Annotated in this window: 47 protein-coding genes and 1 pseudogene (2 of these 48 only partly in view); 26 read left to right on the top strand and 22 right to left on the bottom strand. The window is 50.3% G+C overall.

Annotated elements, in window-relative coordinates:
- Positions 1 to 148, bottom strand: partial view of a hypothetical protein gene (locus IEX02_RS15760; protein ID WP_188697274.1) — the 5' portion only. The gene continues 1,142 nt to the left of window position 1, outside the view; only the first 148 of its 1,290 coding nucleotides appear in the window; its start codon is at positions 146 to 148; the stop codon falls past the left edge of the window.
- Positions 149 to 534: 386 nt separating this feature from the next.
- Positions 535 to 885 (bottom strand): EamA family transporter, encoded by a 351-nt coding sequence (locus IEX02_RS15755; protein WP_229702246.1) that lies wholly within the window; start codon positions 883 to 885, stop codon positions 535 to 537.
- 253 nt (positions 886 to 1,138) lie between these two features.
- On the opposite strand from IEX02_RS15755, the gene IEX02_RS15750 reads away from it, so the two are divergent.
- The 3 genes and pseudogenes from IEX02_RS15750 to IEX02_RS15740 all read left to right on the top strand — a co-directional run bounded on the left by IEX02_RS15750 (position 1,139) and on the right by IEX02_RS15740 (position 3,410).
- The gene (locus IEX02_RS15750; RefSeq protein WP_188697272.1) at positions 1,139 to 2,080 is read left to right on the top strand and encodes a TolB family protein; all 942 of its coding nucleotides are present in this window, start codon (positions 1,139 to 1,141) and stop codon (positions 2,078 to 2,080) included.
- 260 nt (positions 2,081 to 2,340) lie between these two features.
- Positions 2,341 to 2,421 (top strand): annotated as a pseudogene (locus IEX02_RS20500) (hypothetical protein); the annotation flags it as partial.
- A 116-nt stretch (positions 2,422 to 2,537) separates the two neighbouring features.
- A complete protein-coding gene (locus IEX02_RS15740; protein WP_188697269.1) occupies positions 2,538 to 3,410 on the top strand; it encodes a PKD domain-containing protein in 873 nt (290 codons plus the stop codon).
- Between the two features lie 349 nt (positions 3,411 to 3,759).
- Here IEX02_RS15740 and IEX02_RS15735 read toward each other — a convergent pair whose 3' ends face one another.
- A complete protein-coding gene (locus tag IEX02_RS15735; RefSeq protein WP_188697266.1) occupies positions 3,760 to 4,653 on the bottom strand; it encodes a DMT family transporter in 894 nt (297 codons plus the stop codon).
- A 101-nt stretch (positions 4,654 to 4,754) separates the two neighbouring features.
- Between IEX02_RS15735 and IEX02_RS15730 the strand changes: the two genes are divergently transcribed.
- From IEX02_RS15730 to IEX02_RS15720, 3 genes are all read left to right on the top strand, one after another.
- On the top strand, positions 4,755 to 5,537 hold the full coding sequence (locus IEX02_RS15730) for an AraC family transcriptional regulator (RefSeq protein WP_188697263.1): 783 nt from the start codon (positions 4,755 to 4,757) through the stop codon (positions 5,535 to 5,537).
- A 199-nt stretch (positions 5,538 to 5,736) separates the two neighbouring features.
- Positions 5,737 to 6,351 (top strand): glutathione S-transferase family protein, encoded by a 615-nt coding sequence (locus IEX02_RS15725; protein WP_188697260.1) that lies wholly within the window; start codon positions 5,737 to 5,739, stop codon positions 6,349 to 6,351.
- Between the two features lie 183 nt (positions 6,352 to 6,534).
- Positions 6,535 to 8,007 (top strand): DUF3360 family protein, encoded by a 1,473-nt coding sequence (locus IEX02_RS15720; RefSeq protein WP_188697257.1) that lies wholly within the window; start codon positions 6,535 to 6,537, stop codon positions 8,005 to 8,007.
- A gap of 48 nt (positions 8,008 to 8,055) precedes the next feature.
- Here IEX02_RS15720 and IEX02_RS15715 read toward each other — a convergent pair whose 3' ends face one another.
- Positions 8,056 to 8,802, bottom strand: coding sequence for an SDR family oxidoreductase (locus IEX02_RS15715; protein WP_373285024.1), 747 nt, complete (start codon positions 8,800 to 8,802; stop codon positions 8,056 to 8,058).
- A gap of 338 nt (positions 8,803 to 9,140) precedes the next feature.
- On the opposite strand from IEX02_RS15715, the gene IEX02_RS15710 reads away from it, so the two are divergent.
- On the top strand, positions 9,141 to 10,463 hold the full coding sequence (locus IEX02_RS15710) for a LysM peptidoglycan-binding domain-containing protein (RefSeq protein ID WP_188697251.1): 1,323 nt from the start codon (positions 9,141 to 9,143) through the stop codon (positions 10,461 to 10,463).
- Between the two features lie 102 nt (positions 10,464 to 10,565).
- Here the strand turns inward: IEX02_RS15710 and IEX02_RS15705 are convergent, their stop codons facing one another.
- From IEX02_RS15705 to IEX02_RS15695, 3 genes are read right to left on the bottom strand one after another with little or no spacing between them, the layout of a single operon-like run.
- The gene (locus IEX02_RS15705; protein ID WP_188697248.1) at positions 10,566 to 11,051 is read right to left on the bottom strand and encodes a pyridoxamine 5'-phosphate oxidase family protein; all 486 of its coding nucleotides are present in this window, start codon (positions 11,049 to 11,051) and stop codon (positions 10,566 to 10,568) included.
- A gap of 12 nt (positions 11,052 to 11,063) precedes the next feature.
- Positions 11,064 to 11,519: a hypothetical protein gene (locus IEX02_RS15700; protein WP_188697246.1), complete on the bottom strand. Its 456-nt coding sequence runs from the start codon at positions 11,517 to 11,519 to the stop codon at positions 11,064 to 11,066.
- Positions 11,520 to 11,547: 28 nt separating this feature from the next.
- On the bottom strand, positions 11,548 to 11,829 hold the full coding sequence (locus IEX02_RS15695) for a hypothetical protein (RefSeq protein ID WP_373285023.1): 282 nt from the start codon (positions 11,827 to 11,829) through the stop codon (positions 11,548 to 11,550).
- A gap of 42 nt (positions 11,830 to 11,871) precedes the next feature.
- On the opposite strand from IEX02_RS15695, the gene IEX02_RS15690 reads away from it, so the two are divergent.
- On the top strand, positions 11,872 to 12,393 hold the full coding sequence (locus IEX02_RS15690) for a TetR/AcrR family transcriptional regulator (RefSeq protein WP_188697242.1): 522 nt from the start codon (positions 11,872 to 11,874) through the stop codon (positions 12,391 to 12,393).
- Between the two features lie 6 nt (positions 12,394 to 12,399).
- Positions 12,400 to 12,816 carry a hypothetical protein gene (locus IEX02_RS15685; protein WP_188697239.1) on the top strand — a complete coding sequence of 139 codons (417 nt, stop codon included), beginning with the start codon at positions 12,400 to 12,402 and terminating at the stop codon, positions 12,814 to 12,816.
- Between the two features lie 212 nt (positions 12,817 to 13,028).
- Here IEX02_RS15685 and IEX02_RS15680 read toward each other — a convergent pair whose 3' ends face one another.
- Together IEX02_RS15680 and IEX02_RS15675 are read right to left on the bottom strand one after the other, a co-directional pair.
- Positions 13,029 to 14,306, bottom strand: coding sequence for an O-acetylhomoserine aminocarboxypropyltransferase/cysteine synthase family protein (locus tag IEX02_RS15680; RefSeq protein ID WP_188697234.1), 1,278 nt, complete (start codon positions 14,304 to 14,306; stop codon positions 13,029 to 13,031).
- A 66-nt stretch (positions 14,307 to 14,372) separates the two neighbouring features.
- Positions 14,373 to 16,280 carry a hypothetical protein gene (locus tag IEX02_RS15675; protein ID WP_188697231.1) on the bottom strand — a complete coding sequence of 636 codons (1,908 nt, stop codon included), beginning with the start codon at positions 16,278 to 16,280 and terminating at the stop codon, positions 14,373 to 14,375.
- A gap of 273 nt (positions 16,281 to 16,553) precedes the next feature.
- Here IEX02_RS15675 and IEX02_RS15670 point away from each other — a divergent pair, with 273 nt between their 5' ends.
- Positions 16,554 to 17,660 (top strand): DUF418 domain-containing protein, encoded by a 1,107-nt coding sequence (locus tag IEX02_RS15670; RefSeq protein WP_188697228.1) that lies wholly within the window; start codon positions 16,554 to 16,556, stop codon positions 17,658 to 17,660.
- Positions 17,661 to 17,691: 31 nt separating this feature from the next.
- Here IEX02_RS15670 and IEX02_RS15665 read toward each other — a convergent pair whose 3' ends face one another.
- Complete coding sequence (locus IEX02_RS15665) at positions 17,692 to 18,246, bottom strand: cohesin domain-containing protein (RefSeq protein WP_188697384.1); 555 nt, start codon at positions 18,244 to 18,246, stop codon at positions 17,692 to 17,694.
- Positions 18,247 to 18,263: 17 nt separating this feature from the next.
- Positions 18,264 to 22,154: an ExeM/NucH family extracellular endonuclease gene (locus tag IEX02_RS15660; protein WP_188697225.1), complete on the bottom strand. Its 3,891-nt coding sequence runs from the start codon at positions 22,152 to 22,154 to the stop codon at positions 18,264 to 18,266.
- A gap of 364 nt (positions 22,155 to 22,518) precedes the next feature.
- On the opposite strand from IEX02_RS15660, the gene IEX02_RS15655 reads away from it, so the two are divergent.
- Entirely contained in the window at positions 22,519 to 23,850 is a 1,332-nt protein-coding gene (locus IEX02_RS15655; RefSeq protein WP_188697222.1) for a type 1 glutamine amidotransferase family protein, read from the top strand.
- A 20-nt stretch (positions 23,851 to 23,870) separates the two neighbouring features.
- On the opposite strand, the gene IEX02_RS15650 is transcribed toward IEX02_RS15655, so the two are convergent.
- Positions 23,871 to 25,040, bottom strand: coding sequence for a GGDEF domain-containing protein (locus IEX02_RS15650; RefSeq protein WP_188697219.1), 1,170 nt, complete (start codon positions 25,038 to 25,040; stop codon positions 23,871 to 23,873).
- A gap of 109 nt (positions 25,041 to 25,149) precedes the next feature.
- Here IEX02_RS15650 and IEX02_RS15645 point away from each other — a divergent pair, with 109 nt between their 5' ends.
- Positions 25,150 to 26,004 (top strand): alpha/beta hydrolase family protein, encoded by an 855-nt coding sequence (locus IEX02_RS15645; protein ID WP_188697217.1) that lies wholly within the window; start codon positions 25,150 to 25,152, stop codon positions 26,002 to 26,004.
- A 114-nt stretch (positions 26,005 to 26,118) separates the two neighbouring features.
- Here IEX02_RS15645 and IEX02_RS15640 read toward each other — a convergent pair whose 3' ends face one another.
- Positions 26,119 to 28,392 (bottom strand): patatin-like phospholipase family protein, encoded by a 2,274-nt coding sequence (locus IEX02_RS15640; protein WP_188697214.1) that lies wholly within the window; start codon positions 28,390 to 28,392, stop codon positions 26,119 to 26,121.
- Between the two features lie 493 nt (positions 28,393 to 28,885).
- Between IEX02_RS15640 and IEX02_RS15635 the strand changes: the two genes are divergently transcribed.
- From IEX02_RS15635 to IEX02_RS15615, 5 genes are all read left to right on the top strand, one after another.
- On the top strand, positions 28,886 to 30,862 hold the full coding sequence (locus IEX02_RS15635; protein WP_188697211.1) for a methyl-accepting chemotaxis protein: 1,977 nt from the start codon (positions 28,886 to 28,888) through the stop codon (positions 30,860 to 30,862).
- Positions 30,863 to 31,068: 206 nt separating this feature from the next.
- Positions 31,069 to 32,490, top strand: a complete 1,422-nt coding sequence (gene rimO, locus IEX02_RS15630; protein ID WP_188697209.1) for a 30S ribosomal protein S12 methylthiotransferase RimO — start codon at positions 31,069 to 31,071, stop codon at positions 32,488 to 32,490.
- A 190-nt stretch (positions 32,491 to 32,680) separates the two neighbouring features.
- Complete coding sequence (locus IEX02_RS15625; protein WP_188697207.1) at positions 32,681 to 34,636, top strand: SET domain-containing protein; 1,956 nt, start codon at positions 32,681 to 32,683, stop codon at positions 34,634 to 34,636.
- Between the two features lie 103 nt (positions 34,637 to 34,739).
- Positions 34,740 to 35,858, top strand: coding sequence for a PQQ-dependent sugar dehydrogenase (locus IEX02_RS15620; RefSeq protein ID WP_188697204.1), 1,119 nt, complete (start codon positions 34,740 to 34,742; stop codon positions 35,856 to 35,858).
- A gap of 279 nt (positions 35,859 to 36,137) precedes the next feature.
- Positions 36,138 to 36,767, top strand: a complete 630-nt coding sequence (locus IEX02_RS15615; protein ID WP_188697201.1) for a DUF2799 domain-containing protein — start codon at positions 36,138 to 36,140, stop codon at positions 36,765 to 36,767.
- Between the two features lie 30 nt (positions 36,768 to 36,797).
- On the opposite strand, the gene IEX02_RS15610 is transcribed toward IEX02_RS15615, so the two are convergent.
- The 7 genes from IEX02_RS15610 to IEX02_RS15580 all read right to left on the bottom strand — a co-directional run bounded on the left by IEX02_RS15610 (position 36,798) and on the right by IEX02_RS15580 (position 44,477).
- Positions 36,798 to 38,114 (bottom strand): sensor histidine kinase, encoded by a 1,317-nt coding sequence (locus IEX02_RS15610; RefSeq protein ID WP_188697198.1) that lies wholly within the window; start codon positions 38,112 to 38,114, stop codon positions 36,798 to 36,800.
- A gap of 232 nt (positions 38,115 to 38,346) precedes the next feature.
- Entirely contained in the window at positions 38,347 to 39,132 is a 786-nt protein-coding gene (locus tag IEX02_RS15605; RefSeq protein WP_188697197.1) for a substrate-binding periplasmic protein, read from the bottom strand.
- 153 nt (positions 39,133 to 39,285) lie between these two features.
- Entirely contained in the window at positions 39,286 to 40,605 is a 1,320-nt protein-coding gene (locus tag IEX02_RS15600) for an amidohydrolase (protein ID WP_373285022.1), read from the bottom strand.
- A gap of 111 nt (positions 40,606 to 40,716) precedes the next feature.
- Entirely contained in the window at positions 40,717 to 41,160 is a 444-nt protein-coding gene (locus IEX02_RS15595) for a CBS domain-containing protein (RefSeq protein WP_188697194.1), read from the bottom strand.
- 76 nt (positions 41,161 to 41,236) lie between these two features.
- Positions 41,237 to 42,706, bottom strand: a complete 1,470-nt coding sequence (gene rmuC / locus IEX02_RS15590) for a DNA recombination protein RmuC (RefSeq protein ID WP_229702245.1) — start codon at positions 42,704 to 42,706, stop codon at positions 41,237 to 41,239.
- Positions 42,707 to 42,903: 197 nt separating this feature from the next.
- Positions 42,904 to 43,533 (bottom strand): 3'-5' exonuclease, encoded by a 630-nt coding sequence (locus IEX02_RS15585; protein WP_188697191.1) that lies wholly within the window; start codon positions 43,531 to 43,533, stop codon positions 42,904 to 42,906.
- A gap of 68 nt (positions 43,534 to 43,601) precedes the next feature.
- Positions 43,602 to 44,477 (bottom strand): DMT family transporter, encoded by an 876-nt coding sequence (locus IEX02_RS15580; RefSeq protein ID WP_188697188.1) that lies wholly within the window; start codon positions 44,475 to 44,477, stop codon positions 43,602 to 43,604.
- 156 nt (positions 44,478 to 44,633) lie between these two features.
- On the opposite strand from IEX02_RS15580, the gene IEX02_RS15575 reads away from it, so the two are divergent.
- The 5 genes from IEX02_RS15575 to IEX02_RS15555 all read left to right on the top strand — a co-directional run bounded on the left by IEX02_RS15575 (position 44,634) and on the right by IEX02_RS15555 (position 50,482).
- Complete coding sequence (locus IEX02_RS15575; protein ID WP_188697374.1) at positions 44,634 to 44,975, top strand: FKBP-type peptidyl-prolyl cis-trans isomerase; 342 nt, start codon at positions 44,634 to 44,636, stop codon at positions 44,973 to 44,975.
- A 274-nt stretch (positions 44,976 to 45,249) separates the two neighbouring features.
- The gene (locus IEX02_RS15570) at positions 45,250 to 47,448 is read left to right on the top strand and encodes a TonB-dependent receptor (protein ID WP_188697185.1); all 2,199 of its coding nucleotides are present in this window, start codon (positions 45,250 to 45,252) and stop codon (positions 47,446 to 47,448) included.
- Positions 47,448 to 48,650, top strand: a complete 1,203-nt coding sequence (locus tag IEX02_RS15565) for an ABC transporter substrate-binding protein (RefSeq protein ID WP_188697182.1) — start codon at positions 47,448 to 47,450, stop codon at positions 48,648 to 48,650. The genes IEX02_RS15570 and IEX02_RS15565 overlap by 1 nt, the downstream gene beginning before the upstream one ends.
- Positions 48,651 to 48,724: 74 nt before the next feature.
- Positions 48,725 to 49,708 (top strand): FecCD family ABC transporter permease, encoded by a 984-nt coding sequence (locus IEX02_RS15560; RefSeq protein ID WP_229702244.1) that lies wholly within the window; start codon positions 48,725 to 48,727, stop codon positions 49,706 to 49,708.
- Positions 49,709 to 50,482, top strand: a complete 774-nt coding sequence (locus IEX02_RS15555) for an ABC transporter ATP-binding protein (RefSeq protein ID WP_188697177.1) — start codon at positions 49,709 to 49,711, stop codon at positions 50,480 to 50,482.
- 112 nt (positions 50,483 to 50,594) lie between these two features.
- On the opposite strand, the gene IEX02_RS15550 is transcribed toward IEX02_RS15555, so the two are convergent.
- Positions 50,595 to 52,124 (bottom strand): fumarate hydratase, encoded by a 1,530-nt coding sequence (locus tag IEX02_RS15550; RefSeq protein WP_188697173.1) that lies wholly within the window; start codon positions 52,122 to 52,124, stop codon positions 50,595 to 50,597.
- A gap of 176 nt (positions 52,125 to 52,300) precedes the next feature.
- On the opposite strand from IEX02_RS15550, the gene pabB reads away from it, so the two are divergent.
- The 3 genes from pabB (at position 52,301) to IEX02_RS15535 (ending at position 55,845) form a co-directional block, all read left to right on the top strand.
- Positions 52,301 to 53,689 carry an aminodeoxychorismate synthase component I gene (pabB, locus tag IEX02_RS15545; protein WP_229702243.1) on the top strand — a complete coding sequence of 463 codons (1,389 nt, stop codon included), beginning with the start codon at positions 52,301 to 52,303 and terminating at the stop codon, positions 53,687 to 53,689.
- Between the two features lie 25 nt (positions 53,690 to 53,714).
- Positions 53,715 to 54,281, top strand: coding sequence for a CoA pyrophosphatase (locus IEX02_RS15540; protein WP_188697165.1), 567 nt, complete (start codon positions 53,715 to 53,717; stop codon positions 54,279 to 54,281).
- Between the two features lie 190 nt (positions 54,282 to 54,471).
- Positions 54,472 to 55,845 carry an L-serine ammonia-lyase gene (locus IEX02_RS15535; protein ID WP_188697162.1) on the top strand — a complete coding sequence of 458 codons (1,374 nt, stop codon included), beginning with the start codon at positions 54,472 to 54,474 and terminating at the stop codon, positions 55,843 to 55,845.
- Positions 55,846 to 56,095: 250 nt separating this feature from the next.
- On the opposite strand, the gene cysB is transcribed toward IEX02_RS15535, so the two are convergent.
- The gene (gene cysB / locus IEX02_RS15530) at positions 56,096 to 57,070 is read right to left on the bottom strand and encodes an HTH-type transcriptional regulator CysB (RefSeq protein ID WP_188697159.1); all 975 of its coding nucleotides are present in this window, start codon (positions 57,068 to 57,070) and stop codon (positions 56,096 to 56,098) included.
- A gap of 202 nt (positions 57,071 to 57,272) precedes the next feature.
- On the opposite strand from cysB, the gene IEX02_RS15525 reads away from it, so the two are divergent.
- Positions 57,273 to 57,671, top strand: the 5' portion of a protein-coding gene (locus IEX02_RS15525) for a sensor histidine kinase (protein WP_188697156.1). Its footprint extends 294 nt past the window's final position; only the first 399 of its 693 coding nucleotides appear in the window; its start codon is at positions 57,273 to 57,275; its stop codon lies off the right edge, out of view.

Raw genomic sequence — 57,671 nt, 5'->3', positions numbered from 1 at the left:
TCTTCCCTTGCTTAGAGGCCCCGTAAACAATAATTTGTTTTTCGGATTGTAATGCCAACTTGAATAAATCATCTACTGCTGTTCGATCAACGTATGACTCTACTCTTTTGTGAATACCAAAAACTTCAACTGTTCTATGCGTGCTCAAAACTTGTCCCTAATTAATTTGAATTAAACAATATTATTAGACGGCAAAGCGCCGTATTAAACACGGCGCTTTACCCTACATTTATGCAACCATTTTTTAACATGTTTATAACTATTTGCCTAGCAAGAGTTTTTTAGGCTGTAAAAATTGGATGCCGGGAAAAGACAGACTGGTTTCGTAGCATTGCTGTTATACGGCGATTGGCTTGAAGCTATGTAATTACGCAGCTATGTGCAAGAGCTTCGCGTGTGAACAAACAGCAGGCTTAGGGCCGTCAGCGCCAGCTTATATTTATTATCTCTCTGTATTAGACACCAAAGCCCCTTCTCCTCTTCGTGTCCTTCTGATCTTCGTGGTAATGGGCTCTTGCCCCAAAACTGTATAGGCTACTCCACTTCCCGTTTATCCCCCCCAGCGGAATGCACACATACAGCGATAGCCAAGGTAAAAACCGGCGCAAGATTCATAAACACCGAAGCGGTTCCAGCGCCCAGGTGTTTAACCGCCAAGATCCACAAATTAGGCGCGAACACCGAGGCCGGGATACCGGCAAAAGACAACAAACTGCCCATCACAATGCCAAGGATGAGCCGGTGTGATAGCAGCGGCACATTTAGCACTAAGGTCAGTAAAGGGATCACAGAGGCAATAATGCCAATAAAAGAAGCACTTACTGTATGCGCTGCGTAGTACGCCAGGCTTTGGTACAGCGCCATACCCAGCGACGCCAATATCAATGAACCTGACCCTCCTGATCCAACCTGACCCTCTTGATCCGAGCAGAATTACTCTTTGGTTAATGGAATTAACAAAGCGCGCTCACGCCCTGGCAGCTGTGGTGATAGATGATACATCTGGTATTGACGTGCTACAGCAAGATGGTACAAAAAGGTGGAATTCAGCGAAAAATCAATAAAACATCATGTTTTTGGTATACAGACCTCTGTAGTCTTCCAATTAGCTACACAACTACAAAAGGGAGACTGAGTAATGCTAGTTAAAAAAAATGGCATCTCAAAACTGGTTTGTTTTTCCAGCATTATGTTGTTTTTTACTCATGAAGTTCAATCATATAGCGAACCATCAACAGACTCGTATGGTATTGTATATAGCTTTAAAGACGGTAATAGCAAAGCGATTTACTTAAATGATCAAGATGGTAAATCACCAGTAAAGATCGTAAAAGCCACGTCAAGTGACGGCTATCCTGCTGTCTCACCATCAGGAGACAAAGTAGCCTTTTACGGCAAATACGATAACTTTAAAACTTGGTCGATTCACACCGTTGATATTACTGGCCGCAATCTGAAAAGACTAACAAGTAAAAAATATGTATGGGATAGTGCACCCACTTGGTCTTTGGATGGAATGACGATAGCGTTTGCCAGAGAATATGAAAATACGGAAGGTGTTTGGCAAGAAGAGATTTGGTTAATGAATGCTGATGGTAGTGAACAGCGCCAAATTAAAAATCTGGCAGGTCGTGCTCCAGAATTTATGCCCGATGGGCGATTACTATATCAATCTAAAGCCAGCCCCAGCCAAATTAGTATTGCCAATTTAGATGGTAGCGAGATTATTCAACTCACTCAAGACGACACGGATAACATGTCCCCTCAAATTTCCCCAGATGGTACGAAAATAGCTTATCTATCTAATAGAGATGGCAATCAGGAAGTATATGTCATGGATCTTGATGGAACCAATAACAAGCGACTGACCCGTAATTACATTGAGGAGTGGGATCCATCTTGGTCTCCAGACGGCACAAAAGTGTATTTCGCTTCTCAGAATGTGTATGGCTTTTATGATGTCTTTTCTGTAAATGTGGATGGCACATCTATCAAAAAAATACTTCAAAACAGCTCGCAAGCGAGTATTGTGTTGGGTCTTGGCCAAGAAGCGCTACAAAAAATTAAAGAAAACAAGTAAGCGTCAGTAAGCCTGCGGGGCAACCGGCAGGACACTCGGGTGGGACTGGCGCGCCAAGGACGGCGCGTTATATAAGACAAGGAGGTCATCGCTCCAAGCCTTTTACAGGTGGCTATTTAACCACCAAGAAGACAAGCAGTTCAGCACCCTCAAGGGCATACAGTTTCAAACCCATGACAGTGACGAAGTGAAAGCCCTTAAACGCCAATTAGCTGACTTAAAAGAAGAGAACGCTTTTCTAAAAGCGTGAAAAATTCAGCTCGATTCAGGAAATCAATTCCAGTATCTTCGAATACATTGAGATATTTTATAACCGCGTCCGTCAGCATTCTGCACTGTGATACCTGAGTCCCATGGAATATGAACGACGTTACGCTTAACAGGGATGTCCACTTTTCGTGGGTAAGACCAGCTTGGAACTAATGCTAAAAATTGCCCCCAGTAAAAGGAAATGAAGATGTGTAATAAAACAGGGAAGGTTGATGTTTCCCCACGAGTTAGAAAATACCTTGCAGTAGCCATAATGGCAGGCCTGATGACTGCGTCTGGAGGAGCTTCAGGTGGTAATAGCGAGCCATTACTTTCAGACTCGCAAAACAAAGTGCCGTCAGTCAGTGCAGGTCCAGACCAAACCGTCACAGAGCTATCAAAGATTACACTGAGTGGCAGTGGTTCCGACAGCGACGGTTCGATAGCGAGTTACGATTGGAAGCAGACATCAGGAAAAACGGTATTTATCGAAAATCCAAGTCGTCCAGAAATCTCATTCCGCGCCCCAAAAGGCATCACTGAGCAGCAAGTCACCTTACAACTGACTGTTACGGATAATGAGGGCGCGACCAGCTCGGACTCATTAGTTATTACTGTAATCCCAATGACACCAGAAGAAGCGGGATTAGCGCTTGAGAAGGCGATGAAGAACATCGGCAATTTAGCGAAAGTAGTGACGCTGCCGCCGCACCCGGATAAAAAGCAGGCGATAGCCACAGTCGAAGGAGTAGACGCTAACAAAAACGGCACCAGAGACGACTTAGAACATATCGCCTATCAGGGTATGAATTTGCAAAAAGGGGTTAATTTAGATACATATAACCACATGATATCTATAATAAATATGATTCAGCCACCGAGTCCGGCAGTCGAAAATAGCATCAGTGAACTTGCCATCTATTGTGCGTATCAAGCTGTCCCGAAAAATGTAAAAAGGAAGATGCCTTTAAGTTTTCTATATAGCATCGTACTTGATACGCAAGCGCGAAAAACAGCGCACTATAGATCATTGACTCGATCAACCCATAATTTAAGGGCTGAATCATGCGAGCAAACGTAATAAGCCTCTTTTACATTGTTGTTTTGGCGTATGGGTCATTGTCATACGCCAAGACAATTCAAGGTATTCCATGACCACGCCGCTAGGACTATAGCCAATGGGAGGGTACAGCTTTACGCCTTTGAAAATCCCCTTGCGTAAAGTGTCATCAATGAATGCACAATATTCCTCTTGCTGATAAACCAATTTCCATGGATTCACCCCCAGCACGGGAACGTTGTTCCCTTTCGTCAACTGGTGCAGTCTCTCGTGCAAATCGACCTGTTGCTACATGGTTGAGGCTGGCTCTTTACAACCCATCCCATAATCAAATTCGTGGTGATGGGCTCTTGCCCCAAAACTGTATAGGCTACGTGGCTTCCTGTTTCTCACGCCCGCCCAGCGGAATGCGCACATACTGCGATAACAAGACCCCCAACAAAGTAACGCCCCCACCAATTAGATGATACGCCTGCAACTGTTCATCGAGGAACAGCACCGCAATGGCCACAGTAAAAACCGGCGCAAGATTCATAAACACCGAAGCAGTGCCAGCGCCCAGGTGTTTAACCGCCAGGATCCACAAATAAGGCGCGAACACCGAGGCCGGAATACCGGCAAAGGCAATCAGGCCAAGGTTATGAGCCGTTAACTGGCTTCCCTCAACCATTAAGAAGTTAGGCAGCAGCAACAATACGCCGATAAAAATCTGCATATACAAGGATTGCCAGGTACCCAGATCAATCGGCCAGCGCTTAAGCAGCACCCCATAAAGGGCATAAGAAACCGCCGCCACTAGCATCATCCACTCCCCGGCTTCAATACCATGGCTGATTAAGCTGTAGGGCTGGCCGCCGCTGACCAGCCACAGCAAACCGGCAAAAGACAACAAACTGCCCATCACAATGCCAAGAGTGGGCCGGTGTGACAGCAGCGGCACACTTAGCACTATGGTCAGCAAAGGGATCACCGAGGCGATAATGCCCATAAAAGACGCACTTACTGTATGCGCCGCGTAGTACGCCAGGCTTTGGTACAGCGCCATACCCAGCGACGCCAGCACCATGAGTTGCCACCAGTGGGCACGCACTGCCTGCCAACGGCGCGGTACCCCAGGCAGCACAAAAGGGGTTAATACCAGCAGCGCCAGGAACCAGCGATAAAAGGAAATGGCCGCAGGATCAATACTGGCCGCAGACAGTTTGCTAACAATCACATTTACCGACCAAATCAATACAGCCAGCAGCGGCAACAGAAAATACATAGGAAAACCCCAGGGAAATAGGAGGTGATAGTGTACGCTTGTCTTATTCGTTACATATATCGATAATCAGACAATATTCAGTTCAAACCAGACAAGATGCTATGCCCCAGGTACGACAACTGGCTGAAAGCTTGATTGCCCCGCCTAACCCTATGCAGTTTCGCTGCGAGGAATTTAAAGTCAGAACCGAGTTTAAACCGCATCGCCATAGCTGGGGGCAACTGATGTGGGTCACCTCGGGCATTATGGTATTGAATGTGGCCGGCCAGCGTTTTTTGGCCCCGCCTGAGTTTGTATTGTGGGCACCGGCAGGCTTGGAGCATTCCTGTTCCAACCGGGCACTGGCCCAGTGCCGGCTGATGGATATTAAAGCCGATTGGTGCAGCGCCCTGCCCCAGCATCCATGCCTGCTGTCGGTTAGCGCCATCTTTCGCGCTATTGTTGAAGACTTTTATCGCCGAAAACAGTATATCCCGGCCACAGAGCAAGACTTGAGGCTATGTCAGGTGCTGATCGATCAGTTATTGCAAGCACCCATTCAGCAAACCTACTTGCCCAGCAGCGAAGATAAGTACCTTTCGCCAATACTGCAGGAGCTGGAGCAGAACCCTGCCGATAACACTCCGCTGGCGGTCTGGGCCAGCCGGGTATTTACCACGGAAAGAACCTTATCGCGGCGCTGTAAGCAAGAACTGGGCATGTCATTTAGCGAATGGCGGCAACGCTTACGCTTTTTGCACGCCGCGTCGCTGCTGGAGCAAGGTAAAAGCATTCAGGATGTGGCACTGGATATGGGCTATAGCTCGTCTTCGGCCTTTATTGTGATGTTTCAGAAAATTGCCGGCACCAGCCCCGAGCGTTTTCGCCGCCTGGGCCAGGCCTGAATCCCATCTAATTGCAGCACTGGGCCTGGATACCTTCCAGCACCTTTGAAATTTATGTGTTCTTGTTAGTTTTGCTGCGTTACCCCTGGGTCAATCAAGCGATACCCGGTGTGGTTAAGCACCTTTTTTATCAGCCATCGGCTTATGTCGAAATCCCCCACCGCGAAACGACCAGTAAAAAACCAACAGGAGAAGAACCATGCAAATTTACTGGATTAAAGCCCAGGCCCCACTGCGGGTATTGGCCCTTTGCAAACATTTAGGTGTGCAGGCTGAATTTATTCACCTTGACCCCACCGATGGCAGTTTAAAAACCCAAGACTACGCCAAGCTGAATCCGAATAAGAAAGCGCCAACCCTGGTGGATGGCGAAACAGTGTTGTGGGAAGCCTCGGCCATTATGGTGTATTTATGCCAAAAGGCCGGTTCGGATATGTGGCCAGCTAACAACCCAGCAGAACAGGTGGAGGTAATTAAGTGGTTGTCCTGGAATGACTGCCACTGGATGGAAGCCGTGGGCAGTTGTTACTTTGAATATATCGTCAAACCTACCTTTAACTTGGGTCAGCCAGACCCGCAAGCCATTGAGGCGAGCTTACCGCTCTTGCATAAATACGCGGGAGTGTTGGAGCAGCACCTAAAGGGCCGGGACTATGTGGCCTGCGGGCGCCTCACCATTGCCGATTTTCAGCTCGCTTCCATGGCACGCTACTGGCAGGAGTCACATATGCCGATGCGGGATTATCCGCATATTCTGAGCTGGTTAAACAAGCTAATGCAATTGCCGGCCTGGGCCCAGCCCTGGCCACGATAAAAGTAACAACAGCACATATACCTCAAACCTGGCTGAATAAGAAGACGCTCGCAGGCTACTGAACACACCTATCGTCAACTCCAGGAATAACCGATATTTCTGGCCAGCCTACACCGAAGGTCTGATTGTCCTGGCCTGCTTCACTTTCTAGACTGCCCTCTTTTTCTCAGAGGGCATGCTTTCATGACGGATAGCAGTAGTACGTCTTATCAATCGCGGCATAAACCCAGCTCCGCATTTTCTTCCCGCAGCGAATACTTAGAGCATGAACTGCAAATTATGGCACCCCGCCGCTGGCGGCCTAACCTGCCCTTTCGGGACTATCGTATTGAGTTTGAAGACTTTGTGCCGGCCATGGCAGCCACTATCGGCAAAATTGTTATGGTGGCCGCCGTGGTGGGCGCATTTGCCGCACCGCTAGGCTTGTCTCAGGAATTTGTCATTGAGAATGCCCGTTTTGAAATGCTGATCGCGGCGGTATTGTTCGTGATCCTGATTTCCGGTTTTTTAAACCCTAATGCCAACCTGGCCGGTACTCATGGCCCACTGATCCCCTTAGTGCCTTTGATTGTCGCATCCGGCGGTCACCCTATGGCGCTGGGAATACTAATAGGGGTGTTCGGCTTTATTCTCGGCATAACCAAGGGCGGCAGTTTGCTGGCCAAGCTGACCAGTAACGGGGTCTGTGGGGGCCTGCTACTCTACCTCGGCTTTATCGGTATTACCTCGCAGATAACCAAGCTATACAACTGGGCGGAAAGCTTCGATATGGCCTATATCGCCTTTGTGGTGATTTTGTGCACCATATTGATGTACGCCTGGCTTGAACATATCAAAATGCGCTGGTTAGCCATTCCGCTGGGCTCCTGTCTGGCGGCGGTGATTGCCTTTGCTCTGGGCGCCCCTTTCGAATTTACCACCAGCCCCAGCATTCCCAATATGTCCCCGGCCTACTGGTGGGGTGAAGACACCGGCTGGCAACTGGGCTTACCTAACCTGCAAAACTTTATTGCGGTAGCGCCCTTCGCAGTGCTGGCTGTAGCCATGTGGTCACCGGACTTTCTGGGGCATAGGGTATTTCAGCAACTGAGTTACCCGAAAAAAACCGACAAAGTGCTGATGAATATTGACGACACTATGCTGTCTGCCTCGGCCAGACAGATTGTCGGCAGTGCTTTGGGCGGCGCTAACCTGGCTTCCTCCTGGGGAACCTATATTGTGCCAGCGGCCATTGCCCGCCGCCCCATCGCCGGCGGCGCCATTTTAACCGGCTTACTCTGTGTGATTGCAGCACTTTGGGGTTACCCCATGGACTTGGCGGTATGGCCACCGGTACTGAGTGTTGCACTGATTGTTGGTGTGTTTTTGCCGCTGCTAGAAGCGGGTATGCAAATGACCCGTGAAGGTAAAACCACCCAGTCAGCCGGGATTGTAATTTTCTCCTCGGCGCTGGTTAACCCGGTATTTGGCTGGTCGCTGACGGTGCTGCTGGATAATCTGGGTCTGATCGGTTGTAAGGAACGGGGAAAAGCCCTTGGCCATGCCGGACGCTGGATTATCCCGGGCATTACCTTTGCCATATTATGTGCCGTTATGGCGGCCATCGGTATGTTCCCCGGTATTCCGCCACTGGTTAGCTCATTCGCACACGGCTAACCTATGTAAATGCGCAGGCTAAGCGGCCTGCGCACTGTCCACCTAGGCTTAGCGTCCGCCAGCCACGTCCAATAAACTCCCCGTCATGTAAGCGGCACGTTCACTTAGCAAAAACGCGATCACCTCCGCCACTTCGACGGCCTGCCCACCACGCTTTAACGGAATGGCATTTTTTAGCCGCTCAAGACGGTTTGGCTCGCCGCCATCGGCATGAATATCGGTGTCGATAAACCCAGGTCTCACGGCATTCACGCGAATCCCCTGCCCCGCCACCTCTGCGGCCAGCCCCACAGTGAGTGTGTCCATGGCACCTTTGCTGGCAGCATAATCTACATATTCGTTGGGTGAGCCGTATTTTGAGGCGGCTGATGACACATTGACGATGGCACCGCCTTTTCCGCCAAACTCGCTGGACATACGCTTAACCGCTTCGCGACAGCATATAAAGGCGCTGGTTACGTTTGTGGTTAGAATATGATTAATACGGGCCGCGTCCATATCCACCAGTTTACTTTGGGTTTTAAGCACCCCCACGTTATTGACCAGCACCTTGATAGGGCCTAGTTGCTGATCAATTTGCGTAAACATGGCCACTACCTGCGCCTCATCGGCCACATCTGCCCGCACGGTTAACACTTGTGCACCTTTATCCCGCAGCTCTGTCGCCAGCGCCTCTGCCAGTGACGCTTCCTTTCGGTAGTTAAGGCAAAGATCATAGCCCTGTTCGGTCAGTACTCTGGCGGTCGCCGCCCCGATTCCCCGGCTGGCACCGGTAATTAATGCGATAGGACGCAAGCGCACCTCCTGCTTGTTTTATTATCTGGCTATTGTGAAGCCGCCAGGCTTTATCTGTCTACCCTGGCGCCTTGCTAAGCCATGGTAGTCCACCGCGACATACCCAGTGCATAAATAATCAACGCGACTGCAACAAAATGTAAAAAGTCGAACCTCCATTTAGCAGCGTTAACACAAACACCCCTGACTTTTGTTTTTAACATCATAATGTTATGAATAAAGTCAGGGGAAAAACACAGATATAAGCGGGTATTGCCAGCCCTTTTTCAGTATTCAGTTAAGCAGTAAAGCCATGCTATAGTCCGCCCTTCGCGTTTTTAAAGCGGTATGGAATTCTGATGTTAATCAAACGCTTAACTCTTCTTGGCTGCATGGGCTGGCTGTTGGCCGGCTGTCAAAGCACCGAAATAGCAAACGAGCCTGTCGTACAAACCAATACGCCTGCACCTCTGGTCCTCCCCCCGGCTCAAACTCCTGTAGTTACCCAGCCCGAGACCGTGGTACTCGGTCCGGCAGAAGTGGACGATGTGTGGCAACGTATCCGCATGCAAATGCAGATGCCAACGTCGCCACACCCCAAAGTAAAGGCCCGTATCGATTGGTACCTGCAGCATCCCAACTATATGCAGGTGATCAGTCAGCGTGCCACCCCGTTCTTGTTGCACATTGTTGAACAAGTAGAAGAACGAGGCTTCCCACTGGAACTGGCCCTGATCCCCCTATTTGAAAGTGATTTTAATATTAAGGCCTGCTCCAGTGAGCGCGCCTGTGGCTTATGGCAATTAACCCCCTTGATTGCCAAACATAATGATATTGATATTAACTGGTGGTATGACGGCCGTTTGGATGTGGTGGACTCCACAAAAGCGGCATTAGACTTCTTTGACTATTTACAACAGCGTTTTGATGGTAACTGGTTGCATGCGCTCGCCGCATACAATGCTGGCGAAGGCCGGGTGGCCAGAGCCATTGAAAAGAACAAACGCCAGGGTAAGTCCACCGAATTTTTTGCCCTGGATCTGCCCAGAGAAACCCGCCGCTATGTCCCAAAGTTGTTGGCCGCTGCGGCACTTTTGAAGAACGCCGAATCTTACGGCATGCATTTCCCCCCTATCCCAAATCAACAAGCGGTTACGCTGGTTGAGCTGTCACAACCCTTAGATCTCAGCGTTGTTGCCAGCCTTACCGGCATCACCAATCAACAGTTAGCCAGGCTTAACCCTGGCCACAAACGCTTTCCAGCCATGGCCAGAGGGGCAAACCACTTATTGATCCCGGCCGACAAGCAAGCCTTGTTTGCCAGCCAATTGGATAAGCTGCCGCCCATGGAAAACTACGACTGGCTGAAATATCGTATTCAACCGGGTGACAGTCTGAGTGTCATAGCCAAACGCTATGAGTTGAGGATCGAAGATATTAAGTTCTTGAATCAACTGAAGAGTAACAGGATCCGGGCCGGTAAAACCCTACTGCTGCCGGTACCCGCCAGCGCCGCCACGGCTACCGACGTTGCCAGTACCGTGCAATACCAGGTACAACGTGGTGATAGTTTATGGAAAATAGCCCGTCGCCACGGCGTTAAGCTTGAACAGCTAAAAAACTGGAATAACCTGAATGGCGATCGCATTGATCCGGGTAAGGTATTGATTATACGCCTGTAGGGCCAAGTCACAGGATGAATAGGCGCGACTGTTGCTATACAGCCGCGCCCAGGACGATAACCTGTCAATTCATCATCCTGGAAAAGAAGTTGAAAAGCCGGTTTAAAGCTTTTGGGTCATGGCACCAAGCTTAACCGGCTCCACCGTATGAAAGTGCAATTCCCTAACCTGGCACATGTCTTTCCACATCAAATCATAGCCCTTGGTAAAGGACAGCATATTTACCCGTTTAAACCAGCGCTGACATTCTTCTTCGCTGGCCTCTCTGCGCTCCCCCGCCTGCCCTTTCAACCTTAATGCCGGCCAGTTATCAAAGCCACCTCTGAGCAGCGACTTCAACCAGAACCAGCGTCCACTGTTCACCGCCAGCACACAAATATTAGCGTTGTGACTGAGATTGAGAGGTAACTGTCGGGTAAACTTCTCAAAGAACACGCCCTTACCTGGCTCGGTGAGTATCAAAGAGCCAATAGGCGTAACATGCGGCAGGCCATCCTCCCCTATGCTGGCAATGGCATAATGGGAGGAAGAACTAAAACTGCGGGCAAACATCCGTCTTATCTGCGGCCAGTCCTGATGAATATCCATTTTTGTTTCTCTCTATCGTCTTTCCAAATAAGGCCATTGTCTAAACAGACCGAAGGAATATAAGCCGCCGATAGCCAGACAAATAAGTGAACTCACCAGCATAAACACCGGGCGTTCCATCACCTGTTCAAAGAACTTATAGTCATCTACCGCCCATACAACCAGCCCATAAAGTCCGCGAAACAGGTAAACAAAACTGATTAAACACATGGCGGTACGCAATAAGGGTAAATGGCGAATCAGGCCGGCGGCACTAAAAGCGTAAGCGCCCCAAGCTCCCAGCACCGCGCTGATAACTAAGGTTACCAGCGCCGGGTAGCTACTGCCTTGCTCGGCCATTTGTGCCATTTGCTCACCGGCACCAAAAAAGCGATACCAATCTGGCCCACCCAAGATCACCGCCACATGGGTAAGCACAGCAAGTAAACTGGCACAGCCAGCCGCGATAAGTAATCCATTCTTGTTCATGGTCATTGCTGCTTACCCTCCATTTGGCTCAACGCTTTGTTTGTACCACAGTATTTGTTGGTGATGTGTTTTTTTTCATGCAGGCCAGAAACGGAATAACCCCGTCTTTCCAGCCCTGAATCAAGAATAACAACATCAACCCGCCAGGCAGCAGAACGGCCTTTAACACCGGACCAAGAATGTAGCTGTAGAAGAATAAAAATGGCAGGAACAGGCCATAACCCAGAATACGAACACAGAATGCTTTCATCATCTTCACCTTGAAATTGAGCGCGCTCATTAATATATTTTGAGCGCGCTCAATTTTCAAATAAAATGTGTTAAATCGCATGACGGCGCTCTGGAAGAAAAGATGGACAAGAAGCAGCAAACCCGTAAGCAAATTCTGGCTGCCGCCTGGCAACTCTTTGCTGAACAAGGCTATGCACAAACCAGTACCCGGCAGATAGCCATGGCCGCCCAGGTAGCCACAGGCACGGTGTTTTCTCACTTCCCCACTAAGCTGGAATTATTAAAAGAAGGTTTACAGGACAAACTGGACGAAACCCTGGCTTTGGCAAGTGGGACCGATACGCTGGATAACCCAAAAGACAGGTTGCTGCACTATGCTTGTTACCTCTACCAGTTTTACCTTGAACAACAAGAATTCAGCCGCGAGCTATTCAGAGAACTGATCTGGCAATGGCATGATCTGGAAGCGGAACTTGAGGCCTTCAAGCACACCCTGTTTTCCCGCAGTCACTTTAACCCTATCGCCGCCGGTTTGCTGATGGATTGCTACTTTATGACCCTGCTAGAAGGTTTGCATAGTCAGCAAAATCAGCAAACCATGCTCACTAACCTGCGTGACAAACTGGCCTTGATTGCACTCTAACCAAGTATGCTAGCCATCGATTTATTTTCTCTGCAACAGCACCAAGGCCACTACCAAGCGTGGCCCAAAACATCCTTGCTGTATTACAAAGGCCAGAATCTGGGCATACGTATTCCAGGCTATGTTATCGAGCAGCAATTTGCGCTTAAAGACTACTATTTACTGCTGGTTAACTGGGATTGTCCATTTGAGGAAGGTTGTGAGGTGATTGTGATAAGCAATGCATTGAAAGTCGTTGGTAAATATAGTTTCACGCCCTTCCTCAACAGCTATGCACTAAGCAGTATCAGCGAAACCACGACAAACCAGTTCCAACTGGTATTTAATCAAACAGAGATTTTTTCGCTGCGCATCAACTACCCCAAAACACATTGGTTTAGCCGCATTATCAAAGTCGAAAAAATCTCTCCAGATATCAGTTAAGTAAGCAACACGCCTTTTATTACCGGCACAGTATGTCTTCAGCTTCCTGATAAACAGCCTGGCTGGCAAAAGGCAGATTGCACAAGCCGCCTAACCAAAGCGCAGGCTGCATGCAGTATCAGCAAAGCCTCTTCTTTGCAGAGCTGCCAGCTCAAAATAGAGCTGGCAGTTATCCAAGGCAAATACTGGCCGTCGGCATTGTTCATTCGCGGTTACTGACCTACCGCATCCAACGCTTGCGCCACATCGGCAATAATATCGTCGATATGTTCAATACCCACGGAGATACGAATAAGATCGGCGCTGACACCGGCCTTTTTCAGCTCTTCGTCGTTTAACTGGCGATGGGTGGTTGAGGCAGGGTGACAAGCCAGGGATTTAGCATCACCAATATTGACCAGACGCAGGATCATCTGCAGCGCATCAATAAAACGTCCGCCGGCTTCTTTGCCGCCCTTAATCCCAAAACTCAGAATGCCGGATGCTTTACCGCCGGTGATTTTCTGACAAGTTGCCTGATAAGGGCTGTCTTCTAACGCGGCATAGTTCACCCAGGATACCTGTGGATGATCAGACAGATAACGGGCCAGTTGCACGGCATTCTCACAATGGCGATCCATACGTAGCCCCAGTGTTTCCAGCCCCTGCAGTATTTGGAAGGCATTAAAGGGCGAAATCGCCGCGCCGGTGTTACGCAGCGGTACCACACGGCATCGACCGATATACGCCGCCGGTCCCAGCGCCTCGGTATATACCACACCATGATAAGACGGGTCCGGCTCGTTCAACAGCGGGAAACGCGCCTTGTTACCCGCCCAGTCAAATTTACCTGAGTCGACAATAATACCGCCCACGGCCACACCATGACCGCCGATGTATTTGGTCAAAGAATGCACCACGATAGCCGCGCCCTGATCAATGGGACGGCACAAATACGGCGTAGCCACGGTGTTATCGACAATCAGCGGTACGCCATGGCGTTGACCTATCTCAGCCAGCTTCTGAATATCCACCACGTTACCGGCAGGGTTACCAATAGACTCACAAAACAGCGCCTTGGTGTTCTCGTCAATGGCATTTTCAAAGGCTTCATAATCATCGTGTGAGCACATACGCACTTCAATGCCCTGACGCGGGAAAGTATGAGCAAACAGATTGTAGGTGCCGCCATAAAGCTGGCTGGTGCTGACAATATTACTGCCCACTTCACACAAACACTGAATAGCATAGGTGATGGCCGCCATGCCCGAAGCCAACGCCAAACCACCAATGCCCCCTTCCATGGCCGCAACGCGCTGTTCCAGCACAGCGGTGGTAGGGTTCATAATGCGGGTATAAATATTGCCCTGCACCTTTAAATCAAACAGATCTGCACCATGCTGCGTGCTGTCAAAGGTATACGAGGTCGTTTGATAAATAGGTACAGCAGCGGCCTTAGTGGTGGCCTCTGATTCATAGCCGTGATGCAAGGCCAGGGATTCCAGCTTCATGCTCAACTCCTTGTAGAGAGGGGTAAAAGATAAAGGCGGTAGAAGTTTGTCTACCGCCTTGTCGGGTTAGTTTGGTTTGTCTATGTCGTTAGCATCCTGACCATTCTGCGCTGCGCCCTCTTCTATGCGCTTCGCAGCCCCGGCTTCTTCTAGTTTTTGTTGTTGTTCGTTATCCAGCATGGGCGCCCGGGACGCCTGATTGACCTGATAAATGGTATCGGCATTATGCAAGTCTTTCTCATTGGTAATAGAGGCAATGGCTTCACGGCCGCGCAGGAAGCCTTTAATCTCCCTGACAATAGTATCCAGTTCCTCGCCGTTTCTGGACAGGCTCAATACATAGCGCGGCATCTCCAGATTACGAGTGCCACTGGTGGCGAAGGTAGAGGTGGTGATCCTGGAGGTAATGATCCAGGGTGTAATTGAGCTTCTCACCACCACGTTCTCTGAGCGGGTAGAATCATGAATAGCCATACCGGTAGATATCTTACTCTCGGTATAAGTACCTTCGGTTTTCATCCACATCAGCAAGCTGGAAAACTGCATTTCAGACCAGAACAGATGAGTTCCCCGTTCCAGAATGCGTCCACCGGCCAGCACCGTTTGCCAACTGAAAAACAGCACAATAGCGGAAGACGCCAGCACGCCAAGTTCAGATAATACCGCCATGGCCTGACTGTCTGACATGCGGCCAAGGTCCTGCATACGCTCACTGGCAAAGGCATAGATCTCGTAGGCACTACCGACCAGGAAATAAAACAACACCGCAGCCACCACCAACAGCGCCTGGCCAACGATAGTAGACAGCAAACGGAAGCGCTTAAAGGTTGGGCTGTATTCCATTTCATGAACCTCAGGCTGAGTTTCAATTAACAGTTGCCCTTTAAAGTTGCCTTTACCCTGGCTTTGCTCTTGCAGTACAGGTTCAAAACCCTGATAGATACGGTTGGGAATCTCTTTGTAGCGGCGATTGGCCAATACAATATTTTCAATATTGATAAAGACTTCATTTGGGTGCACCGACTCCTGCATATTCTCGCGGAACTCCGCCACTTCGGTTTTGGGTTGCGCCAATATAAAGCGCTCTTTAATCATCAGCGCGGATACGGCGATCACAGCCAGACTCACCACAAATAACAGCGCCAGATTTCCCCAGGCACTGAAGACAATGACGTTATCAAACCACAGCGCTAAATCACTGCGGGTTGAGGGGCTGAACTGAGAATACAAATAACCCAGTCCTACCGGCACCACAATGGCGATAACCAGCAACTTGGCAATACTGGTAGCATTTTTACTGTGCAACTTACGGTTGCGCGCCGCCACCAAAGACCCAGCCATACTGCGCCAAGCCATAATCAGGTAAAGCAGTAAAAGCACGGACAAAACCGGTGTGATCAATATCCCGGCCTCACCCACCAGGCCAGACACAGAAACAAAATAGGCCACGGCAAAGACCACCAGCGCCATGACACTGGTCACCACCAATCCGCCCAGTTCCTGTACAAAGTTACGAATAGGGTAAGGGGTAAAAATTAACTTAGGCAGCAAGGTGTGGATCAGCCTGGCAGTCCAGCCAAGGGGTTCCTTGAAGGTGGAGTTTTTGCGTCCCATCAGCATGGACTCCAGTTCTTCGGCACGATATTCGGTAAATGCGCGTTCTTCCTGGGCATTCTCCCGTTCGCTGGGATTTAAATTCTGTGCCAGAGACGTTGGTACTGAGCGACCAACAAAATACTTAAACATCTGGAACAACCCAACACCGGCTTGTTGTAGGCCCCAGATCAGCAATACCAGTCCCAATCCCGCATTTAACCAGGCTTTCACCATGTCCTGCTTAAGCGCGTCGCTGATGCCAAGTAACGGCACTATCGCCAAAATACAGATAAGCAATCCACCAACTAACTTGGTGAAACCTTCAAACTTAAAGGGGTTCTTGATCCCCAGCGTATTGGCGCCAAAATCGTATGCCATATTCCTGTCTCGCGAAAAACAGAGCCGGGGGGCCGGCTCATATATTGAAAGGTACACTGTGCCGGAGCTTCAGCTTTTCCGACAGTACCCATTTACGCCAATAAATTCAATAGGTTGTCTATAAATTAAGGGCATGAACAGATAACTTGAAGCGCTTGGTGCCAAGAGATGCACAACACTTGTACAGACAGTCTAGAGCCTTTTACATTTATCTCACGGTTTACCTTGTACTTTCGCGCTACCCTTATGCTGGATACTTCAAGGAAGCATGTAATGCAAAGCAGAAATCAGGGATTCGATCTTGCCAGGGCATTTGCCCTGTTTGGTATGGTTATCGTCAATTTCAAATTGGTGACGGGTGCCACCACCGGCGATGCTCAGTGGCTCTATCTTAGCAGTTTGCTGGAAGGACGCGCCGCTGCGTTATTTGTTGTGCTGGCAGGTATTGGCCTGGCCTTTATTAGTGCCAAAGCAAGACATAACGACTCAGTGACAATACGACGTCAGGTGCAGAAGGAGATCTTCACACGAGGCTTATTGCTATTGATTATCGGTCTTGCCTATCTGCCGGTTTGGCCGGCCGATATCCTGCATTTTTATGGCTGCTACTTTATGTTGACGGCCTTGGTCTGTTTCACTCCCGACCGACGCTTACTGAAACTGACGATAGCCCTGGTGCTGCTGTTCCCTTTGATGCTTTTACTGCTGGACTACGACCGTCACTGGGACTGGACCACCCTCACCTATCACAATATGTGGAGCTGGGATGGCTTGTGGCGACGTATTCTGTTTAACGGCTTTCACCCTGTTATTCCCTGGCTGGCGTTTTTGTTGTTCGGGCTATGGCTGGGCAGACGCGCCTGGTACAAGCCGGCCACCCAAAAGGTATTGCTACTACTGGGTATCAGTTTATGGGGCGCTGCGGAAGGTCTGTCCTGGCTGGGCTCCCTGTTACTGAACAGCGTTATTGCCGATCCTCAGGCACTTACGGAGGCAAGTATCTTGGTCAGCACGGATATGATACCGCCACTGCCCTTATATATGCTGTCGGCCAGTGGCAGTGCCCTGGTGGTAATTTGCCTGTGCCAGCATCTGGCAAGTTGGGCGCCACGCCTTTGTGCTCCCCTGGTAAAAACCGGACAAATGGCCCTTAGCCTGTATGTCGCCCATGTCATTATTGGCATGGGGACGCTGGAAGCGCTGGGAATGCTGGGGAGTCAATCTATTGAGATAGCGCTGCTCGCCGCAGGCATATTTTGTCTGTTTGCGGTGCTGTTTAGTTTTATTTGCTTGCGCCTGTTCGACCGTGGTCCTCTTGAATGGTTGTTCCAGCGTATGTTGCACAGCTTGTCCAAGGCACACACAAAAAACCCCGCCTAAGCGGGGTTTTCATCTACTTCAGCGCGTTATTTTAAGCGCGGCGACGTACACCGGCTAACCCCATTAAGGCCAGCAGCATCAGTGCCAATACGCTAGGCTCAGACACCACACTGGCATCTGCAACATTCACGCTGGACAGGGAGCCAAAACTCGCCTGCACATCCTGATTATTGATATCGCCAAATACTGTGTCAGGTCCGCCCAAACCGAAGCCGAACACGCCAGATTTAACGGCTGTAAAACTGAACTTAGCAATAGTCTGCACGGCATTGCTACCTATACCAGTAAAGTCCCAATCGACAAACGCCAGGCCACGCCCCAGGGCATTGGCTTCATCGGTTAACATCCAGGGCCAGGAGAAGGCGTCCCCCAGCTCAGAGCCGAAGGTCGACACATAGGCAAAGGCGCTATTGTCAAACAACAAGTCGAACTGGAAAGACGTAATATCGGCCAGATTCTCACCTGTCACAGTGACCGTGACTTCATCACCCACTTGATAGTTAGTTTGGTCTGTTGTCACATTGATTATGGCGGCCTGGACATTCAGGCTCATCAATAGCCCCATCAGGGCAATCAGCTTTTTCATGGTTTACTCCTTACTATTTATTCAGTGGCACAGCCAGTACGAGTACAAAGTTGGCGCAGCATTTGTGCATCGCGAACGTTGACGATACCGTCTTGGTTTAAATCAAATGACATATCGATATCCTGTTTGGCAGCCAAAGCACGCAGCAGGCCGGTCATATCCAGGCGATCCACATCGCCGTCGCCGTCAAAGTCACCGGGTACAGGCGGTGGCAACAAGTTCAGGCTCACCAGCACAGGATCATGGTCAGACACTCTGTAGGTATTGGCTGCATAAAACTGTGGATGGTTGTACTGGGTGTCATAGTCCAGAGCGCGTGGCTCATCAGCATTGATATGCCAGGCCATAGCATCCACTACCTGCTCGGCTAAGGCATCGCTACCTATAGCGTGGTCCAGATACCCCATCTCACCGCCAAAGGCATAAGTGTAGGCTTGTGCACCCACATGGGTTTCCATCAGATTGGTAAAGCCGTTGCCGGTAAAGGCACGGATAGGATCTTCTTTGGCGTAAGCATTCAAATCGCCAATCACCAACTGATTGGGGTTAGCACTTAACTCCTCGTCTTGCGCCAGCCAGTCAATCAGGGCCTCAGACTGCGCCATACGTCTGGCGTTGTAACAACCCTGGCCGTCACCCTGATCGCTGTCGGCACCGCTAGCACCGCCACAGCCTTTAGATTTGAAGTGATTCACCACCACTGTCAGCTCCGCACCGTTTTCTGCCAAAGCAAAACGCTGTGCCAGCGGCGGACGGCTAAACACACTGCTGTTATTCAGACGGCTGGCCCCTTGCAGGCTAACCACGGCAGGCTTGTACAACAAACCTACGGCAATTTCATCACTACCAATCTGGCTGACGCCAGGATTGACGTAAGCATAATGCGCCTCACCCAGATAATTGTTCAGTGCAGCAGTTAACTGAGCAATGGCGCTGCTTTGGCCATAACCGTCATTTTCAATTTCCATCAGGCCAATCACATCGGCATCCATCGCCGCCAATGCCAGTACCAATTTGTCCAACTGACGCTGATACTCATTAAGGTCATCGGCACCACGGGCTGTGGGGAATCCGTTACCCTGACCATCACCATTAAAGAAGTTCAGCACATTGAGACTGGCCACAGTGACATTCCCCTGCGCCAACTCAGGGCGCTCGGTTCTGGCATTGCTGTGTACAAAGGTGGGATCCTGAGCCGGGATAATACGGTAAGCATTGAAGCTGTAATCCATATTGCCGACCAGCGCCGTTACGCTATCACCAGTACGCAGCGTATTTTGGGCAGACAACCCTCCGGTTGGATAGATTACCGGGTTAGGGTTCTGGGCACTGATAGTGTCATCCAGTGTAATGCGGTTGCGCTTATTGCGCTCTGCCAGGGCAATGGCTTCTGCCGTGCCAGGCACATGTACGTTGGTAGGTATATAGTTTCGGCCATTGCCCAAACCTACGTCACCGTAACGTCCCAGGTTGTAGTTGTCGTTAACTGTCAGTACGTGGCTGAAGTTAACCAGCATGCCCTCGAAAGACTCAGGCTGCGCGGTATCCTCAAATGGCAAGCTGATGGTCAGCGGCTCAACGGTCGCAGTACCGCAATTCAGCGGCTCGGCGTCCGCCGTCAGTTGGGTTCTACTGAAGAATTCGGTTACGCTTCCCTTAACCCGAACCACGCTGCCGACCGCTGGCAGGTTAGCGTCGCTGCCCTGGTAGACAAAAATACCTTCAGAGGTGGTATTGTCGTTATCCCACTGGCTGCTCTCTTCCTGAACGAAGTAGCCACGCAGGTTTGGCACCGCGTTGGTCACTATCCCTTCAATGACTTTGCTTTGATCCTGCATGGGTGACGCTGCACCATTGCCCTGGATTGCACTGATCAGGGTGGCCTCATCACCACACAGGCCAATATCACCACCAGGCTCTCCACCTGTGTCACCGTTGTGACTGCCCAGGTCAGAAAATACGTTGGTGCCCAGATTCAACCATTCCTGATTGTAATCAAAGGCGTCTGAGGAGTCCGTATCGCCACTGACAATCTCGGCTTTACGCACCAGCGTGACATCTGCAGCAAAAGTCTGGCTGTTACCAACCTGACCGAAACTGTCAACCAGTTGGCCATTTTTACGCAGTTCCAGTACATCGTTACCGTTGAAATAGGTCACGGTCGCGGTGGTATCCGCCACAGCCAGAATTTCAGCATTAGAGCCTGAGTTGGCAATAACGTATACCGCACCTGGGGCCAGGGCTCCCTGCAGATCCAGTCGGTTTCCGGCGTTAGTTGAACCATTGGCATACAGCAACACCTGATAACCAGCTAGGTCCAGACTTTCGCCCGAGGCATTAAACAGTTCAATGGCCTTGTTGTTACCGCCTGCACCTTCAACATATTCAGAGAAGATCAGGCCAGCTTCACCTGGGGTTGGCTCGTCAGGATCGCCACCGCCATTGTCGCCGCCACCGTTATCACTGTCACAGTTCTCAGCGCTGTACACCAGCTCAACCCACTCCGGATGGTCGATAAAGGGGTTTCTGTTACCCTGGAATTCATAAATGGCGCTGTTGCGATCTTGCTCTATGCTATCCACCGGGTCAGCATTGTGCCATTCAATCAAACGACACAGCTTACCCAAAGCGGGTTCACCCGGGCCGGTCAGTCTGTCAACCAGTTGCAAGTCTGGCGTCACATCGGCGCCTTCATAACGAGTGTCCATATAGAACATCATTCGTGCCACATCACCCTTAACCGCATCTCTGGGTTCAAAGGAGTCACTGTCAACGCGGTTTTGCGGCGCTTCACTCAATGGCGCATCGCTGGCGTCAAAATCCAGATTGCCGCGCGACGCATTCACCGAAATATCGGTGGGACGTAAATGGTGAATATCCGTGTACGCCTCAAAAGACTGGCTGTTAAAGCCATGGCTCTTCGGCCATACGTGCTCGCGGTTCCAGTTATCTGGGTTGCTGCTCTGGCTGCCGCTACCGTTGCTGGATTTAGCAAGAGAAGTGCCTTTGTATAATAAGGTCACATTGTTGCTGTTTTGCGGGTCTTCATCGGTAACCGTCAGGGCAGTCCACACTTGGGCATAGCTTAATACGCGATGATCAACGCTGATGGTGTCGTTCAACAACGCTTTGACTTCACCAGCACTATCGCTGCCGTTGCTGATGGCGGTCAGTACCTGGCCATAGTACTCACTGTCGTTGAACAGGGTGGCATCAGCCACTTTGCTCAGATCCGGACAGTTAAAGCACACACTGCCGTCAATCACATCATCCTCACCGCCGGTATCGCCACCATCACCGCCATCGCCGGGATCTGTCTCAGGGCCGAAGGATTTCAGTGGGAAAGGATTGCCAGCACTGGCGTTACTGCTGATGCCATCCAGGGCATTAGTGCCACTGAATGTCCAACTGGCTAGCGCAAAAGCGTCGCCGTCTGGGCCGGTGTTGGCAACGCGGTATGCCCATCCATCCAGGTAATCCCACGCCTGACCGGTACCATCTACATTCACCTCACCAAAGGTATCCACCACGGCGCCATCACAGAACAGCTCAATGGCGTCATCGCCATTGATAGCGGCATAGCCGGAGGTAAAATCCGGTGCGAAGCCAAAGAAACTGGTAAATCCGGCGGACTCAGAAGCCAGGTATAAAAAAGTACCTGCGCTAACCGCTTGAGCAGGAAAGGTAAACTCCTGGCCATCTGTGCCGTCACCATTATTGGCAAAGCCAACACCACATTGGCTGAGGTCTTCAATGTCTTGGGCCACATAAAGTTCAACGGCCTTAGGAATGCCTCCGGTCAGCGGGCCGTCAATAACACCGGTCAGTACGATAGAATCAGCAGGTGCTGCGACTGCCTGCATCGACGCCAGCACGGCAACAGATAGCAGGGTTAGTTTTGTTTTCATTGTCCTTCCTTTCACAAAGTGTTGAATGGTGTTTGTTAGTTTGCTTTCCCATGCCAGGGTCAGCGCAATAAACTTATCCAATTCTGTGCTTTGGTATAAAAACAGGAAGACGTCATAAAAATTCATAACTTCTTGTACATATACATTTATAATCAATAGGTTATGACTTACAGGTAATATTACTTATTGGCTTGAGTAAGAATATACTGGCCAGGCATTGAACAAATTAAGAACAGTGAGGCTAAATTTCGTGATGAGATCGGCAAATGACAGTGACATGACACAAAAGTGCGAGAATTCAGCAATTATGACAGGCCAGGGTTTTCAACATCCGCTCGGATCATTTCTCCTGCTAATCTTTGCTTTGGCGATAAGTCTTTCATGCTATGCCCAGCAGACCACCGAGACCCCATGGCAGGAGGTTCAGGGCGATAAATATCAGTTGTTGCTGTTGGGGAAAGACGCCTCCACCTGCCTGCCTGACTCAGGCTGCAACCAGAAGGCGTCACAATTCTCGGCCCATCGATTATTTGTGGAGATGGCCAAGTTCAGGCAAGCTGGCGATGGAACTAAACCCAATATAGGTATAGTCACCGCTGGCAGTGACAAACCGCTCACCGAAGCAGCTCGCTATATGCAGTGGTTTGAACAATTGGGGGCGACCCCCATTTGGCTACCACTGAGTGCAGATTACCAACAGGCCCTTGTACTTGAGCAGCAAGGCCTGCAAGGCTGTGCCCAGTTTAACCATCCAAATGTAGCCCAAGCAGCCTTGTCGCCCCTCCATCAACAACGTTATCAGTTGTGCCGCTCCCCCGAGCAGTTGCAACAGACGCTGCAATCTTTGCAAGGTTTATATATTGCTGACGGCAATGTACTGCGCGCCGTACAGGGGTTTTTCCAACCCGATGGCGCTCCTGGCCCCATGCTCATGACCCTGCGTCGTATGGTACAAAGCGATCGTCTGGCGGTAGCCGCCTCTGGTGAGGCCATACGTTTATTATCGGGTGGCCAACACGAAGACCGTCCCGTTCCCATGTTGGTGGGCGGCGACACAGTGCAGGCATTTCAAAACGGTGCCTTTGCCGTTCCGTTGGGATGCGAGAATATCTCGGTTTGCCTAGAACTCGCCGCGGATAACTTAAGCTACTTGTCCCAAGGCGGTCTGGGATTGTTTAACTTGGGCATTGTCGACACCCGTTTGTCCGAGCAGGATGGTCAGGGCAGATTGGCACTGCTGGCGATGCATACCGGCACACGTTTTGGCATAGGTTTAGATAAGCAGGCCGCCCTATTGGTGGGGTGGCGCAATCAGTCCATTGCGTTAAGGATAGCGGGACGGGGCGGGGTATTTATTGTGGATAGCGCCCAGGGTATCTACAAGCTACAAGGTGGAAAACGACAACTGGTGGCCATGAGTCACTATCTCAATCCAGGGGACACGGCCAGTTATCAGTTCGCTCAGCAAAACTGGCAGTTTAGCCTGACCAAACAGCCCGTCAGCAATCAGCCATCATCAGGGTTGTGGCGCACAGAGTTAGACAGCCATTGTGGCACGCAAACCCCGCTGCGCTGGCAACAGGGAGCGCTCGCTATCGTCGCGATGCCAAGCGAAGACAGTCGTTTTAGTCATACCGCGGACCAGACCTTAAGGCCTTGCAGCTACCACGATCTCCCCTTTGGCATAGAAAACTAATCCAAACACATGCTGCCGGGCTAGGCCATTGCCAGGTTGCCCTGCCCGGCCAGTTCAACCCGGTTTTTACCCTGGCGCTTAGCCTGATACATGGCTTTGTCGGCTCGTTGAATGGCATGCTCCAGATCATCAAAGTCTTTAACGGCGCTTACGCCGATGCTCATACTTAAAGCACGGCACACCGGCGTATCCTCAGGCACTATTGCTGCCACACTGGCCCGCATTCGTTCGGCAACCTGCATGGCTTCGTCAATATGGGTATTAGGGATAAGAATCAGAAACTCTTCTCCGCCAAAGCGCACCAATACATCCTCGGCCCGCACAATACTTTTCAGTGTGTCGGCTACCAGACGGATGGCCATGTCGCCCTCGGCATGGCCGAACTCATCATTTAACGCCTTAAAGTCGTCAATATCAGCCAGAATCACGCAAATAGAAAACTGATATCGTTTAGCAGAGGAAAACAGACTAGTGGATATACGTTTAAAGAAACGCCGGTTTTTTAAACCGGTTAGATTGTCGGTATAGGCTTCGTCTTTAAGCTTGGCAATCAGATCATAGATATAGCTCATGGCCACACCGGCAAACAACAAGCACTCCAGGGCCAACGTAAACAAAGTGGCCATGGCCAGTAAGCCACCAAAGGGCTGACCGGCATAAGCATAGATTGGCATCACCACCAGTACCATCAACCAGATCAACAGTAAGGTTATTTGCATCAGACGATCGCCACCATTGTGGGCTGCTCGCCGGGCAAACAAAAACTGCTGGGTAAGCAGTAACGGCACCGTATGGTTAATAAAGGCAAACAGTTCGCGGGTACCGTCCCAGTAGCCCTGACGCCACAGCCACCATTGCAGGCAGGTAAACAACAAAAGGTGAGTCGCAACCCACATAGCCGCACGACCATTCAGCGGCGCATTAAACCTAAGCCTAACCCCCTGATAAAAAAGATAAAATGCGGCCAGCAAAAACAAGTTTACCGTTAGTACCGACAAGCCCCAGAATCCCAGGTAACGTAAGCAAAGACCTGCGTAGGCCAGATAGCTCAGTACAAAAGAATATTGAAAGCACAGTAGCGCCCGGTGCTGGTGACGTTTGGGCTGTTTAGGCAGCACAAAAATAAACAGATAAAACGCCAGGGTCGCAATCGTCAGAATAGCGAAATTAAAGGCAACGGATTGCACCATAGTCTGTCCGGTTATGAGTTACTTCTACATTATGTTCATATCGCCGCGACGTTGCCAGTTTGCTGCGGCTCTGGTTCAATGCAGTAATAATCAGAAAGGTGGTTGTTCCATGGATGTGTGGCTAATTTTCCCTCTCTTGTTGGTTTTACTAACCCTGGCTTTTTATGCCTTGTCTTTTATGTTGTTACAGTGGCGGGTCAGCCGTCATTACAAGATGACCGGAGGGCACTATGCCACCATGGGCACGCTGGGCAGTTTACTGTTTGTCTGGCAAATCGTACGCACCGTCACAAAACTCAGTTGGTATCTGCTGACAAAAAATCGCAAAGGCCTTCACCCGCTAAGGCCTGGCAATGGTAGCAAGGTGCTGCTAGTACATGGCCTACATATGAACGGTAACTGTTTTTGGGCGTTTCGTCAGTATCTTGAACAAGCAGGGTTTCGTACCTACAGCATTAATCTGGGTAAACCCTATATTCCGGTAGAGCGCTATGTACAACGCCTGCACAAGGTGCTGCACAACGTCGCCGATGGCGGTAAGGTACATCTGGTTGCCCACTCTATGGGCGGTTTGGTGATTCGTATGTTGCTTACCCAACACCCTGAGGATGCCAAACTCATCGCTTCGGTTGCCACCCTTGGTACGCCACACAAAGGCACCGCCATAGTTGGTGACTTCGCCCTGCCCTGGTTAAAACAGCTTTTCCATCCGGCAAGCCCAGACCTGCATGCTTTACCGGATATGACACAACTGGCACCAGGGCTCCCCCTGATGACGCTTGGCTCGCGCAACGATCTGGTGGTTTACCCGCTGAAAAATGCCATGCAGCCAAACGCCCGGCAAGTAAAGCTGTTCGCTGTCAGTCATATTGGCTTGCTTTGCGAGACCAGAGTAATGCGTAAGGTGCTGCAATGGCTCCAGGCTCAGCAGGTTAGCGAGAAAGCGGCCATTACAAACCAATAAGAATGCGAGTTTTCTGTCAGGCGCTGCGCCTTTTGCTTCGGGCAGGCCTTTCTATATTGGTTGATTGGTGGTGTCTTCGCGGCGCCCTGACCTCAATGCGGCAAGGGTCGATACTCAGTAGCTTTGCCCCAGCGACAAATACAGCTGATAAGCCCGATCCTGATACTCCGCCTCAGCCTGACCGTAACCCAAAAATACCGGTCCGATAGGGCTGTCCCAACCAGCAAAGATACTACCAGCCCAAATCCAAGGCGCCGTGCTTGCCACGTCAGGTTGTAGCCAGTTGTCTTCCACTCTGCCTCGCTCAACCGACATCCCCAGATAAAGAGGCGATTTAAAGAAACCAAACTTGTCTTCATGCAGCTTATACATATAAATGAGGCTGCCGAACTCCACCTTAGGTCCGAACAGGTAATTCTTAGGGTAACCAGATAAATTGAACAAGCCCCCTAGTGAGTATTGCTCTAAGGCGATATCACCATCATCAGATTCATATTGCTCAAACCGCCAGCGGGTTTTGAGATGATGCGCCTGCCACTGGCGGGCCAGCACCAACTCCCAGGACTGATTGATACTGTCTGAATGCTGGCCGGAAAAACGATCATCCAGCCACTGGTATTTAGCACTTAACTTAACCCCCCGGGTAGGAAAAGCATTGCTGTCCAGGGTATCCCATACCAGAGCAAACTGCGGCCCCTGGCGGTCATAATGAAGGTGGTTGTAACCTAAACTGCTGGCCAAAAAGGCCGGTAAACGATAGCTGCCGTCTTTATCTATCCAACCAGCCGTCATCACCGCATCATCGGAAAGATTCCATCCGGCATCCAGACTGAGCATAAACTCTTCCTGATAAAAATCGCCCAGCGACAAACCGCGGTTGTCCTCCACCACCAGATTGCCACTTTCACGTACGGCCTTACCCCTAAAAAACGTCGCCGGACTACGTACCGGCCAATACAGTTCGGTACTGAGCAGTTTATCTGTCCCTAGTGCAAGCTCCGAGTGCCATTCAGCCCCGAGCTTGGAAAGATTAGTCAGGGTATAAGATGCTCCCAGTTGGACATGGCGGTTACTGCGAAAATCATCCTCCAGGCGAAAACGAAAATTCAGGTATCCCGGCCCCCAGCTCTTCTCTTCGGCCTTCAGCACCAGGGTGGTTTCATTTTCATCGGTATGATACAGCTGGTAGGACACCCTTTCTAAGGTATCCAGACCGTACATACTGCGAATGCCGTCACGAAGCTGTTTAGAGTCAAGCGCTTGACCTTCCTGATAGCCCAAACGGTCAATCAACACTTCATCATCCAGATGACTTTGATTATCCAGAATAAGGCGGTTGATGGCCATTTCGCCGACCACCGCATTGCGGTGTGCAACTAGCCACTGTTGATAGCGCTCGGCATCTTGGCTGAAATGCAACAACGCCTCAGCATGTTGATTGGTCACTAAACTACCGGCAGCCACAGCCTCATTGATGCGATCAAAGTCCAGTGTGCCGATATCGTCAAATTCCGGTCGTAAGTGCAGGTCAGTGTCTTGTAATAATGCCAGCTGTCTGAGCACCCCTTGCCTGACCAGAAAACTGGTTAACTGTTCGGTGATGGCAAAGGCCGAGTCCAGTTGGTCCGCACTTTTCAGCGGCCCATCAATATTCACCGCAATCACCCTGTCGGCGCCGAGGGCTTTGGCAATGCTAACCGGCAGATTATTGGCCACGCCGCCATCCACCAGCAACTTGCCATCCAACTTCATCGGCCTGACCACGCCCGGAATAGACATAGAGGCTTGCACCGCAGCCAGCAGGCTGCCTTTTTCCAATACCACTTCGTCACTGCTGGTCAAATCCGTGGCCACGGCCCGAAACGGAATGGGCATACGATCAAAATGCACCCAATCCGATTGCACCCCAAAAGCCTGCTCCACCAAATCGGCCATGGCCTGACCGGCAAGCACTCCCTTGGGCACCCGCACGCCATCCAGGCCAATCCCAAGCTCTAAACGAATAGGGTATTCATCACGTTGTTGCTTGCGCCGCATTGGCATCTCGTCGCGGTAAACCTGGTCGCGAAAGCCATCTCCCCAGCGTAATCCTTGGAAAATTTCGGCTATCTCATCCGGACTTTTCCCCGACGCATACAAGCCGCCCACAAAGGCACCTATGCTGGTGCCTACCACGATATCAACCGGAATCTGATGTGCTTCCAGGGCCTTAATTACCCCCAGGTGCGCGCCCCCGCGCGCGCCACCGCCGCCGAGTACTAAAGCGATACAAGGTCGCCCTTCGATCTTTTCACAAGGTAAAAGAGACTCTGCTTTGAGCGGCACCGCGAACAGGCTCAGCGCCAGTAAAGAGGCGCAGCGTAAAAGGTAGTTTCCGATAAGTGACATAGGAGAGTGCATTAACCTTTCAAGCATAATTTTTCAGCAGATGTTGGTCCATTGTACTAGGCTGAGCAAACATGGTGTAGGTATTCCACATAAGTAAAAAGCAAGCCCGAATGGAAAGAGCAAACGTATCTGAACGAGTACCTTTCGATGCGCAGGTAAGGATGTCGTAAAACGCGTTGATATAGGATACACAAGGTGGACCCACACTCATTTGCATTAGAATATCAACCCGAATGTCTTACTAAACCAAGGCTTTCTCACGACACCATATTGTCACAAAAAAGATTTAGCATGCGCAGACGAAAGCCCGTTATTCAATAAATCTGCCATGCCAAAATCAACGCATAGTGAGTCTTTGGTTTCAAGATATAAAATAGTATGTCATTCAATACTTTTATTGATTCGACGCAAAGGATTATTCATAAACTTTGGCACAATACTGACGATAACTTAACAATGCCTTTCGCCTCACATCTATTTCTTGGAGCTGTACATGAGCGCATCGAAAGCCGGCCTGCTTAGCCATCTCAGCGTCACCCTCAAGAGTATGATATCCCCGAGTTTGATCCTAGTGATCATGACATTAGTGGGGATATTTGCCTATCTTGAACTGAGTGACATCGATACATCGGTGCAGGGGATCACGCAGGATCTCGCACCCGACTCCGGCACGGCCTCAACCATGATGCGTCAAATCTATCGTAAGCGCATGCAGGTAAAAGATTATGTCAAAACCGGCCAGCAAAGCACTGTCGAGCGCTACAAGCAGGAAGACGCCACGCTGCAAGAATTGATTAAACAGGCGCAGGCAAGTATCCAGCATCCCGAAAGGGTCAAGACGCTGGCAGAAATCGTGCGTCTTAACAATCAATACAACGACATCTTTCATCAGCAGGTCGTAGCCAATATGCAGCGCCGTCAAAGCTTGGTGTCGGAACGTATTGAGCCGCTGGCTAACCGCATTGAACAAGGCTTAGCAAAGCTGCTCGATGCCATGCAGCAAACTGCCAATCAGCAGTACCTGTATGCGGCCAGTAAGGGCTACACCGATATGCTGGGTGCCAAATACCATTTGTATATGTATTTAACGGACAATGATAAGGCCAATCTAATTACCACTCAGGAAGAAATCGGACTGGCACTAAAATGGCTGACGTCATTACAGAAAGATGCTTCCAATACTGACCATCAGGGTATCCTTACGCAGGCGCTCACCGATATCAACAGCTACGCTGCAGCAGCGGAGCAGACCGCCAGTGCCATCGAATTGCGAAACAATGCCATTGAGAAACTCAACCAGTTGGGGCCGCAGCTAGCCGGTAACGCCGTATCACTAAGTGACAGTGTGTTTGCCTCGCTGGCAGAGGAAGGCAAAGAAACTGAGGCAACAATACAAACCACCACCTGGACTATCGCCGTACTAACCTTGTTAGCCGTTATTATTGGTTTGAGCCTTGCTTACCTAATCACACGAAGTGTCGTACGCCCTATTCTTTTGGTTAACAACGTATTGCGTGATATTGCCGAAGGCGAAGGTGATCTGACTCAGCGTCTTCCGGTGCAAAGCCAGGATGAACTAGGCCAGATGGCGGAAAGTTTCAATCTCTTTGTTGAGAAGATGCAGCATACGGTTTCCCAAATCAGTGCGGCCACCTTGCAGGTTGCTGCGGCTGCTGAGGAAATGTCGCAAGTGACCGAACAGTCCAGTTCAAACGTCTCTGAGCAGCGAAATGAAACCGAACAGGTAGCCGCCGCCATCAATGAAATGACGGCCACAGTGCGTGAAGTAGCGCAAAATGCTGAACAAGCATCTTTGGCCGCCACGGATGCCAACGGTCAGTCACAGTCAGGAAATCGTACTGTTAGTATGACCCTGCAAACCATTGAGCAACTGGCCAAAGATGTGGACGCCTCTGCCCAGGTAATATTGCAGTTGCAAGGCCAAACAGAGAACATCGGCGCGGTGTTGGAGATCATCAAGAATATTGCCGAACAGACCAACCTATTGGCGTTAAATGCAGCTATTGAAGCGGCCCGTGCGGGCGACCAGGGGCGCGGTTTTGCCGTGGTTGCCGACGAGGTAAGAACTCTGGCCAAGCGTACTCATGACTCCACCGAGGAGATCGAAGAGCTGATAAAAGTACTGCAATCCGGTGCCGACAACGCCGTAAAAGCCATGGAACAAAGTAAACAGCGTACCGGCGAGACAGTTGAACAAGCCCAACAGGCTGGCCACGCCCTAGACGCGATAACCCAATCAGTGGATACCATTTCACAGATGAATATCCAAATAGCCGCCGCCGCGGAGCAGCAGATTGCCGTAGTAGAAGACATTAACCGTAATGTGCACAACATCCACGGCTTGTCTGAGCAAAACGCGGTATCTGCTGCCCAGACGTCCAACGCCAGTCAGGAACTGGCAAAGCTAGGTGAGGACCTGCAACGGCTGGTGAGCCAGTTTAAAGTCTAACCATGCTTGAGCGCCCTCAACTGCTGAGGGTGCTCAGTTATTTGCTGTTCTTTGCATCACGTCCCCCATTGCCGACGAAAACAGCCCACAAACTGCACAGTTTTTAAGCTAAGCTACTGCCATTGCATCAGGCTTTGTGTATAATCCGCCGACTTTTTCCGGCCCATTTCGGGCTGTTCGAATATGCCTTTAGCCAGCGAGACACTATGACCGTAGAGACCTATACCCCGAACCAGACCACGACACTGGATACCCCAAAAAAAGTCTTGGCCGAACAAGCCAAACAGGGACAGGAAGTCGATATTGCTGGCGGTAACCGTATCGGTTTTATCTCCCTGGGTTGTCCGAAAAACCTGGTGGACTCAGAACGCATTCTGACTCAGCTACGTACCGAAGGGTATGATGTGGTAAACACTTACAACGATGCCGATCTGGTGATCGTTAACACTTGTGGTTTTATTGACTCCGCAGTTCAGGAATCGCTGGACACTATAGGCGAAGCTCTGGCTGAGAATGGTAAGGTGATAGTGACCGGTTGCCTTGGCGTCAAGGAAGACGACATTCGTGAAGTGCATCCTAATGTGCTGGCCATCACCGGCCCACATGCTTATGAAACCGTGGTTGAGCAGGTACATGACTATCTGCCTAAACCCGAACACAATCCCTTTGTGAATCTGGTGCCGGATCACGGTGTAAAACTGACCCCGCGTCATTTTGCCTATCTGAAAATTTCCGAAGGCTGTAACCACCGCTGTACCTTCTGCATTATTCCTTCTATGCGTGGGGATTTGGTCAGCCGCCCAGTGGGTGAAGTCTTGGACGAAGCCAAACGTTTGCAAGCGGCCGGGGTTAAAGAACTGCTGGTGATTTCCCAGGACACCAGTGCCTATGGGGTAGATGTGAAAAACCGTACCGGTTTCTGGAATGGTATGCCAGTTAAAACCGGCATGACCGAGCTGTGTGAAAAACTGGCTGAAATGGGCATTTGGGTGCGTTTGCACTATGTCTACCCCTACCCTTCAGTGGACAAAGTAATTCCGCTGATGGCGGCAGGTAAAATTCTGCCTTACCTGGACATCCCACTTCAACATGCCAGCCCGCGCATTCTTAAATTAATGAAGCGTCCTGCAGCAGCGGAACGTACTAAAGAGCGCATCAAAGCCTGGCGAGAAATGTGCCCGGATCTAGTGATTCGTTCCACCTTTATCGTTGGCTTCCCCGGTGAAACCGAGGAAGACTTTCAGGTTCTACTGGATTTCCTGGACGAGGCCCAACTTGACCGGGTGGGTTGCTTTAAATATTCGGATGTTGAGGGCGCTACTGCCAACGAGCTGCCAGATCCTGTTTCTGAAGAGGTCAAACAGGAACGCTATGAGCGCTTTATGCAAAAACAGCAGGCGATCAGCACCGCCAAGCTGGCTAAGCGTATCGGCACACAAATGGATGTGCTGATTGACGAAGTGGATGAAGAAGGCGCAATTGGCCGCACCTATGCCGACGCCCCGGAGATTGACGGCGTGGTGTACCTAAACGGGGATACCGAGCTCAAGCCCGGCGATCTGGTCAGGGTAGAGATTGAACATTCTGACGAGTATGACCTGTGGGGAACCCGGGTAGACCAGCTTTAAGTCATTAAACGCCTCATTTGAGGCGTTTTTTTTTACCCTAATTACAAAATACCGAATACCATTCGCTGACCCTAGTCTATTTATCCTCAGCGCCCTACTTGCCAACACTAAAGCACCTGAGCCAACATATCGTTTTGGTGAGTTTTTTTCAGTTCAGTCATCGCAATAAGATGCAGGAGCAGCAGACAACATGAAAGATAAACTGGACAACATAAGAGTACTGGTCAATCAGAGAAAATTTAAAAAAGCCCTGCAATTACTGAAAAAATACACTCCCCCAAATAAACCCTGCCATTATGAATGTCTGATATTGGAAGCCCAATGCCTGACATATGAAGCGAATGATCAGCTAGGCTATTTGAAGTTTCAGCAAGCACTTAAGCTTACAGACAACATCCTTGAGCAAAAACACTGTCTGGATAATATGGCAGCAAGCGCTGAGCGGTTAGGCAAACAGGCAGAGGCGCTATATTGCCTGAAACATTCTTTGCAACTGGATGGTTCAGCAAAGTCTGCTCACCAGCGTTTTAGCCTGCTTAAACTTGCGCAAGCTCTGAATGACCCCGCCACAGTTGAACAATATGCTCCCCCTTTACTGGGGCTCAGCCAATACCACCTGGCTGTTACCCTGCTATTGGCCGAAACGGCAAGTCAGAGCGGTCAACAGCAACAGGCATTGGATTGTTTACAACAACTGATAACAGACATCATTACCGGGGACAGACTCAAGACCACACCAGAAGAAGTACAGCGGGTGCTCAACGCCTGCCATCAACTGCTGCCAGAGAAAAAGGCCAGATCACTGTCCCACGCATTGGAATCCTCTGACACAAAACACTTAGCCCCAGTGCTTTCGCAAACAAAAGTGCGTACAGGCTTCACGCCATCACCAAAGCATTCAAACAATAGCCCAGTTTCTATATCAGGCAACAATCCAGCAGCACAAAGGGTACTGTCAGAGCTGGTAGCTGAACTACAATCTCTGGGTGCAGAATTTACCCCTCACCTGATGTTGCTAGTGGAAGATGGCAACCTGTCTGTCCGGCTGAATACCGCCAGTGAATCTAGCGGGCAATGCGTTGGCATACCCTTTAGCGCTATGCCAATTGTTTCGGATTACCACTTTTCTTTGGCTCAGAACTTCACTCTACAAACACAACCTAAACACAAGATGCTAAATCCATCAGCAGCAAGGGTAATGCAGTTGATGACTACTCTTTATAATGCGTGTAACAAGCTTAGCGACTGGCGTAATAGTTACCCGCTCTTTGCACTGGCAGGATGTAAGGCATTATTCTCTAAACTAATCAGTGCCCGAAGTGATCATGAAAAGTTCCGACCTTATTATGTTGAGGTGGGAGAAGAGCTGAATAACGAGACTCTGCTGGAGAGTTTCTTTGCGTCCAGAGTGCTAGGGGTAGCAGCCGAGCAAGTATCAACCTGGACTGGGAATTCCTGTGATACAGAACAGCTTGTCTTTATCCCTTTAGCAGAACTCACCAATCATCAAATGGGCGCTCCACGTTTTCAGTTCGACAGTAAGAAACGCCATTTTTCCAGTTACTATAACGCAGGCAAGGCCGGCCGGGAGATTTTCGCTCAGTACAACTTCAATGACCCTATGCTAAGCGTTCTGATGTATGGTTTTGCCGATACATCAGCGAGCTGGCTTTACAGCATACCGCTACACTTCACCAGCCCGAGTGGCCTTACCTTTGACATAGCCAATGAGTTGCAAATGGCCGATAGGGACAAATTACCAGCGAATATCGCCGATCTGGCTGAATTCATTCCTGGTGTGGTGAAACGGACCGACGACCATATATATATCAGTAAGCTAGTAATCCCGGCCATCAGCAACTTTGACTCCCTGAAACGCTGTATTTCAGCATCGCTGCTAGCGGTGGATATTGATGGTAGATTTAAAAACCCTGAAATGTTGTCGGCTGAAGTCGGGCAGATAGAGCAGCAGGTTATCAACGCTAATCAACAGTACTGGCGGGAGTTATCTATTCTGGTTAGTGAACATACTCAAACCATATCAGCACAGGCACTTGAAATACTTGATCGCCTTTGTCATTTTTCTACTGCGCAGATTCAGGCATATCAGAAAAATCGAGTGTCAAACGCGATATTGAATGAGTAAGATCACTCTGCCTGTATCTCTTTGCTTTTAACTTGCAGGCTGTGTACTCTTTTTTTGAACAGGCCGATATCTGGCATAGCGATAATTGTCTTTAAGGAATCACATGAAAAAAAGCCTGCTGGCAGCCTCTGTGGCCGCTCTGCTGCTTAGTCAACTTGGGATGGCAGCAACACAACTCGATAGTGAAAAGTACCCAATACAGATAGAGAAAGTCACCGACGGCTTATCTCACCCCTGGGGCATGGCCGTGATGCCAGATGGCGGCTTACTGGTCACCGAACGAAGCGGTAATTTACGCATAATCAGTACCAGCGGGCAAGTTAGCGATCCCATCAAAGGCTTACCGGCCGTCCGGGCATATGGCCAAGGCGGTCTGCTGGACGTACAACTTGATCCTGACTTTGCCAGTAATCAGTGGGTATATTTTAGTTTCAGCGAACCACTAAATGATGGCAAGGAAAGCAGCACGGCTGTGGCCAGAGCCAAGTTAAATGGCGATAGCCTGAGTGAGCTTGAGATTATTTTCCGGGCTAATCCAAAGCTCGACAGCCCCTATCACTTTGGTAGCCGCCTGGTATTTGATCGCCAAGGCAATCTGTTTATCACCTTGGGGGATCGGGGCTCCAGACGGCAAGATGCGCAAACCCTGGATACTCACCATGGTAAAGTCGTACGCATCAGTAAGAACGGCGATATCCCCAAGGACAATCCCTACATCAATCAGGACAATGCCTTAGATGAAATCTGGTCATTGGGACACAGAAACATGCAAGGGGCAGCGCTGCATCCGCAAACGGGTGAGCTTTGGACTCATGAGCACGGCCCCCAGGGCGGCGATGAGATTAACATTGCCAGAGCCACTAAAAACTATGGCTGGCCTGTCATTACCTACGGTGAAGAATACGGCGGCGGCAAGATAGGCACTACCAGCCAAGACGGACTAGAACAGCCGCTTTATTACTGGGTTCCCTCCATTGCCCCCAGTGGCATGATGTTTTACAGCGGGAAATTGTTTGATAACTGGCAGGGCAATTTACTGGTTGGTTCGTTAAAGTTCAGTCAACTGGTGCGTCTGGAGCTGGACGGTGACAAGGTCATCCATGAAGAGCGTATGGATATCGGTCAGCGGGTCAGAGATGTGGAACAAGGACCCGATGGGACCTTGTATCTGCTGACAGATCAACCCGACGGCCAACTGCTAAAACTGACTCCTGCCAAATAGCCGGCCACATAAAGGGCGTGCTTGCACGCCCGCTTGTTTCTTCTTCCTGGATCTTAATAAAAACTTCACGCCAAAGTAATTCTGACAAGCTAGCGCCTTTCTACAATCGACCTGCATTTTTGCCCTTTAATTGGTAATGAGGACGATATGAAAGGTATAAGAACCCAAATGAAAGTCGGCTTGCTGACACTCATTCCAGGTTAAGATCCCGTTCAGTGTCAGCCGCTACTCTGGCATTATACACAGCCCAAACTCAATAAAAACACCAAGGATATTGCCATGCACAGCGCCCCCGCCACTAAGCTATTTGCATTTTTTTTCGCGGCGTCACTGCTAATGGGCTGTGCCAGTATCAGCAAAGAAGAATGCCTGGTGGCGGATTGGTACGCCATGGGACTAACAGACGGCAGTCAGGGACGTAGCTTATCCACCTTTAGAGGCTACCAGGCTGATTGCGCTAAACACCAATTAAGCAGCGACTTTACCCAATATCAGTCGGGCCATGAGCAAGGCATACTGAGCTACTGTGTATACACAAATGGGGTCACACTTGGCAGACAAGGGGCGGCATTTAACCCACTTTGTGAAGATGAAGGCTTCGCGTCTTTTCAAGATGGCTATTTTCAGGGTCAGCAATTACATCAGCTTGAAGGCAAGTTAGCTAACCTCAGGCAAGATATAGATGGTATTCAGAGCCAGATTAACCAGGCCCAGCAAAGCCTGGAAGATAATCAGGCGACTATCATAGATGACAACAGTAGCAAGGCTCAGCGCCAGGAACTGCTGAAGGAAAACGACAGATTACGCCGGGATATTCGTCGTTTACAGGCGGAGATGCGTCATTTACTGCGACTTGAGCAAAGCGGCGAACAAGAGCGCAGTGACTATCTGAACAGCCTGCAACTCTAGGGCATATGACTTACCAGGCATAAGTAACAGTTAACAGAGCAAAGGTAACTGAATACGGATCCCAAACCCTTCTCCGGGAGGATCCAGTTGTAGCTGCCCTTTTAACTTTTGGGTGACCAGATTAAACAGAATAGACATACCTAATCCGACATTTCCGGCTTTTCTGTCCGTGGTGAAAAAAGGCTCAAAAATATGCAGTCGTTCATGCTCGGACAAGCCGCGGCCATTATCCTGATAATGAATGACCACCTGCCCTTCCTGCTCAGAAAGCCCAATCTTAATCTCAGGCTGGGCTTTCGGCTCAGCAAAACCATGATTAATGCTGTTATTGATTAAATTAGTCAGGATCTGCGCATGCGCCCCTGGAAAAGTCAGCACAGGCCTGGATACCTGACCCTTTAGCACAACATGAATTTGCTTAAGCTGGGTTTTGGGCGACAGCAAATGCAAAATATTCTGGTAATAATCCATCAGCTTCAGCTCTTCGAGTACCAGAGACTGCTGATCGGCGGCCGTTTGTTTAAAGCTGGTAACCAGTTCCTTGGCTCTGGCCAGATTGTTGCTCAGCAGCGTCATGGCTTCCATGGTTCGCTGCTCAACCATTTCCACTTCAGAACGGCGCATTTTACCGCTGTGCAGTGTCTGCCAAAACGTATTCAAGCTATCTTGCACAACACTGGCCGAGGTAATGGCAACCCCAAGCGGGGTGTTCACCTCATGGGCCACGCCAGCAACCAGATTTCCCAGCGCCGCCATTTTTTCAGACTCAATGAGTTGCTCCTGCGCTTCCTTTAAATGCGCAATAGCGTCTTGCAGCGCATTAGTTCGCTCTTCAACACGCTTTTCCAATGAGGCATTCAGGCGTTGCAACTGCTCTTGATACTGAAGCCGCTCCATCTCGCCCGATATTCGTCCGGAAAACAGTTCAAATAGGGTTTGTGTGGTATCAGGCGCATGAATAGGACGCTTATAAAGTGCCACCACTATTCCCATCACCTTACCGTTTGAATCATGGATTGCCGTACCTAAATAACCAGCAATTTGCATATCAATGAGCATTGGGTCATTAGGAAAGTGGTGACAGACATCCGCGGGATAACAGCAAGATTGTCTCTCCAACACCCCCGCACAGGGCGTATCTTTTAATGAATAGCTGATATTGTCGACAAGCTTACCGTTAGCCACCAGCGCCAGCGTCTGCGCCTCATACATTTGCGGTTTTAGTGAGGCAATAAAGGTGTAATCCGCTTTAACAGCATAATCCAGTGCCAGGCAAATCTGCTCAAAAAAGGCTTGTCCGTAAGTATTGGATACCCCACGGATGATGTCCTTGATTATATTTTCCAAGCTGTACTCTCTTTGCTGGCAGGCGCTTATTTAATACTAAAAAGCGCAGGAATGAAAAAACGTGGCGATCAGTAAACCGGCCTGCCAATAATGAAGTGAGTATCAATAAAAGCAAGAAAATCGCCGCACAAACTGCAGCGTAGTTGACACTGCTCAAGCTTAGCGCAAGAAAGCGCTTACCATCAGTAAAAATTGTCAGCAATTCGGCCAAATATGGCATTCGGCAACAAGACTATTCCTGCAGTATCTGTAGCAAAGGACGGGGACGGTAGTGCTTCTCCATTTCTTGCAGACGCCCATCACGACGTAACACCTGAATGGCTTGGTCAATGGCCTGCAAATCTTCTTCGTCGACCGCTTCTTTTCTGAGCATTAAATGGGCCGGAGTAACAAACAAGTCTGAGCCATGCACGATCACCGACTCGTAGCGCGCAGGTCCTACAAAATGAAAGAAAATATCCGCATCCACAAGAATAAGATCACCTCGACTGGGATTGGCGAACAACAATTCAGCTCCCTTAGCCGCATCCGGATAAGAAGTATATAGATTTAACGCCCGCCACTTGCTGCGCAATTGCTGAAAATGCTCTCCATACCATCCACTGGCAGGGCCGATGAGGCGCAGCCCTTCAGCCAATGCCTTATCTAAGGTTAGCGCGCTAGGTAATCCAGCTCGCTTCTGGCTGAACAAGCCCACCACTTCCTGACGATATGGGCGGCTAAAATACGCATACTCGCGGCGTTTCTCCGTGTCCGATGCGCGAATCATCACATCAAACTCACCGTCTTTCAGACTACGAATAATCCGGGCCCCGGTCATAGGCCACAAATGCCACTCAACCTCACAACCCGCTTCGGTCAGAATAAGACGAGCCATATCAGCGTCCATTCCCACCACCTGCTGCTGCGAATTGAGATACGCTGATGGGGCATGCAGATCCAAATGCACTTTAAGTGATGCATCGCAACGCGGTTCATTGGCGAATACCGACCAACTGATGATTGAGAGGCTAATCAACAGCCCATGGCATGTTAAAGCACAGCGGTTCACGAGGACCAGGCGTCTCCAGCCGAGAAGTAAAGAACGATGCATTATGCCTGAGAAAAATACGGCAGGGTGGTAATTTTGAGCAGGCCAGTAGTGAACTGGCCTGCGGAACATAAAAGAAGCTTACTTCTTAAGAAGATTGAGTGTTGCCAGGGTCAGGGCTTCCGCACCAGTAGCAACCACTTTATCCGCTTGTGGCGCCCAGAATGGACTATGCAGTGAAGGTAACTTGCTGCCCGTTTTCTGCGCCTCATCCCAGGTCTTTTGAGGTACACCACCGACCCAGAAAATCATACTCTTAATGCTATTATCCGCACGGTAGTAACGACCAAAATCTTCCCCTGCCATGCTTGGTTTACCTTCCTTCACCCGATCGGCGCCAAAGTGCTTGGAAAAGACCCCTGCCATCTGCCTGGTAAAGTCAGGATCATTCCAGGTGGAGGGCGTATATTCCTTTTTATAGGTCACTTCTGGCATCAGATCATCCGGTATACCAGCGGCGATGGCTTCGCCTTTAGCGATACGGGTGATACCGTCAATGATGTACTGACGGGTGGCATCGGAGTAACTACGCACGGTCAACAATAAAGTCGCCTTGTCAGAAATAATGTTGTGCTTACTGCCTGCTTGGAAGCTCCCCACAGTGACTACCGCCGGGTCCTGCGGATCCAGTTCGCGGCTGACCAGGGTCTGTAAAGCGCCCACAATTCGGCTGGCTAATACGATGGGATCTTTGGTGCTTTGGGGATAGGCACCATGCCCACCTACGCCGTGTACCACAATATTGATGCTATCCACATTGGCCAGGGTGTAGCCCGCCGTATAACCAATTTCACCAGCCGGTGCGGCCGATGAATTATGGAACGCCAAGGCATAATCCGGTTTGGGGAAGCGCTTGAAAAGGCCGTCATTGAGCATATCGCGTGCGCCGCGTCCGCGTTCTTCGGCTGGCTGCAGAATCATCATCAATGTCCCTGACCATTCATTCTTGCGCGCCGCCAATTGACGCGCCGCCCCCAACCAACCTGTCATATGAGTATCATGACCACAGGCGTGCATGACGCCGGTTTCCATACCTTCCTCGGTGGTCGCAATCACCTTTGAGGCGAAGTCCAGACCGGTTTGTTCAATCACAGGTAAACCGTCCATATCGGCGCGAATCATCACCACTGGACCAGGACCATTCTTCATCAACGCCACCACACCGGTACCACCCACTTTCTCGGTCACATCAAACCCCAGTTTGCGCGCTTCTTTGGCTAACTTGGCTGCCGTATTGACTTCCTGACCGCTTAACTCAGGATGTTGGTGCAAGTCTTTGTATACCTTCATCAACGAGGGCAAATCTTTGTTGATGGCGTCGGTCACAGTATTTGCGTGAATTGGCGCACCAATAAGGGCTGAACACAAGGCCAGGGAGAGAAGAGCGGGTCTGAATGTCACGGGCGTTCCTTTTTTGAATAGGTATTATCCTCCACAGCATACCAGCCGCAGATTAGGGGGGGAATTCGTTTATTTTTGCCCTGCATAGCCGCAGGTAAAGGTAACAAGGGTTCAGATTTTAGAGGGGTCAGCAGGCAGCAACGTTGCGTCCTTACGCTGTTCTATCTGCTTAAAAATATCCCGCCAACTGACGATTCCCACCCATTGGGCATTCTCGTCAACGACCGGCAGGCAGGATATGGGGTGGCGGTTAAACAAACGCACGGCCTGTAATACCGTATCGTCCTGATTAATAGTGATCAGATTACGACTCATGATCTGATACACCTTTTTCTGAAAGGAGGCCAGATCCCTGGCATCAGCACTGGACGAACCAATCCGGGCACTAACCGCTTTAAGCAAGTCACGGTCAGAGATAACGCCCAGCAAGGTTTTACCGTCCACCACTAATACATGGTGGAATTTGTGCTTTTGAAATATCTCGTGCACCCGATATAGATTGTCATCCATCTTGACCGTCACCACCGGGGCACTCATTATTTTGCTAACTTTCACCCTTTTGCCTTCCAGAACAAAAAGTTAACAGCCCTTAGCGGCACTATAACGAAACCGTAGAATAACCGCTAGTAGATTAATCGCCGTCCTCATCCACAGACAGTTCAGCCAAATTGCTACTGATTTTCTTGGAAGACTGCACGCCCAGACTTTTGAATTCCTCAGCCCGCCTTACCAAGTTCCCTCTCCCTTCCGACAACTTCTTCAAAGCACCGTCATACTTTTTCTGCACTGTTTGCAGTGATGTTCCAAGCCCTTCCATATCGGCGGTAAAGGCCACAAATTTGTCGTACAGATCGGCGGCTTTCTTAGCAATTTTCTGAGCATTCTGATTCTGGTATTCATACTGCCAGATATTGTTAATGGTACGCAGGGCCACCAGCAAATTGGTGGGGCTAACCAGCATAATATTGTTATCCAGTGCCAGCTTGATAAGGTCGGGGGCCTGGTCGATGGCCAGCAAAAACGCGGGTTCTACCGGCACAAACATCAACACGTAATCCAGGGTTCGCACCCCCTCAAGCTTCTGGTAATCCTTATTACCCAGCCCTTTAATATGATTACGAATAGATTGAATATGCTCGTTCAGGTGGCGGGCGCGGCTGTCCTCATCTTGTTCATTAAAGTAACGTTCATAGGCCGCCAGTGACATTTTGGCGTCGATAATGACATCCTTGCCGCCGGGTAAATGCACAATCACATCTGGCTTGTAGGCTTTACCTTGTTCATCTTTGTATTGGCCTTGTGTGTCATATTCATGCCCTTCGCGCAGACCGGACTCGGTAAGAATGCGTTCCAGCACAATCTCACCCCAGTTGCCCTGCTGCTTATTATCGCCTTTAAGGGCTTTGGTCAGAGCGGCCGCTTCTTCGGTAATCTGTTTGTTCAGCTCTTTAAGACCCAGGATCTCGGTTTTCAGCGAGGCACGCTCCTGCCCTTCACGCACATACTGGTCGCTCACCTGCTTCTTAAAGCCTTCAATTTGATCTTTAAGTGGGGTTAACAAGGAGTCCAGACTCTGCTTGCTGGCCTGGCTGAAATTCTGGGTTTTCTGCTCAAATATCTTATTGGCCAGGTTTTCAAACTGCTCTTTTAAGCGAGTTTCGGCTTCCTGCAACATGGCTAACTTTTCCGCCATGGCCTTTTGTTCTTGCTCAAATCGGGCCGACTGCGCCTCAAGCTGAGTACGCAGGCTGCTAAGCTGGTCATTGGCATGCTGCCATTTGTCCTGCCACTCGCGGCTTTGCGCCTGCAATTCAGGGATACGCTCAGCCTGCTGGCGGAACTGTCCTAATTGGTTTTGCGTTTGTAACTGCTGTTGATGATAGTTCTCAAGGCTTCGTTCTTTGTCACTGACTTCTTCATAAGCCTGGTGCAGGCTGTGCTGACTTTGCGCCAATTGCTCTGTGAGTTTATCCAGCTCACTTTGCATCTGTTGCTTATCTGCACGGGCCCGGCTGGCCGCCGTCATCCAACTGATACCACTGCCCACAACAAGACCGCCAAACGCCAGGGCTAAGTGCAATGCGTTGAATTCCAGATTCACTATTATTGTTCTCCAACAAAGAATTCTTGTGCAGGAACGCGCCCTGCTAAACAGCCACAGATATTAACATGTGGTGCATAGGTTTTCCGGCGCAGGTGCGGTAAAAAACGCTTTAACAACTTGCACCCCGCTGCGTTAATGACAACCTGCGCATTTTTCTCCGCCAAGACCTAGCACTACGGCGCTTAAACTGAGCGCTATCCCCCGTTGATAAACAGCTGGGGCGCGCTCAAACGCAGTTGCCGGTAAACACATAGGCTGGCATAAGCATCATTGGCTGCATAGGCAATCTGAGCGGTCGATAAGGGTAAACGCGCCCAGTTTGAGGTGGAGATATGCTTAGACTTAGGCAGATACTGCTTAAGCACAATAGCCACGGCAGCCTGCACGCCCACCTGATCTTTATAGCCCAGCGATTTCACTACTTTGGCTAAGTCCACACAGGGTGTCAGCGCCACCCCCAATTTATGCTGCAAAGGTCCTCTGTCAGAACGAAGGCCAAAACCCACTTTAAGAATATGCTCGGCCTGAATAATTGCCGCCAGGTGAGCATTTCCTTCAAGTAAGGCAGCGCTAAATAAAAACGCTTCTTTATCGGTAGCTAGTTGCAACAAATGCGGGCCACCGGTGGACTGATTAGCCACAAAGCTTGGCTTGCTCTCCGTATCAAAGCCCAATACATCGGCCTGACCAAGTATTTGACAGGCAGCCGCCACATCGTTACCCGATATCAGCATATGAATATTTTCCGGCTTTAAGCCAGCAAAGGCAGGCAAGTCACGAATTTGCTGTTTAGAGGGCCGGGGAAGATAAGAATGAGGCTGCATAGTCAATCCCTGATTTTTTGTGCAGCCTAGCGGAATTCAGCCGGGCTTAGCAAGCGAAGTTCATTGTCTTAGACCTTAGGTTTGCTTGTCGAGCTGATCGGCGTGGGCTTGCTTCGCGCCATCACCACCAAAGCGATACCGCCCAAAATCAATAGCGCGGATAACATCAGTTTCACTGACAGCTGTTCACCGCTAAATACCACTCCCCCCGCCGTTGCCAGTAAAGGAACCAATAACTGCAAGGACGCCGCCAGCGATACAGGTAACTGTGGCAAGGCCGCATACCAGATGACATAACCGATCCCAGAGGTAAGCATGCCGGACAGTAGCGCTAATACCACGCCATTATCTGACACCTGCATATGGCGCCAACTAAAGAGCATCAAAATGACCACCAAGGGCGTGGCGCGCACAAAATTCATTGCCGTATCATTGAGCGGCTGTTTGGTGCCCTTACCCAACAAGGTATAACCGCCCCAGGCTGTGCCAGCTGCGGCCATTAACAAAAAGCCGAAGGGGTCTGGCTGCCATTTATCCGGCGCCAGTAAGTACCCCAGCCCCGCCATCGACACCAGCATGCCAACTAGTTCCAATTTCTTCGGTCGCTGGCCGGTCAGCATACCTATGGCTATCATGCTAAGTTGCACAAAACCAAACAGGATAAGCGCGCCGATACCGGTTTCAAGCCATTGGTAGGCATAAGAAAAGGCCGCCGCATAAATAAATAACATGGCAGCAGGCAGCCAACTGCCGCGTTTAAGAACCTGAGCTGGGCCGGTTCTTACCGAAGCAATCAGCAGCAAAACCAGCGCACCGGATAACAGGCGAATAGCAGTAAAACTGGCCGCATCGGTACTGCCATCCAGCAAGGCCAGACGATTTAGCACCGAATTGCCGGCAAAGGCCACTAAGGCCAAAGTGGTAAGCAAAAAAAGTTTCAGCATAAACGCCGCCGGCGACCAATTAAGGCAACAGCATATAGCCATTTTTGCCGCACACCAAGTTGAGGTACAAGCGCTGCTTCGCTGCGCCTTAGCTAGAAAATACAGACACATGCACGTAAGCTGCGTTTTTGGCGAACCATGCAAGTGAGAAATGGCATGACAGACAGCGTAAAAATTGAAGATTTGGTAACCGGCAGTGGCAAAGCGGCAGTTAAAGGAGCACTGATTACCGCCCATTATCGCGGGTGGCTGGAAGATGGCAGCGAATTTGATTCATCCTACGATAAAGGCCGCCCGTTTCAGACCGTACTCTCCGCTAACAAAGTGATACAGGGCTGGTTCCAAGGAATGCAGGGTATGCAGGTTGGCGGTAAACGCAAGCTGTGGGTACCGGCGGCACTAGCCTACGGCGAAAGACAAATCGGCGACAAGATCCCGGCCAACAGCAATCTGATTTTCGAAATTGAGCTGCTTGAAGTACTCACCCGGGACGACTAACCACAGGAAGACCTTAGCCCCATCATACCCCCTCTAAATGCATCAACGCGCTTTTTACTGATAGCTCTACCAGCGCTCAGAGCAAACTCTTGCTGTTCTGAGCGCGGTAAACCTCGGTCCTACTCCAATGCTTTTTGCTAAAGCTGCAGTGTAAATACTCCCCCAGAAAATCTTGCCCCCCCCTGTTTAAAGCCGATTTGATATAATATAACATACCACAGAAAGCGATTGTATTTTGCACACCCAGGCCGTAACAGGCGATTTAGGAATATCTATGCCAAAAAGGACACATTGGACATTTTTTTTAGCCGCCCCGAGCCTGTTCTATCTTCATCCCAGTTGGGCTGATGAACAACAAAGCCAGCTCGCGCAGATAGAAAGGATTGTAGTAAGTGCCACCCGTACCGAAAAAAGACAGCTTGAGGTACCAGCTGCCATAACAGTGCAATCCTTTGACGTGCTGCGTCAAAAAGGCCTTACCTACAGTACCGATGAGTTCAGAGGTGTACCTGGGGTATTTTTTCTCAGAGGAGAAGACACGCCCTCCATCTCGATAAGAGGTGCTACCGGTAATCACGGCAATGACACCTTTTTGGCACTTATCGACGGTATGCCTTTTGTCGGGCCAGATGAAGAAGTGCTGTTGTCTGACGTCCCCTATTCTATTGTCGAGCAGGTTGAGATCGTTCGCGGACCCAACTCGGCATTATATGGGCGCGGCGCCATTGGCGGCGCTGTCAATTATCAAACCCGGGATCCGGCCACCGACATTACAGAATTATCCCTGACCGCAGGCAGCGATAATTACTACCGTGGGCAGTTGCTGCTCGAACGTCAAACGGAGCAAGGCACGGGCCTGTTTGCCACTCTGACTCATGAGAAAGACAAAGGCTGGCGTGACAACAGTGCCCAGGATACAAGCAGTGCCTTTTTCAAATCCCGCTTGGCCCTAAGCGATGTCAGTGAGCTTACCGCCTGGTTATCATACTTTGAGCGCGATGCCGACGTGCCCAGCACTATCCCCACCTTGGCAAATGGCGACATTGTTGAGGTAATTGGCGGGTCAAAAAGCTTTCTTGGCCAAGGCCCGACCAGAAACAACCTGCAAAGCTGGATTGGCGCCGTGCGTTATGAGCACCATCTTAGCCATAGTCTGGATCTGCAAGTAACGCTGCAAACCCGTCAGTTTGATCGTGATGTCAGGCTCAACTTCTACGACTACTTTGAATTCGATCCGGCCAACAATATGATGGGGGTGAATGGATTTACCTCGTTCAATGACACCTCGGTCTACTTCGCCGAAGCCCTGCTTCACTGGCAAAATGACCGCCATAACATAGTGGCGGGAGTGAGTGCGGAAAGAACCACACTGGACGAGAAAGATCGCTGGTCAGGCGCGCTTGACCCCGTCTTCAGCGGCGCATGCGGCTTTCGCTTTTATGACATATTAATAGACTACAGCACCGGCAAGATAATCAATGATCAGGCCGACAATACCTGTTTTGTGCGTGAACAACTGCGCACCGCAGCCGATACCACCAACCAGTTTTATGGCCTGTTTATTCAGGATGAAATCGACCTCACCGACAAGCTTAGCCTGACCTTAGGGGCCAGATTTGATGCCTTTGAAAGAGACATTGATTTTACGGTTATTGGCACGCAGCCAGTGGACCAATCGGCGTCAGGAAGTGCCAATGCCATCTCTCCTAAAGCCTCACTGGCTTACCAGCAAGATAATAGCCTGTTGTACTTGAGTTACGGGCGCGGATTTAACTCAAACTTTGGCCCGGTGTTTCAGTGGGACCCGAATCGCTACGCACGGGACGAAGCCCCAACCACCATAGACAACTACGAGCTCGGCTGGAAAGGTCAGGCACTTGACCGCAACCTGAGCTGGGAAACGGCACTGTTCTACTTTGAACAAAAGGATCGGCGTATTTTTATTGATAACCCCAACCCAGCAGGGCCGCCAACACTTGCTACCACAGGGCAAAAGTACACCAGCCATGGTCTGGAAGCCTCGGTCAGCTACCGGCCAACACCAGCCACGCAGCTGCTGTTCAACTATACCTACCTTGCCCCCAAGTGGGATGAGCTGATTATTGCAGGCTCCTTTGGTGAGCCAGACAGTGATTACACAAACCACACCCCTCAAGGGGTTCCCGAGCATATTTTTTATTCTGAAGTCAGCCATCAATTCAGCCAATGGCTACAAGCCAGACTGTCATATGAATGGTACGGCAATTACTTTGTGGATTTGTCAAACCAGGTGAGAACCGGCCAACATCAACTGGTTAACTTGTCAGCGACATTCACACCCTTGGAAGACGACAAGTTAACGGTAGATCTGTCAATTACCAACCTGCTGGACGAGGAATATTTTTACTATTTTGCCGCTTCCCGCACCGCAGCAACTAATGCCACCCCCGGCACACCACGTCAGCTGCGGTTAGGCTTAAGGATGACATTCTGATGCGTAGCACCTTGTTAATATTGCTGGTTGCATTCATTGTGGCCTGCAACAAACCGGCAGTGCCGGTAGACATCGCGGCCCATGCGTACCAGCCGGTAGACAAAAAACTCAGGCCAGTTCAATTAGCCCACACAAACACGTTTAGCGTCTATGAGAGCAGCGGCTACAAAGTCGTTGAGCTAAAAGCCCCAGTGGTGACCTGGAGTGGCTCGGCACAGGGCGATGACCTAAGCGCCCGCATTGTGTTAGTGCCTGAGGGGCAGCCCTTACCCGTGCTATCGGGCAAGCTTAGCGATGCCGCTGTCATCAGAACGCCGGTAAAACGGATAGCCACAAACTATGCCTTTTTGGAGGCCATTGTCAGCGAATTGGGCTTAGAGGACAGGCTCGTGGCGGTTGGTGGGGTAAAAAGCTACAACGATGATATTCGTGCCAAAGTAAAAAGCGGCGACATTGCCCAAATTGGTTACGGCTGGCATAAACCGCCCAATATGGATCCCTTGCTAAATGCCAGGCCTGATGTCTTGCTGATGGTGATGGGCAGCCTTTCTCATGCCGGACACATGGACAGAATCAACGCTCTTGGCATTCCTGTCGTACCTGTTTTTTTTGAAGCAGAAATTAACTACATGGGGCCGGTAGACTATGTGCGGCTGGTAGGCATGATGACAGGCAAGGAGCAGGAAGCAGAAAACTTTGTCAGCAAAGTCGCAGCCAATGTTGAACACTTGAAAAGCCTGGTTCGCTCTGCTCCCCGTAAAAAAGTGCTGAGTTCCTGGTACAGCGGTGGTGAGCGCTGGATGGTCACAGTGCGAAACGCCGACAATGCGCTGATAGAGGATGCCGGAGGCATCAACCCTATGGCACAGCCGGATGATATCCATATTGATGACTTTGTTCAGATGAGCTCCGAAACCCTGTTGCAAGAAGCCCGTGATATTGATTGCTGGATAATCCGCGACAGCCATTCGCAGCCCTTTAATGACACAAAGTTTTTACGCAACTTTAAAGCCTGGCGGGAAGGCTGCTTATTCGCTGCCGACGGCTCACGTCATCCCGAAATAGACGCCTTTGATATTTATGCCACAGGGCAGATACGCCCGGATCTGATTTTGCAAGACCTGATCCAAATGCTGTATCCCGACCTGCTTAAGGCGCCCTACAGATATGTTCAACCTGATAATCAGACACCCAGATCATGAAAAACAATTCGATAAGCCAACTAAATCCCGCTGTACTTCAGCAAGTCATTGTCACTGCATGTATCCTCTGCTTAATGATGATAATCCTGTTCAACCTGTCTTTTGGTCAGGTGGCCTTGGGTTTGGACAGGCTCTCCTTAGCTGTTTTTGCCCCAGATACAGATCCCGTTGCTACCCAGATTGTTCGTGATATTCGCTTACCCAGGATCCTGACAGGTCTGATTGCCGGCGCAGCACTGGGGATATCGGGGGTGCTAATGCAGGCGCTGTTTCGCAATCCTATGGCTGACGCCTGGTCACTGGGCTTACTCGCAGGCGGACAGTTAGGTGTGGCCCTAATTGTCACAGCCGCGGCTTTCGCTGGCCCTGCAGCGCTGGCATTTCTAACCGCTTTTCAGGGGGTCGGCTTAACGGCTGGGGCTATTATTGGGGTCACGGTTTTCGCCTTCATTATGGCCGGGCTATCCAGGCGCGTGAACAATATTACCCTGCTAGTGGTTGGCCTGATGCTGGGTTTTACCGTGCAAGGGTTGGTCAGCATTGTGATGCACTTTGCCAATCGCATTGGCGGGCGGGTATTTTCCGGATGGAACGACGGTACCTTTGCCGGTACTGAATTTGCCGATTTAGGTTTTATACTGGTGCCAACCCTAATCGGTCTTTTGATTGCCTGCTTTAGTGCCAAAGGTCTCAGTGCGATGTTGCTGGGTGAAACCTATGCACGCAGCATGGGAGCAGAGGTTAAAAAACTCCGCTGGCTGACCTTAGCGGCGGTGGTTTTGCTGGTCGCCCCCATCACCGCCTATTGTGGCCCAATCACCTTTATCGGGCTGATAGTGCCGCATTTTGCCAGGGCAATTGCCAGAACCTCACAAATCGTAAAGTTGCTGCCTATTGCCGCGCTATGTGGGGCACTTTTAGCCACTATTGCCGATGCCATAGTGCACCTTCCCTGGGATCAGCATTTTTTGCATCTAAACGCCATTCTGGCGCTGGTAGGTGCACCCGTTGTAATTGGTTTGTTACTGACCAATCAAGGACTCAGGGGGCGCATCTAAATGCTTAAACTAACTAATTTATGTGCTGGTTATGCTGGCCCCAGAGGCAAGGTGTTAAGCAATGTCGCGCTGTCTGTTGCGGCCGGAACCTTTGTCTGTGTGGTTGGCCGCAATGGGGTAGGAAAATCGACGCTGCTGCGCACCATAAGCGGCCTGCAAGGGCCACTTATGGGTGAGGTCAGTTTGAATCAGGTTAACTTACACGAAATGACGGCGCAGTCCCGCGCCAGATTGATTTCCGTGGTCACTACGGACAGGATTTCCAGTCCAGGGTTAACCGCCCGCGATGTTATCGAACTGGGCAGACAACCCTACACCAACTGGCGCGGCCAATTAACCCAGGCAGATAAAGCCGCGGTTGAAAATGCCATGCACAGATTAAATACCAAGCGCTTTGCAGATAAACCACTGGATGGATTATCTGACGGTGAGCGTCAACGGGTGATGATCTCCAGAGCATTAGCCCAGAATGCCGATGTCATGGTGCTTGACGAGATCACTGCGTTTCTCGATCTCCCAGGACGAGTGGAGGTAATGAGCTTGCTAAGACGCTACGCTCATACTTCAGAGAAAATCGTGCTGTTATCCAGCCACGACCTGGAATTGAGCCTGGAGTTAGCCGATCAAATCTGGATTGTGGATGATGGCAAAGTGGTTTGTGGCAGCGCCACAGATAAGACAGTGCAAAATGCGCTGTCGAGCGCATTCGATACCAGCGATGTGGCTTACGACCCAAGCAGAAGGCAGTTTAAGCTCAAGCAGGCAAGTAGCTAAACCTATCCGGCCTGGCACTTTCCTTTGCCAAACCAGGTTCTACGTAAACAGGTTCATTCTTCCTGTGAGATAAAAAGATAAAGGCGTCCTAAGACGCCTTTATTGGTTTGCTTTACTTGGACAATGCCGCGTCCAGTTCTTCAATTTTGGCTTTCCAAATGGCAGGGCCGGTCTGGTGGGCATTACAGCCCTGGCTGTCCACCGCCACTGTCACTGGCATATCTTCTACTTCAAATTCGTAGATAGCTTCCATGCCCAAATCTTCAAAAGCCACCACACGGGACTTTTTAATTGCCTTAGACACCAGATAAGCGGCGCCGCCAACAGCCATCAAATACACGGCTTTGTGCTTGGCAATACTCTCTACTGTGGCAGGACCACGCTCGGCTTTACCAATCATGCCGATAAGACCGGTTTGCTCCAGCATCATATCGGTAAACTTGTCCATACGCGTCGCCGTAGTCGGGCCAGCGGGGCCAACCACTTCATTACCTACGGCATCCACAGGACCCACGTAGTAAATAAAGCGGTTCGTCAGATCAACCCCTTCAGGCAGGCCTTCGCCGTTTTGCAGCATGGTCTGAATACGTTTGTGCGCAGCGTCGCGACCGGTAAGCATTTTGCCTGACAGCAGCACGGTTTCACCGGACTTCCACTGTTGAATTTCTTCTTTGGTGACGGTATCCAGATTCACGCGGCGGGTGTTAGCCCCCACTTCCCAGGTCACTTGCGGCCAGTCTTCCAGTTTAGGCGGGGTCAGCTCAGCGGGGCCGCTGCCATCTAAATGGAAATGCACGTGGCGGGTAGCCGCACAGTTAGGGATCATCACCACCGGCTTAGACGCCGCGTGGGTAGGCACCGACTTGATTTTAATGTCCACCACTGTGGTCAGACCGCCCAGGCCCTGCGCGCCAATGCCCAGGGCATTTACTTTATTGAAAATATCCAGGCGCAGTTTTTCTTCGGTGGTCTCGGCGCCACGTTCCATCAATTCATGGATATCCACCGGATCCATCAGGCTTTCTTTGGCCAGCACCGCGGCTTTTTCCGCCGTGCCACCAATACCCAAACCTAACATACCAGGCGGACACCAACCGGCCCCCATAGTGGGCAGGGTTTTAACTACCCACTCGGCAATATCATCGCTGGGGTTTAGCATCACCATCTTGGATTTGTTTTCGCTACCGCCGCCTTTGGCCGCGATCATCACTTCGATATGGTCGCCTTCCACCATATCGATATGCACCACTGAAGGGGTGTTATCTTTGGTGTTTTTACGGCTACCGGCCGGGTCGGCCACAATCGAGGCGCGCAGCGGATTGTCAGGGTTAAGGTAGGCACGGCGAGTGCCTTCATCCACCATCTGCTGCACTGTCATATCGGTTTTATCCCACTGTACTCCCATACCGATTTTGACGAAACAGGTCACAATGCCGGTGTCCTGACAAAGCGGACGGTGGCCTTCGGCAGACATACGGGAGTTAATCAGGATTTGCGCCATGGCATCTTTGGCGGCCTGGCTTTGCTCTCTTTCGTAGGCCTTCTCAACCGCCTTCACATAGTCCAGCGGGTGGTAATAGGAGATAAACTGTAGGGCATCTTCGATGCTATCGATAAAATCCTGCTGACGAATCACAGCCATGCTTTTGCCTCATCGCGTTGTCTGATTTTTACACACTCGGTAACCTTCAATGCGGCTACCTGCTTGGTCTTTCTTGTTGTTGCAGTATGATACTCCCATTAGCCGCGGCGACCAAGGCCGGATAGCCTGTATCTGATTAGCCTTTGGTCTGGATGCCATGCCTTTTTGGGAATCTTGTGAATACCACGTTACTACCTGATAACTTACCCATTCTGAATCTGTTTGCGCATTTTGCCCATCAGCCCTGGGCCCTATTGCTGGACTCTGCGCAAAGCCAACATGAAAACGGACGCTACGATATTCTGCTGGCCAACCCGGTTGCCCATATCCAAACCTTCGAGGGGACAAGCCAGATATGGCAGCGCAGCACCGACAGTGTTGAATACCGAAGCGCGGATCCGCTTAGTCTGGTGGACGCATTAAACAGCGCATTATTCCCTGATATCGAACACCTTAATGCCCCTTTTACCTGCGGCGCAGCAGGGTATTTTAGCTACGATCTGGGCCGCTGTTTTGAAGTCTTACCCGCCAAGGCCGAAAAAGACATTCAGGCACCGGATATGGCGGTGGGTTTTTATAGCTGGGCTGTGGTGAAAGACAATCACACAGGTCAAACCCGGCTTTATGCGCACCCTGATCACCCAGCCCCCAGTGCAGAGGAACTAATAGCACAGCTAGATAAACCAGCCAAAAACGCCGGTAAATTTAGCTTAACCGGCGACTGGCAAGCCAATATGAGTGAGGCAGAATATCTGCAAAAGTTAGCACGCATTCATGACTACCTGCTCGCAGGTGATTGCTACCAGGTCAATTTGGCGCAGCGCTTTAGCGCTCCTTATCAGGGTGATGAGTGGCTGGCCTATCTGACCCTGCGCGCCAGTAATCAAGCGCCCTTTTCGGCCTTTATGCGTTTAGCCAACACCGCAATTTTGAGTTTGTCGCCGGAGCGATTTTTATTGGTCGACGGCGATAAGGTGCAAACCAAGCCGATTAAAGGCACTCGTCCCAGACACCAGGACGCTGCGCAGGATGCGATCCTCGCCAACGAATTGCGTCAGGCCGACAAAGACCGTGCCGAAAACCTGATGATTGTGGACCTATTGCGCAACGATTTAAGCAAGCACTGCCAAAGCGGTTCGGTAAACGTGCCAAAGCTGTTTGATATTGAAAGCTTCCCGGCTGTGCACCACCTGGTCAGCACCGTAGAGGGAAAGCTGAACCCCGAAGCATCAGCAGTGGATTTGTTGCGCGGCGCCTTTCCCGGTGGATCTATTACCGGGGCACCAAAAATACGGGCTATGCAGGTGATTGACGAGCTTGAACCCCACTCTCGTCATTTGTACTGTGGCAGCATTGGGTATCTATCCGCCCAGGGTCGTATGGACACCAGCATCTGTATCCGTACGCTGATATGTGAAAATCAACGTATTCACTGCTGGGCAGGCGGCGGTATCGTATTAGATTCACAGCCGCAGGCCGAATATCAGGAAACCCTGCACAAAGTGAATAAAATTCTGCCGGTGTTAGCAACTGTTTCCGCTTCAGGCAGGTCAGACAAGGAGTAATCACTAAGGGAGTCAGCCACACACTATGCTCAAGAGCGAGTTTCTGAATCGATTTCATCATGTCCGCCAGGTGGGCGGCGAGGCAGATTTTCCACTGCGAAGGCCCGGCAGCCCTGCCGCCGTATTAATGCCTATTATTGAGCGGGACGAACTCACTTTATTATTTACTCGCAGAGCCAGCCATTTAAAACACCATGCCGGCCAGGTCAGCTTTCCCGGAGGACGGCAGGAACAAAGCGATACTGATTTACTGGACACGGCCCTGCGCGAGACTCGCGAAGAAATCGGTATAGATACCAGTAATGTCGAGATTGTCGGCCAACTGCCCCGCTATCGCACCATCAGTGGCTATGAAGTCACCCCTTTTATCGGTTTGTTGCCACCGCCGAAGGTATTAGTGCCCGACCATAACGAAGTGGCGTCGGTTTTTGAGGTACCTCTGAGCTATCTGATGAATAAGCAAAACCATATGATCCATGTTGCCGAACGTCGCGGCATCCCCCACCCCGTTTATTTTATTCATTGGCAAAACCAACATATCTGGGGAGCTACGGCGGCGTTTGTGCGCAACCTGGCCAATCACCTGGAGTAAGCCACATCGTTTTGTTTTATCGCTTTTTCCTTTAGTACGAACAGTACGCCATCGCACCTGGCAAACCCAACCACAGAAAACTTTACATCAGATTAACTTTTCTAATCCGGTGGATTACTTTTGTCTGTTTGTCAGATTGACCAGAATAGTCAATATTGGACAGTTACAAGAATTTTTAAATGAGAACCCTATGATCAGTGTATTTGACATGTTCAGTGTCGGCATCGGCCCGTCCAGCTCCCATACGGTCGGCCCGATGCGTGCAGCCAAAGCTTTTTTACAGGATCTCAAAGACCGGGGTCTGTTTACGCGCACCGACTTTGTCAAAACAGAATTATATGGGTCACTGGGTCAAACCGGCAAAGGGCATGGCACAGGCAAAGCGGCTATCTTGGGTTTACTTGGCCATGATCCAGAAACCGTGGATGTAGATCAGGTCGATGCCATGCTGGCAGAGATAGACAACACCCAGCAGATTAATCTGGGCGGCGAAAAGCAGGTTAGTTTTCCACGTGAAGGAGCTATTGTCTTCCACCGCCGCAAAACCCTTAAGCTACATTCCAATGGCCTGACATTTTTTGCTTATGAAGGTGAAGAGCTACTGGCCAGCCAAACCTATTACAGTATCGGTGGCGGCTTTATTATTAAGGAAGAAGATTTCGAGGAAGAAAAAGCCACGGCACTGAAGCATGATGAACAACCCGTGCCCTTCCCCTTTGAAACCGCTGCCGAGCTAATGGCCCATTGTAAAGAACATGGTATGCGTATCAGCACCCTGATGCTAAAAAACGAACAGGTGTTTCAGAGTGAAAAGGAAATTCGCGCCAAGCTTTGGCATATCTGGCAGGTTATGGCGGCCTGTGTAGAAAAAGGCAAGATGACCGAAGGCATTTTGCCTGGCGGTCTGAAGGTCAGACGTCGAGCACCAGATCTGTACCGTAAACTGCAAAACGAAAAAAGTGCCGACCCCATGGCCGCCATGGATTGGGTGAATCTTTTTGCCCTGGCCGTTAATGAAGAGAATGCAGCAGGTAGCCGGGTGGTCACCGCCCCCACCAATGGCGCGGCCGGCATTATTCCCGCGGTACTTTGCTACTTTGACAAATTTGTCCGTCCGGTGGACGAAGACACAGCGGTACGTTACCTGCTAACAGCTGCGGCAATAGGTATTTTGTATAAAAAGAATGCCTCCATCTCAGGTGCTGAAGTGGGTTGTCAGGGAGAAGTGGGCGTAGCCTGCTCCATGGCCGCCGGGGCACTGACTGAAATACTGGGGGCCAGTGTGTCCGCGGTAGAAAATGCCGCCGAAATTGGTATGGAGCACAATTTAGGCCTGACTTGCGATCCTGTTGGCGGTTTGGTCCAAGTGCCCTGCATTGAGCGCAACGCTATGGGTGCCATCAAAGCCATCAACGCCGCTCGCTTAGCTATGCGCGGTAGCGGTGAGCATAAAGTGTCACTGGATAAAGTCATCAAAACCATGTGGGACACCGGCAACGATATGAAATCTAAGTACAAAGAAACGGCAAGAGGCGGACTGGCGGTTAATATCATCGAATGTTAAGCCGTTTCTTTACCGGGCAGGACGCCCGGCCAGCCGCCGTAGCACAAGATAAATCACACTTTATCGCCAGGGCGAAGGCGGATGGACAAGCTGCCGCACAGGGACGAGCGGCAGCGCAAACTAGTCAACGGCTCGCGGTGGATTGGCAGTTAATATCATCGAGTGTTAAGCCGTTTCTTTACCGGGCTTAAAAATGCATAAGGGGAGATATTCCTATCTCCCCTTATGCCTTAAAACAGTGAGCCCAAACTTATTTCACCGGCAAGGTGAGATCCTTAAACATCCGCTCAATATCGTCGTTGTTTTTCTGCATCATGGCTTTCTCTACCACATCTTTGGTTAAGTGCGGAGCAAAACGTTCAATAAAGTCATACATATAGCTACGCAGGAATGAACCTTTGCGGAAGCCTATCTTCGTGGTGCTGTATTGGAACAGATGGCTGGCATCAATCTTCACCAAATCCGCATCCAGTTTTTCATCCAATGCCATGGATGCTATCACGCCAATGCCCACACCCAAGCGCACATAGGTTTTAATCACATCGGCATCAGTGGCGGTAAAGACAATTTTGGGTTCAAGGCCAGCCCGGTTGAAAGCATCATCCAGTTCGGAGCGCCCGGTAAAGCCAAATACATAAGTCACCAGCGGATAATCTGCGATATCCTCAATGGCGATAGACGTGCGCTTTGCCAACGGATGTTCACGATTCACAATGATACTGCGATTCCAGTGATAGCAAGGCAGCATCACCAGGTCGTTATACAAATGCAGCGCTTCGGTGGCGATGGCAAAATCGGCTTCGCCTTTGGCGGCCAGATCGCTGATCTGTGACGGTGTACCTTGATGCATATGTAAAGAAACACGCGGGTACTTAGTCATAAAGCCTTTAATAACTTCAGGCAAGGCGTAGCGTGCTTGCGTATGCGTTGTGGCGATATTCAGCTTGCCCTGATCTGGCAAAGTATGCTCGCGAGCCACTGCTTTAATACTTTCAACCTTGGCCAGAATCTCGCGGGAAATATTAATCACATCTTTACCCGCTTCGGTCACATGGGTCAGATGCTTACCGCTGCGTCCGAAAATCTGCACGCCGAGCTCATCTTCTAGCATCCTCACCTGTTTGCTTATCCCAGGCTGAGAGGTGAACAAACTCTCGGCGGTGGCGGACACATTTAGGTTATTATTGAGGACTTCGACTATGTATCTGAGCTGCTGTAGTTTCATTAGGTGAGCGGAACCTTCTTCTGCACGTTGCTTATATGCAAAATATATATACTGATGGGAAAATTAATTCCATAAAATTTTAGATAAATACGCGGTTTTGTTCGTTTTCGGACGATAACCAATTGTCAGGCAAGGTAACTGGCTTTCCCTGCTGTGACATTATTGGTATAAATCAGAACATCTTTTCCGGGTAGTAGTGACCATGCCAACCTCATCAACGCTGATCGATTTCTCGTCTGTACTGGCAGCCGGGGTCCATGACATGAAAAATTCCTTGTTTCTGTTACTACAGTCCATTGAGAACCTCAGTCAGATGATGCCTCAAGGCAACCCAGAAATCAGCGAAAACCTGGCCAGCTTGCAATATGAGGCTTTTCGTCTGAATACCGGTCTGATGCAGCTGTTATCTTTATACCGGGCAGAAAAACAAAACCTTCCCATTAGCGTTGATGAGCATTATATCGGCGATATTGTTGATGATCTGCTGGCCACCAATGAAGGCTACGTTGCCAACAAAAAAATGCAGTTAGACGTTGATGTAGAAGAAGATGTTGCCTGGTATCTGGATGCCGACCTGATTAATGTGCTGCTCAATGACATA

Origin of the sequence: Bowmanella pacifica, from assembly GCF_014645355.1 — a bacterium.
Lineage (GTDB): Bacteria > Pseudomonadota > Gammaproteobacteria > Enterobacterales > Alteromonadaceae > Bowmanella > Bowmanella pacifica.
This window is presented reverse-complemented; position numbering and strand designations above follow the sequence as displayed.

Excerpts from the sequence above, each read along its gene's own strand:
- IEX02_RS15750 (WP_188697272.1), top strand. The coding sequence starts at position 1,139 with ATGCTAGTTAAAAAAAATGGCATCTCAAAACTGGTTTGTTTTTCCAGC.
- IEX02_RS15740 (WP_188697269.1), top strand. The coding sequence starts at position 2,538 with ATGTGTAATAAAACAGGGAAGGTTGATGTTTCCCCACGAGTTAGAAAA.
- IEX02_RS15735 (WP_188697266.1), bottom strand. The coding sequence starts at position 4,653 with ATGTATTTTCTGTTGCCGCTGCTGGCTGTATTGATTTGGTCGGTAAAT.
- IEX02_RS15730 (WP_188697263.1), top strand. The coding sequence starts at position 4,755 with ATGCCCCAGGTACGACAACTGGCTGAAAGCTTGATTGCCCCGCCTAAC.
- IEX02_RS15725 (WP_188697260.1), top strand. The coding sequence starts at position 5,737 with ATGCAAATTTACTGGATTAAAGCCCAGGCCCCACTGCGGGTATTGGCC.
- IEX02_RS15720 (WP_188697257.1), top strand. The coding sequence starts at position 6,535 with ATGACGGATAGCAGTAGTACGTCTTATCAATCGCGGCATAAACCCAGC.
- IEX02_RS15710 (WP_188697251.1), top strand. The coding sequence starts at position 9,141 with ATGTTAATCAAACGCTTAACTCTTCTTGGCTGCATGGGCTGGCTGTTG.
- IEX02_RS15705 (WP_188697248.1), bottom strand. The coding sequence starts at position 11,051 with ATGGATATTCATCAGGACTGGCCGCAGATAAGACGGATGTTTGCCCGC.
- IEX02_RS15700 (WP_188697246.1), bottom strand. The coding sequence starts at position 11,519 with ATGAACAAGAATGGATTACTTATCGCGGCTGGCTGTGCCAGTTTACTT.
- IEX02_RS15690 (WP_188697242.1), top strand. The coding sequence starts at position 11,872 with ATGGACAAGAAGCAGCAAACCCGTAAGCAAATTCTGGCTGCCGCCTGG.
- IEX02_RS15685 (WP_188697239.1), top strand. The coding sequence starts at position 12,400 with ATGCTAGCCATCGATTTATTTTCTCTGCAACAGCACCAAGGCCACTAC.
- IEX02_RS15680 (WP_188697234.1), bottom strand. The coding sequence starts at position 14,306 with ATGAAGCTGGAATCCCTGGCCTTGCATCACGGCTATGAATCAGAGGCC.
- IEX02_RS15675 (WP_188697231.1), bottom strand. The coding sequence starts at position 16,280 with ATGGCATACGATTTTGGCGCCAATACGCTGGGGATCAAGAACCCCTTT.
- IEX02_RS15670 (WP_188697228.1), top strand. The coding sequence starts at position 16,554 with ATGCAAAGCAGAAATCAGGGATTCGATCTTGCCAGGGCATTTGCCCTG.
- IEX02_RS15665 (WP_188697384.1), bottom strand. The coding sequence starts at position 18,246 with ATGAAAAAGCTGATTGCCCTGATGGGGCTATTGATGAGCCTGAATGTC.
- IEX02_RS15660 (WP_188697225.1), bottom strand. The coding sequence starts at position 22,154 with ATGAAAACAAAACTAACCCTGCTATCTGTTGCCGTGCTGGCGTCGATG.
- IEX02_RS15650 (WP_188697219.1), bottom strand. The coding sequence starts at position 25,040 with ATGGTGCAATCCGTTGCCTTTAATTTCGCTATTCTGACGATTGCGACC.
- IEX02_RS15645 (WP_188697217.1), top strand. The coding sequence starts at position 25,150 with ATGGATGTGTGGCTAATTTTCCCTCTCTTGTTGGTTTTACTAACCCTG.
- IEX02_RS15640 (WP_188697214.1), bottom strand. The coding sequence starts at position 28,392 with ATGTCACTTATCGGAAACTACCTTTTACGCTGCGCCTCTTTACTGGCG.
- IEX02_RS15635 (WP_188697211.1), top strand. The coding sequence starts at position 28,886 with ATGAGCGCATCGAAAGCCGGCCTGCTTAGCCATCTCAGCGTCACCCTC.
- rimO (WP_188697209.1), top strand. The coding sequence starts at position 31,069 with ATGACCGTAGAGACCTATACCCCGAACCAGACCACGACACTGGATACC.
- IEX02_RS15625 (WP_188697207.1), top strand. The coding sequence starts at position 32,681 with ATGAAAGATAAACTGGACAACATAAGAGTACTGGTCAATCAGAGAAAA.
- IEX02_RS15620 (WP_188697204.1), top strand. The coding sequence starts at position 34,740 with ATGAAAAAAAGCCTGCTGGCAGCCTCTGTGGCCGCTCTGCTGCTTAGT.
- IEX02_RS15615 (WP_188697201.1), top strand. The coding sequence starts at position 36,138 with ATGCACAGCGCCCCCGCCACTAAGCTATTTGCATTTTTTTTCGCGGCG.
- IEX02_RS15585 (WP_188697191.1), bottom strand. The coding sequence starts at position 43,533 with ATGCAGCCTCATTCTTATCTTCCCCGGCCCTCTAAACAGCAAATTCGT.
- IEX02_RS15580 (WP_188697188.1), bottom strand. The coding sequence starts at position 44,477 with ATGCTGAAACTTTTTTTGCTTACCACTTTGGCCTTAGTGGCCTTTGCC.
- IEX02_RS15575 (WP_188697374.1), top strand. The coding sequence starts at position 44,634 with ATGACAGACAGCGTAAAAATTGAAGATTTGGTAACCGGCAGTGGCAAA.
- IEX02_RS15570 (WP_188697185.1), top strand. The coding sequence starts at position 45,250 with ATGCCAAAAAGGACACATTGGACATTTTTTTTAGCCGCCCCGAGCCTG.
- IEX02_RS15565 (WP_188697182.1), top strand. The coding sequence starts at position 47,448 with ATGCGTAGCACCTTGTTAATATTGCTGGTTGCATTCATTGTGGCCTGC.
- IEX02_RS15560 (WP_229702244.1), top strand. The coding sequence starts at position 48,725 with ATGATGATAATCCTGTTCAACCTGTCTTTTGGTCAGGTGGCCTTGGGT.
- IEX02_RS15555 (WP_188697177.1), top strand. The coding sequence starts at position 49,709 with ATGCTTAAACTAACTAATTTATGTGCTGGTTATGCTGGCCCCAGAGGC.
- IEX02_RS15550 (WP_188697173.1), bottom strand. The coding sequence starts at position 52,124 with ATGGCTGTGATTCGTCAGCAGGATTTTATCGATAGCATCGAAGATGCC.
- IEX02_RS15540 (WP_188697165.1), top strand. The coding sequence starts at position 53,715 with ATGCTCAAGAGCGAGTTTCTGAATCGATTTCATCATGTCCGCCAGGTG.
- IEX02_RS15535 (WP_188697162.1), top strand. The coding sequence starts at position 54,472 with ATGATCAGTGTATTTGACATGTTCAGTGTCGGCATCGGCCCGTCCAGC.
- cysB (WP_188697159.1), bottom strand. The coding sequence starts at position 57,070 with ATGAAACTACAGCAGCTCAGATACATAGTCGAAGTCCTCAATAATAAC.